This window comes from Brevirhabdus sp., from assembly GCF_052826345.1.
The window spans coordinates 1-51,953 of sequence record NZ_JBRBUA010000054.1; the positions used below are offsets into that span (position 1 = coordinate 1).

Consider the following 51,953-nt stretch of genomic DNA (forward strand, 5'->3'; position numbering starts at 1 on the left):
ATGTCCCGAGTTAAAGGTGGCACGACCACTCACGCCCGTCACAAGAAGGTCATCAAGGCAGCGAAAGGCTATTACGGCCGCCGCTCCAACGCGTTCCGCACCGCAACGCAGGCCGTCGACAAGGCCAACCAATACGCCACGCGCGACCGCAAGAACCGCAAGCGGAACTTCCGCGCGCTGTGGATTCAGCGGATCAACGCCGCCGTGCGCAGCCACGACGAGGCGCTGACCTATTCGCGCTTCATCAACGGTCTGTCGCTGGCCGGTGTCGAGGTGGACCGCAAGGTTCTGGCCGATCTGGCCGTGCACGAGCCCGCCGCCTTCGGCGCGATCGTGGAAAAGGCCAAGGCCGCGCTGGCCTGAGGCCGGTCCGAAACCCGTCATGAAAGCCCCGCCGGATCGCTCCGGCGGGGCTTTTTCCTGTTGAGTGGCATGGGTGCGGACATGACGGCCGACACGCCCCGCCCTTGCATTCGGGGGGCTGTGTGGTAGCAGAACGCCCAACCACTCGGAAGGGCCTCAGATGGACGATCTGCGCGACAAATACCTGCAAGCCATCGCCGCGGCGGACGACGAAGCCACGCTGGAGTCGCTGCGGCTGGAAGCTGTCGGCAAAAAAGGCGAAGTGAGCCTGAAGATGCGTGAACTGGGCAAGATGAGCCCCGAGCAGCGCCAGCAGGTCGGCCCGCAGCTGAACGCCCTGAAGGAGGAAATCAACTCCGCCCTCGCCGCCAAGAAGGCCGCGTTGGCCGATGCCGCGCTGGACGAGCGGCTGCGCGGCGAGTGGCTTGATGTGACCTTGCCGGGCCGTCCCCGTGCGCAGGGCACGATCCATCCCGTCAGCCAGGTGATGGAGGAAGTCACCGCGATCTTTTCCGACATGGGCTTTGCCGTGGCCGAGGGGCCGCAGGTGGAATCCGACTGGTACAATTTCGACGCGCTCAACATCCCCTCGCATCACCCCGCGCGGGGCGAGATGGACACCTTCTACATGCACCGCGCGCCGGACGACGAGCGCCCCCCGCATGTGCTGCGCACCCACACCAGCCCGGTGCAGATCCGCAGCATGGAGGCGCAGGGCGCGCCCATCCGCATCATCTGTCCCGGCCGGGTCTATCGCGCGGACTACGACCAGACGCATACGCCGATGTTCCATCAGATCGAGGGTCTGGCGCTGGATCGCGACATCTCGATGGCCAATCTGAAATGGGTGCTGGAGGAGTTCTTCACCGCCTATTTCGGCACCAAGGTGAAGACCCGCTTCCGCGCCTCGCATTTCCCGTTCACCGAACCTTCGGCAGAGGTCGATATCCAGTGTTCCTGGGTCGACGGCCAGCTGCGCATCGGCGAGGGCGACGACTGGATGGAGGTTCTGGGCAGCGGCATGGTGCATCCCAAGGTGCTGCGCGCAGGCGGGATCGATCCCGATAAATGGCAGGGGTTCGCCTTTGGCATGGGTATCGACCGGATCGCGATGCTGAAATACGGCATCCCGGATCTGCGCGCATTTTTCGATTCGGATCTGCGCTGGCTGCGGCACTACGGCTTTTTCGCGCTGGACCGGCCGACCCTGCATGGCGGACTGAACCGATGAAGCCGCTGTTTCACCACGAAAACCGCCAGAAATCGGAACGCAGCCGCCGCGTTTATGCGCGCTATGAGCTGGCCCATACGGCGGCGGATTTCATCGCCGCGATCAGCTTTCTGATCGGGTCGGTGATGTTTTTCTTTGAAAGCATGCAGACCCCGGCGATCTGGCTGTTCGTCATCGGGTCTGTGTTTTTCCTGATCAAGCCGTCGCTGCGTCTGGCGCGGGAGCTGACGCTGTACCGGATGGGCGAGATAAACAAGCTGGCGGACCGCGAAGAACAGGAAGATTGAGCCCCGGCGGCCAAGGCTGCCGCCGCGTCCCCGTCACGAAATAGGTCGGGAAATAGGCCGGGGCAGCTTGCGCGACCCCGGCCCGGCTGCTTGCAAAGACTTTGGTGCTAAAAAAGCTTTTTCCGTCGGCCGTCGAACAGATTTGCCGGGGACAGAATGCACAACACGCGGTTGATCTCCACGATCGGGGTCACCCCGCGGCAGGTCAGCGATGCACCCGCGCGTTGCGTATTGGCCGAAATCAGTGACAACGCGATGACGATCGCCAGCATGAACAATGCGGGACGTGTCAGAGATATAGAATACCTGAAAAATGCGGCAAACATGGGTCTGGTTTCCAATTGGTCCTATCAGAATCAGCCCCCACAGCCGATGTGTCCACAATCGCGCGAGACTGTGGCCAAAATAGGGCAAAAAAGGCAAATAAGGCGAAACAATGGCGCAAAGGCGGGCTGTGCTGTTTCCGGCGCCGCATTGTGGCGCAATCAGGGCGCATTGCGGGCGCTCTTTCCCCGGCGTGCGGATTCGACTAAGACGGCGCGAAACCGCACCCCGGAAACTCCACCTCGAGACCCGCACGACGGCTACGCGACAAGGTAAAGGCACCCCATGAAGTTCACGCTTTCCTGGCTGAAGGATCATCTGGAAACCGAAGCCCCGCTGGAGGATATCCTCTATGCCCTGACCGATCTGGGCCTCGAGGTGGAGGGTGTCGAAGATCCCGCCGACACGCTGGGCCCCTTTCGGATCTGCCGTGTGGCGGAGGCCGGACCGCACCCCGACGCCGACCGGCTGCGCCTGTGCCGGGTCGACACCTGGCCCGAAGGCCCGGATGGCCCCGTCGAGCAGGTTCAGGTGGTCTGCGGCGCACCAAACGCGCGGACCGGGCTTGTGGGGGTCTTTGCCCCCGTGGGCACGCATGTGCCGGGAACCGGCGTCGATCTCAAACCCGGCGTGATCCGGGGTGTGGAATCGAACGGAATGCTGTGTTCGGAACGCGAACTGATGCTGTCGGACGATCACGACGGCATCATCGACCTGCCGCAGGATGCGCCGCTGGGCTCGCGGTTCATCGACTACCGCGACATGAACGACCCGGTGATCGAGATCGCGATCACCCCCAACCGCCCCGACGCGCTGGGGGTGCATGGCATCGCGCGCGATCTGGCCGCCCGCGGTCTGGGTCGGCTGATCGACCGGCAGATCCCCGCCGTCGAAGGGGGTTTTCCGTCGCCCATCAATGTCAGCATCGACGACGATGTGCGGCAGGCCGGCGATTGCCCGGTGTTCTGCGGCCGCCTGATCAAGGGCGTGCGCAACGGACCTAGCCCCGAATGGCTGCAAAAACGGCTGAAGGCGATCGGGCTGCGGCCGATTTCCGCGCTGGTGGATATCACCAATTTCTTCACCTTCGATGCCAACCGGCCGCTGCATGTGTTCGACGCCCGGAAGGTCAAAGGCGATTTGCGCGTGCATTACGCGCAAGGCGGCGAGGTGCTGACCGCGCTGGACGACAAGGAGTACACGCTGGTGCCGGGAATGATGGCGATTTCCGACGAGCAGGGGGTCGAAAGCCTGGCCGGGATCATGGGCGGTGCCGCGACCGGCGTGTCGGAGCAGACCGTCGATGTCTTCGTCGAATCCGCCTATTGGAACCCCGTCGCCATCGCCCATGCGGGACGGGCGCTGAAAATCAACTCCGACGCGCGCTACAGGTTCGAGCGGGGGGTCGACCCGGCTTTCACCCCCGACGGGCTGGACCTGGCGACCGCGATGATCCTGGATCTGTGCGGTGGTGCGCCCTCCGAAGTGGTGACTGCCGGATCGGTGCCCGACGCCGCGCGCGCCTATCGCCTCGATGCGCGGAGGGTGGTGTCGCTGGTCGGCATGGACATTCCCGCCGACACCCAGCGGCAGACATTGACCGATCTGGGCTTCGTGCTGGACGGCGACATGGCGACGGTGCCCAGCTGGCGCCCCGACGTCACCGGAGAGGCCGATCTGGTGGAGGAGGTGGCGCGCGTCGCCTCGCTGACGCGGCTTGAGGGCAAGCCGATGCGCCGCGCCGCCGAGGGCGTTCCGCAACCGATCCTGACTCCGGCCCAGAGGCGCGAAATCGCGGCGCGGCGCATGTGCGCGGCGCTGGGCTATAACGAATGCGTCACCTACAGCTTCATCGACCGTCAGGCGGCGGAACTGTTCGGCGGCGGCGATGATGGAACTCGCCTGGAAAATCCCATTTCCGCAGAGATGAGCCACCTGCGCCCGTCGCTGCTGCCCGGTCTGCTGCGCGCGGCGGCGCGCAACCAGGCGCGCGGCTTTGCCGATCTGGCGCTGTTCGAGGTCGGCCCCGTCTTTTCGGGCGGCGAGCCGGGCGAGCAGCGGCTTCAGGTGGCGGGCATCCTGCTGGGCGACCGCGTTCCGCGCGGCGTGCACGGCGGTCGCCGCCCGGTCGATCTTTTCGACGCGCGCGCCGATCTGGACGCTGTGTTGGATGCGCTGGGCGCGCCCGCGAAAACGCAGGTGCTGCGCGAAGGGGCCCAATGGTGGCACCCCGGACGGCACGGGCGCCTGTGTCTCGGCCCGAAAAAGACGCTGGCAACATTCGGCGAATTGCACCCCCGCGTGCTGCGCGATCTCGACGTGAAAGGGCCGGTCGTGGCCTTCACGCTCACGCCGGGGGAAATTCCCCTTCCGCGCGCGAAAGGCACCGCGCGCCCCGCGCTCGACATGCAGCAGTTGCAGGCGGTGGAGCGTGATTTCGCCTTTGTCGTCGACGAGGGGGTCGAGGCCGCGGCGCTGGTCAATGCCGCCGCAGGCGCCGACAAGGCCCTGATCGAGACCGTGCGCGTGTTCGACGAATTCACCGGCGCGCGTGCCGCCGAGCAGATGGGCGCGGGCAAGAAATCGCTGGCGCTGAGCGTACGGCTGCAACCGCGCGACCGGACCCTGAAGGAAAGCGATATCGAGGCCGTTTCCGCGAAGATCGTGGAAAAGGTGACGGCAGCGACCGGCGGCGTTCTGCGCGGCTGACGTGCGGCCGCCTCCGGCGGGGATATTTTTGCGACAATGAGGAGTGGCGCGATGACTTTGAAGGTTTACCTGTCGGGCGAGATTCATACCGACTGGCGCGAGCAGATCACCGAAGGGGCCGAGGGGCTCGATGTGGTTTTCGACGCGCCCGTCACCGATCACGCGGCGTCCGATGATTGCGGCGTGGCGATCATGGGCGCGGAGACATCCAAGTTCTGGCACGATCGCAAGGGGGCGCAGCTTAACGCGATCCGCACCCGCCGCGGCATCGAAGGCGCGGATATCGTCGTCGTCCGCTTCGGCGAGAAATACAAGCAGTGGAATGCGGCCTTCGACGCGGGCTATGCGGCGGCGCTGGGCAAATCGCTGATCGTGATGCACGGGTCCGATCACCAGCACGCGCTGAAGGAGGTCGACGCGGCCGCGCTGGCGGTCGTCGACGCGCCCGCGCAGGTGGTGCAGATCCTGCGCTACGTGCTGGACGGAAGGCTGCCCGGCTGACCGGCTGCCGGGGTCCGCTGCCGCTGGACCTGCGCCGCGTTCGGTGTAGGTTCAACCCCAGCCGCGCTATCCGATAGGACCCCCTGGATGATCGACACGCTGTCAACGCGCCTTTTCAAGCTCGCGACCGCCCTGAAGCTGGACAAGCCGGTCGCGATCTTCTTCACCCTTCCGGCCGTGATCGCGACCGGGATACTCGGGCTGGGGTTCGGCCTGGTGTTCGTCGACGCCTGGCTTGAGACCATCGATCTGAACCAGTTCTTCTGGGTGCCGCCCTACGATGCGGCCTCGACCTTTTTGGCGGCTGTCGCGGGCGGGGCGATCACCGCGCTGTCGCTGGCCTATTCGCTGACGCTGGTGGTGTTCACGCTGGCAGCGGGCACGATCGGGCCGCGGCTGTTGCAGCGCTTCACCTCCGAGGCGACGATCCAGATCACGGCGGGCGTGTTCGGCGGCACGTTCCTGTTCGCTTTGAACGGGATCTTCTTCACCCGGCCCGATTTCGTTCCCGCCGTGACGCTGGCGGTCACGGCGTTGCTGGCGGCTGTATGCGTGGCGCAGCTGATCTATTTCGTGCGCCACGTGGCGAGCAACGTCACCATTGACGAGGAAATAGGCAAGATCGGTCAGGCGCTGACGGAGGAGGTCGATCAGCTGATGGACGGCACCAGCGAAAGCATGGCGCGCAAATTCGACGGTGCGGCGATGCAGACGCTGAAGTCGGTGACCAGTGGCTATCTCGGGCGTATCGATACCGACAGCTTGGCGGATTTCGCCTGCGAAAGGGATCTGCGCCTGCGGTTCCGGGTGTCGATCGGCCAGTTCGTGCTGCGCGACGCGCCGCTGATCGACGTGCTGGGCGAGGCGCCGCTGGACGAGGATGGCGTTCAGACGCTGCGCCGGGCATTTTCGGTGAATCTCGCCCGGTCGCAGGCGCAGACCGTCGATTTTTCCTTGCGGTTGCTGGTGGAGATCGCCTTGCGCGCCCTTTCGCCCGGGATCAACGACACCTTCACCGCGATCACCTGTCTGGACCGGATGACCAGCGGGTTGCGCAGGCCGGTGGCGGAGAATCTGGACGCGCGGTTCTATCACGACGCGCAGGGCACGCCGCGCGTCTACCTGCCGGGCCTGTCGGTCGCCGATCTGATCGAGACGGTTTTCGGACCGATCCGCAACACGCTCGGCTCGAACTTTCTGATGGCGACCTCGGTGGCGCGCTCGTTGCGCCGGCTGGATGAGCTGGCGCATGAAAAGGTGCGCAGCTTGCTCAAGCAGGAGGCGGATTTGCTGATGCGGCAGGTGAACCAGGGCAGTTTCCTGCGCACCGAGATAGAGGAGGTGCGCAGCCTGCTCGGCGGGCTCTATCCGGCGGATGAGCCCGCGCCGGAGGCCGAACAGCTGGACACCGCGCTGGCGCGGCGGATCAAGTCCTGAGGCCCGGTGGCGGCTATTCGACCTCCAGCATGATCTTTCCGATATGGGCGGAGCTTTCCATGCGCGCGTGCGCGGCGCTGGCGTCTTTCAGCGCGAAACAGCTGTCCATCACCGGGCCGAGGCGTTTTTCGGCCAGCAGCGGCCAGACCTTTTCATGCAGCTCGCGCGCGATCCCCGCCTTGGCGGCATCCGATTGGGGGCGCAGGGTCGATCCGGTGATCGTCAGGCGGCGCATCATCACCTGTGCGAAATTCAGCTCCGCCTTGGGGCCGGAAAGAAAGGCGATCTGCACCAGCCGCCCGTCGTCGGCCAGCGCCCGCACGTTGCGCGGGATATAGTCGCCGCCGACCATGTCCAGGATCAGATTCGCGCCGCCCTCGGCCTTGACGATCTCGACAAAATCCTCGCTCTTGTAGTTGATCGCGCGTTCGGCGCCCAGATCCAGACAGGCGCGCAGCTTGTCCTGGGTGCCCGCGGTGGCGAAGACGCGCGCGCCGAAGGTCGTGGCAAGCTGGATCGCCGTGGTGCCGATGCCCGAGGAGCCGCCGTGCACCAGAAACCGTTCGCCCGCCTGAAGATTGCCGCGCATGAACACGTTGCTCCAGACGGTGAAATAGGTCTCCGGCAGGGCGGCGGCCTGTTTGAGATCCATGCCTTCGGGCACGGGCAGGACGTGCGCGGCGGGGGTCGCCACATATTGCGCATAGCCGCCACCGGGTAGCAGCGCGCAGACGCGGTCGCCCACCTGCCATTCGGACACGCCCTCGCCGATGGCATGGACGGTTCCCGCGGCCTCCAGCCCCGGCAGGTCGCTGGCGCCCGGTGGCGGAGCGTAGGCGCCCGCGCGTTGCAGCGCGTCCGGGCGGTTCACGCCGGCATAGGCGATCTTGACCACGATCTGGCCGGGGCCCGCCTCGGGCATCGGGCGTTCGGTGATGCGTAGAACCTCGGGCCCCCCGGGTTCGGTGATTTCGACTGCTTTCATCATGAAGTCATTGGGCCTTTGTGTTGGTGTCCGGTCCTGCGGTGCCTGGGGTCATCGCGCCGGGCATCTCGTGAAACCGATCGCGCGATGGCGCGCGGACCCGGCCCAGCAGCCATTGCGGCACCGCCAGCAGCGGCCGCAGCGCCGCGTTGTCGCCGATCATCGCCTTGGTCTTCTCGACTTGCATCGCGTTGTCGATGCGCCGGTCGAGAAAATCCCAGGTGTCGTGGTAATCGGCACTGTCATCGCCCAGCCAGAACAGCAGTGTCGCGGCATAGATCGCCGACAGGCTGACGCGCTTGGTGTACCAATTGTAATCCTGCGAGCTGTCTCCCAACGCGATCCAGATGGCGTCCACCGTGGACCACAACGCCCGCGCACCGTCGGCGGAATGATGCGGCAGCGCGAAGAGGGTGGCGCCCCGGCGAACCGCTTCCTTGTGCGGCGCAACGAGTTCGAGCCGCAGGCGGATGGCGTGGGCGATGCGGTCGCGAAACCGCATCGTGCTCAGATCCTCGGTGGCCAGCCTGGCCACCATCTGCGCGTCGCCCCGGCGATGAAAGGCCAGCGCCAGGTCCAGCGCGCGGCGCGGCAGCATCGCACGGGCGAGATCGGCATCCACCCCCGCGTCGCGCAGCGCGGCGCGCCATGTCGTCTCGCTCCAGCCGTCGAAGGGCACATGAGGCAGGGCCGCGTCCAGCAGCGCATCGGTGATCTTGTCGTTGGTCGGGGTCATCTCCGTCCCTCCGGTTTTCTGCTTGGTGGACAAGGTAATGCGGCTTTGCTATACGGCCACCTCCTGCACGTCTACGCAACTCTAACTTAGAAAGGTGGTGACACCAGATGCAGGTAAGTGTTCGCGACAACAACGTCGATCAGGCGCTTCGTGCCCTGAAGAAAAAGCTGCAGCGCGAAGGCGTTTTCCGTGAAATGAAGCTCAAGCAACATTACGAGAAACCCTCCGAAAAGCGCGCCCGCGAAAAGGCCGAAGCGATTCGCCGTGCCCGTAAGCTCGCACGCAAGAAAGCGCAGCGCGAGGGCGGGCTCTAGGCTCCTCTCAGGCTTTGCGAACCGGCGGGTCACCCCGTCATGGACGAACCCCCGCGGCGATGCCCGGGGGTTTTTTCGTCTGCGTCGCGGCGGCCGCGCCTGTCACGGCACCCTCGGTCAGATCGGAAGTGCGGTCGTCTCGCACACGGTGCGCAGGCTGAAGGAGGAATGCATCTGCGCCACGCCGGGCAGCTTTGCCAGATGCTGCCGGTGGATGCGGGCGAAATCCTCGCTGTCGCGGGCGACGACCTTCAGCAGGTAATCCGCGCGCCCCGCCATCAGGTGGCATTCCAGCACGTCGGGGATGCGCGCCACCGCCTTTTCGAAGGCGTCCAGCCCTTCCTCGGCCTGACCGCTCAGCGCGATTTCGACGAAAACCGTGGTCGGGCGCTCTGCCCTGCGCGGGTCAAGCAGCGCGACATAGCTTGCGATCAGCCCCGAGGTTTCCAGCCGCTGTACCCGCCTGTGGCATGCCGAGGGCGACAGGTTGACCTTTTCGCTGAGCTCCGCGTTGGAAATCCGTCCCTGCCGTTGCAGCACCCGCAGAATCGCGCGATCCATGTGGTCGATTTCCATAGGGCGCAAAATCCTTCGGTAGTGGTGTCATTATGGCGGCGGATCTTGCGCAGGATAGCCGTTTCGCGGGCAATATTTCAAAACAATTCGCCGCACGCCGCGCCATCGTGGGATCAATAAGGGAGGATCACATGATCATTGGATGTCCGAAAGAGATCAAGCCGCAGGAATTCCGGGTCGGAATGACCCCGAATGCCGCGCGCGAGGCCGTTGCGCATGGCCACAGCGTTCTGATCGAAACCGCCGCAGGCACGGGGTCGGGGTTCTCGGACGCCGATTATGCCGACGCGGGCGCGCGGATCTGCGACACCGCCGCAGAGATCTTTGCCACCGCCGACATGATCGTCAAGGTCAAGGAGCCCCAGGCCGCCGAGCGTCGGATGCTGCGCGAAGGCCAGGTGCTGTTCACCTATCTGCATCTGGCGCCCGATCCCGATCAGACGCGCGATCTGCTGGCCAGCGGCTGCACCGCGATCGCCTATGAAACCGTGACCGACGCGCGCGGCGGCCTGCCGCTGCTGGCCCCCATGTCGGAGGTCGCGGGCCGTCTGGCGCCGCAGATGGGCGCCTGGACCCTGCAAAAGGCCAACGGCGGCCGCGGTGTTCTTATGGGCGGCGTGCCCGGTGTCGGCCCGGCGCGGGTGCTGGTGATCGGCGGCGGCGTCGTGGGAACCCATGCCGCGCGGATCGCGGCGGGCATGGGCGCGGATGTGACCGTGCTGGACCGGTCGCTGCCGCGGATGCGCTATCTCGACGATGTCTTCGGCGGTGTGTTCAAGACCGGCTATGCCAGCGCGGGCAATACCGCCGATCTGCTGGCCGGGGCCGATATGGTGATCGGGGCCGTTCTGGTGCCGGGCGCGGCCGCGCCCAAGCTGATCAGCCGGGCGCAGCTGTCGGACATGAAACCGGGCGCGGCGATCGTGGATGTGGCGATCGATCAGGGCGGCTGCTTCGAGACATCGCGCGCCACCACCCACGAAGCCCCGATCTATGAGGTCGACGGCGTCATGCATTACTGCGTGGCCAATATGCCGGGCGCGGTCGCGCGCACCTCCACCATCGCGCTGGGCAACGCGACGATGCCGTTCCTGCTGGATCTGGCGGACAAGGGCTGGCGTCAGGCCTGTGCGGACGATCCGCATCTGCTGGCCGGGCTGAATGTCCATGCCGGGCAGCTGACCTATGACGCGGTCGGCAAGGCGCTGGGGCTGGACGTCACGGCGCCGCAGACCCTGCTGAAGGCTGCCTGAACTCTGCCTGCCTGACCGGGATCGGGGCCGCGCCGTTCGCGCGCGGCCCCGATCCCACAGGTCAGTTGATTCCGTTCGCCCGCTGCAAGGTTCGGATATAGGCGACCACAGACTTGATGTCGGCGGGGGTCACACCCTCGACCGGGGGCATGTTGCCGAAGTTCCAGTGATGTGACCGCACGCCGTTCTGCGCCGCGATCAGGAATGCCGCATCGGCATGATGCGAGGGTTCGTAGATCTTGTGCACCAGTGGCGGCGCGATACCTTCCTGCCCGGCCGCGTTCTTGCCGTGGCAGACCGCGCATTTCGCGTTGAAGATGTTTTTTCCCAGCGCCGCCTGCCCGGTGATGTTGTCGGGGACGGTGACCGATGCGATCGCCGCGCCTTCGGTCGGTTTTTGCGCCTGCTCCTCGACCGGGCGCGAGGTCCACCATCCCCACAGCGCGACCAGGAGGACCACTGCAATGATTATCAATTTCCGCATATTTTCCTCCAGTAGACTGTAGCCAGGACGTTATTGCCCGAACCCCCGGTCGGCGGCAAGACCGGCATGGAAACCGGGCGCCGAGCGATGGTGCGCGCTCAGCGTTTGAGGAGCGCGTCGCGGATTTCGATCAGAACCTCCTTTTCCGTCGGGCCCGCGGGGGCCTGCGGGGTGGCTTCGGCCTCTGCCCGGACCTCATGGGCCTGCTTGACCCGGTTCACCGCCTTGACGAGCACGAAGACCACGAAGGCCACGATCAGGAAATTGATCACGGCGTTCACGAACGCCCCGTAGGCGAATACCGCCGCGCCCGCCTCCCGCGCGGCCGCCAGGCTGTCGTATTTGCCGCTGCCCAGCACGACGAACATGTTGGTGAAATCGATCCCGTTGGTGAACACGGCGATGATCGGGTTGATCAGATCCTTGACCATCGAATTGACGATGGCGGTGAAGGCCGCCCCGATGATGATGCCGACGGCCATATCCATCACGTTGCCGCGCGCGATGAATTCCCGGAATTCCTTGATCATGGACGCAACTTCCTTTTCTGATGTTTCGCGGACGCGGTGATTTTCGCCGCAGCCCGCTTTCGTTTCAAACCCTTTGCGCGGGCAAGGGGGTCGGCAGGGCATGGCCCCGGGGGCCGTTCGGCCGGTCGGATGGCTGCATTTGCTCTTTCCACCGGGCTTTGAGGCGATTATATAACCCGCAATCTCCCTGAAAACGAGGTAAGGTTCCAACTGGAACGGCCGTTTTCCCGGCACGGGAGAGTTGTGTGAAAGGAGACCCGATCATGGCAAAACCGATCATGGCGAAGGCGACCGCTGTCTGGCTGGTCGATAACACGACGCTCAGCTTCAAACAGATCGCCGATTTTTGCGATCTGCATGAGCTCGAGGTCCAGGGCATCGCCGACGGCGATGTGGCCGCCGGCGTGAAAGGGTTCGATCCGATCGCCAACAACCAGCTTGAACAGTCGGAAATCGACAAGGCGGAAAAGGATGTCAGCCACAAGCTGAAGCTGAAGTTCAACGCCGCCGCCGTGGGCGAGGAAAAGCGCCGCGGGCCGCGCTATACGCCCCTGTCCAAGCGTCAGGACCGGCCTGCCTCCATCCTGTGGTTGGTCAAGTTCCACCCCGAACTGGCCGACAGCCAGGTGGCCAAGCTTGTCGGGACCACCAAGCCGACGATCCAGGCGATCCGCGACCGCACGCATTGGAATATTTCCCAGATCCAGCCGATCGATCCCGTCGCGCTGGGGCTGTGCAAGCAATCCGAGCTTGACGCCGCCGTGCAGAAGGCGGCCGCCAAGAAGTCCCGCGAAGGCGACGTGATGACCGACGACGAACGCCGTCGGCTGGTCTCGACCGAGCAATCGCTCGGGATGGATCCGGAGCCGCGGATGCCGACCGCGATCTCGGGGCTGGAAACCTTCACCCTCACCGATACCGATGATGAGATTGAGGACGACAGCCGCGACCCCCGCGACGCGGACAGCTTTTTCAACCTGCCCAGCGGCAGCGATGCCGACGCCGAGGACGACGACGAAACGTCCTGATCCATTGCGCGCGCCGGTGCGGCGCGGCGATCCGCCCCTTTGGCGCAGGCCCTGACCCCGGCACATTTCCATGTGCCGGGGTCTTGCATTCGCGTCGCTGTCGGATAGCGTCTTCCAAGGCTGGGCGCATACTGGGCGCATAGAGGGCAAGGGCAGGAAAAAGCGATGGTAATTGCGGTCGTCGGGCGGGGGATGATCGGATCGGCGGCGGCGCGTCATCTGGCCGGCTCCGGCGAGGATGTCATCCTGATCGGCCCGGATGAGCCTGCGCGGAAATCCGATCACCCCGGCGTTTTCGGCAGCCACTACGACGAGGGGCGCATCACCCGCGCGATGGACGCGAGCTCGTTCTGGAGCGAAGTGAGCCGCGCCTCCATCGCCCGCTACGCCGAAATCGAATCCGAAAGCGGCATTTCCTTCTTCACCGAAACCGGATCGTTGATGGTGGGGCGAGACGACAGCGCCTTCGTCGCCCGCGCCGCGGCCGTGCGCGCAGCCGCCGGAATCGCGGCCGAGGTGCTGGATGACCATGCGCTTGCCGCGCGCTTTCCCTGGTTCCGCTTCGCGCTCGGCCACACCGGCTTTTACGAGGCGCGGGGCGCTGGGCATATCAGCCCCCGCAAGCTGGTAGAGGCGCAATGCGCCGCCGCGGCGCGCCACGGCGCCCGCGTGGTGCGCGATATGGTGGTCGCCGTCGAACAGCACGACGCCGGGGTGACGATCGTGACCGACCGGCAGCACATCAGGGCGGATCAGGTGCTGATCGCGGCGGGCGGGTTTACCAACATGCTCGTGTTTCCCGCGCTGCCGCTGCGGATTTTCGCGCGCACCGTCGCCTATTTCGAGGTCGACGCAGAGGAGGCCGGGCGCCTCGCGGCGATGCCGACGCTGATCGTGCGCACGCCCGACGGGCAGGACCCCTATCTGCTGCCGCCGATCCGCTATCCCGACGGGCGGATCTATCTGAAACTGGGCGGGGAGCGCGCCGATATCGTTCTGCCCGATGCCGCCGCCGCGCGCGATTGGTTCCAGTCCGGCGGCAGCCCCCATGTCGCGGCAGAGCTTGAGGCCGACATCCGCGCGCGCATGCCGGATCTCGCGATCAGATCGGTGCATCATCAACCCTGCATCCTGACCTATACGGCCGCGGACCAGCCGCTGATCGACCGGGTGTCGGAGCACGCCTGCGTGGCCGTGGGAGGCTGTGGCCGGGGTGCGAAATGTTCCGATGAGCTGGGGCGTCTGGCTGCACAGACCGTCACCGGCGCGCCCGATCCCGCGCTGGGGCTGGCGGCGGCCGGGGTGTTTTGAGGGACGCGCGCCGTCGGCTGCGCGTTCAGAAGGTGCGCCGGGATCGCAGCGCGGCCGAGATCGTCCCGTCGTCGAGGTAATCGAGCTCTCCGCCGATGGGCACGCCCTGCGCCAGCGACGTCACCGTGACGCTGTCGCCCAGCTGATCGGCGATGTAATGCGCGGTGGTCTGCCCGTCGACGGTGGCGTTGAGCGCCAGGATGACCTCCTTCACGTCCTCGCCCGGCAGCCGGTCCAGAAGGCGCGGAATGCGCAGATCGTCCGGCCCCACCGCGTCCAGTGCCGAAAGCGTGCCGCCCAGGACGTGATAGCGCCCCTTGAAGGCCTTGCCGCGTTCCATCGCCCACAGGTCGGCCACATCCTCGACCACGCAGATCTGCCCGTTCGCCCGCGCGTTGTTGGCGCAGATCTCACACAGATCGCCCGTGCCGATATTGCCGCAGTTGACGCACTCGCGGGCGGTGTCCGCGACGCGCTGCATCGCCTCCGCCAGCGGTCCCAGCAGAAGGCCGCGCTTCTTGATCATATGTAGAACGGCGCGCCGCGCCGACCGGGGGCCCAGCCCCGGCAGCCGCGCCATCATGTCGATCAGCGCCTCGATGTCGCGGTTCGAATCGTTCATGGCGCGGCCCCCCTGGCTGCTGGCCCGGTTGCTGGCCCGGTTTCTGGCCCAGTTGCTGGCCCCGTTGATGGCCCGCATATCGGCCCGGATGCTGACGACCCGTTCAGAACGGCAGCTTCATGCCCGCGGGCAGGCCCATTCCTTCGGTCAGCTTGGCCATTTCTTCCTGATGCTTTTCGCCCGCCTTCTGCTGGGCGTCCTTGATCGCGGCGAGAATCAGATCCTCGACGACTTCCTTGTCGTCGGCGTTGAAGATCGAAGGATCGATGTCCAGCGCGGTCAGCTCTCCCTTGGCGGTGGCGGTCGCCTTGACCATGCCGGCGCCGGATTCGCCCACGACCGTCATCGCGGCCAGATCTTCCTGCATCTGACCCATCTTGTCCTGCATTTCCTGGGCCGCCTTCATCATCTTGCCCATGTCGCCCAAGCCGCCTAATCCCTTAAGCATCGTTCCGCCTTTCGTTTTCATGTCTCGTTCATGCGTCTGATATGCGCTTTCCGCGCGCCCGCTCAAGGCCCCTGCTGTCTTGCGGCCCGGCCCGTCCGTTCAGTCGGTCTCGAACGGGTCCCATTCCTCATCGACTTCGGGCAGGGCCTGCAAGGCGGCTTCGGCCTCTATCTGGCGGGCGGGGGTGATCGCGGTGATGGTCGATTTCGGAAACGCCAGCAGCACGGCCTGCACCAGCGGATGCTCGCGGGCGTCGCGCTCCATCTGTGCGCGCTCGGCGTCGCGCAGCTCGGCAATCGTGGGCGCGCCGCCTTCGGTCACCAGGGTGACGGCCCAGCGCACGCCGGTCCAGGCTTGCAGGCGCTGCGCCAGCCGGGGCGCCAGATCGCGCGGCGCGGCGGGGGTGGGCTGAAACTCGATCCGGCCGGGGCTGTAACGGGCCAGGCGCAGGGTCGTTTCGACCTCGACCAGCAGCTTGACGTCACGGTTGGCCCGGATGAGATCCACCACACGTTCGAACGTGGGATAATGCGCCAGGGCGGTGTCGGATGCCTGCGCAAGCGCGGCCGTCTGGCCCTGCGCGCCGGTGGCGCCCTGCGCCGATACGCCGGTCTGACCCTGCGGTGCCGCCTGCGGCCGGAGGGTTTCCGCGCCCCGGGGGGCGGAGGCCTGCGCGCCGTCGCCGCTGCTGCCACCACTGCCGCCGCCACCATCCGGCGCGGGCTGCGGTGCCTTGCGCAACGTGGCGATCAGTTCTTCGGGCGAGGGCAGGGTGGACACATGCGTAAGCCGGATCACAGCCATTTCCGCGGCCATCATCGCATTGGGCGCGGCGGCGACCTCCTCCAGCGCCTTCAGCAGCATCTGCCACATCCGCGTCATGGCCCGCATCGGCAGGCGCTCGGCCATGCCTTGGCCGCGCGCACGCTCGTCGGGGCCGACGGTGGGGTCGTTTGCGGCCTCCGGCGTGATCTTGATGACCGACACCCAATGGGTGATCTCGGCCAGGTCGCGCAGCACCGCCACCGGATCGGCGCCATCGGCATATTGCGAGGACAGTTCCTGCAACGCGCCGGCCGCATCGCCCTGCATGATCAGGTCGAACAGATCCAGCACCCGGCCGCGGTCCGCCAGCCCCAGCATGGCGCGGACCTGCTCGGCGGTGGTTTCGCCCGCGCCGTGGCTGATCGCCTGATCCATGAGGCTCATCGCGTCGCGCACCGAGCCTTCGGCGGCGCGCGTGATCAGCGCCAGCGCATCCTCGGCGATGGCGGCCTGTTCGCGGCGCGCGATGGCGGACAGATGCGCGATCATCACCTCGGGCTCGATCCGGCGCAGGTCGAACCGCTGGCAGCGCGACAGCACCGTCACCGGCACCTTGCGGATCTCGGTCGTCGCGAAGATGAATTTCACATGCGCGGGCGGCTCTTCCAGCGTCTTGAGCAGCGCGTTGAACGTGCTGGTCGACAGCATGTGCACCTCGTCGATGATGTAGATCTTGTAGCGCGCGCTGGCGGCCCGGTAATGCACGCTGTCGATGATTTCACGGATGTCGCCGACGCCGGTGCGCGATGCGGCGTCCATTTCCATGACGTCGACGTGGCGCCCCTCGGCGATGGCCACGCAATGCTCGCAGACGCCGCAGGGTTCCGTCGTCGGGCCGCCCTGCCCGTCGGGGCCGATGCAGTTCATCCCCTTGGAGATGATGCGCGCGGTCGTCGTCTTGCCGGTGCCGCGGATGCCCGTCAGGATGAAGGCCTGCGCGATCCGGTCGGCGGCGAAAGCGTTCCTGAGCGTGCGCACCATCGCATCCTGCCCGATCAGATCGGCGAATGTGGCCGGACGGTATTTGCGCGCCAGCACCTGATAGCCGCTGTCGGTCTCGTCGCTCATCTTTGTCCTCGGCGTTATGATCCCGCGCCGAAACTAGAGTGTGCGGGCCAGCGCGTCCAGCGCCGCCGCCGCGCCCGTCACAGCAGCCAGAGCGCCACGCCCGTCGCAACGGTGCCCGCCGACAGCGACCAGCTCATGATGCGCACGCGGGTAACGGGTTGGGCCTTGCTGTCATGGGCTTGCATGCGCGACAGCGTTCGGCACGCCTGACGCCGCGCCATCCAGAAAATGTAAAGCGCGATCGCGATAAAGATCGTGGCGACCGCCTTGGCGCCCCATGTGGGGTCGAAATTACCGAATATGACCTTCATCCCGAGAGCCAGCGCCACGCTCGACATGCCGGTGCGCAGCCAGCCCGCAAAGGTACGCTCACTGGCGAGAATGGTCCGATCCTCCGCCCAGTCAGTGCGGTTTTCCGCCCATTTCTTGCGGCTCTCGGTCCTGTCTTCCGCATCGTTCATGGGCTGGTCTTAGGACGCGCGGGCGCGAGGTCCAGATCGGGTGGACCTGGCGGCGCCCGGTGCGGCGACAGAATGGAGGGGAGGTGAGAGGCTGAACACGACCCAAACGGATCTCGTTGCGGCTGCTTCCTTCCGGACCTGACCGGGTTGGCGAGGCGTTTGCCCGCGCCAACCTCTCACCGCGGTACATAGGCAGATCCGGCCGGATTCGCAACCCGTCACCCGCGCAACGGGCGCACGGGCACGTCAAAGCGAAATCCGGTAGATGTCCTGTTGGCCTGCCTCCTGTGCGGTCTCAAGCAGGCTGACGCCGTCGGGCGGGGCGCAGCCCGACAGGCGCGCCCCCCTGCCTGTGGAAAAGATGCAGCTTGTGCCGGGCAGGGGCGCGAATCGCCATCCCGCATGGGGTGTTCTCGGCTCTACCAGCTCGAAATGGCGCACGTATTTTTCCAGCACCGAACGGCTCAACTCGCGCGATTCGAAAACGACGTCACGATCGGCGACCCCCGCGAAGGCCCCGCCGCCCGACACGCGGTAGTTGTTCGTCGCCAGCACGAATTCATCTTTCGAGCGGACCGGAAAGCCGCGGTGCCGAAGGTTTCGGATACGGCTGGCGGACGGGTTCAGAAGTTTGCCGAAAGGGCTGAAACGGGCGGGCTGTGTCAGGTCGATGTCATAGCCGAGCCCGTCGATGCAGTCGAAGTTGTAGACCGGGAATTCCGGGTCCAGCAGGCACTGATCCGCGCCGCCGGGCACGATGGTGCGGAATTGCCCGGCCGCGCGTTCCAGCCAGTCCAGCAGCTGCGCGCCCGTCCGCCGCACGGCGCGGATCTGATTGGGGAAAAGGCACATGTCGCTCATGTGGCGCAGGGAAAGCGGGCCTGCCGGGATGTCGTTGTAGAAATCCGGTCCGGCACGCCCGCCGCTCTTGTAGGGCGCGGAGGCCGACAACAGGGGCACTCCCGCGAGCTCGGTGTTCGCCAGCGCCCGCGCCACGAACCATTTCTGCGCATCGGCGGTCAGCTGTACCACCTCATTCGGCGCGACCCGCGCGAAATAGGAGGTCATGCGCGTGCCCAGGCGTCCCACCGGCTGGCGGCAATGCGCGATCACCTCGCGGTGCATCCGGCGCACCTCCCTCAGGGGGTTCGGGGCGCCCGGACGCGCAAGCGTCCTGGGCCGCGCCCCGGCGAGGCAGAGCGGTGTGTCGGCTGACGGCCCGGCCGCGCGCAGCTCGGTCCTGCGCACGACCCGTCGGGCGGCGCTGCTATGGCCCACCACCCGCCACTCGCCGGCCTCGGGGCGCAGGGCCAGATCGATGACCCCGACGTGCGAGCCCCAGAAGCCCCCCATGACCGCAGGTTTGCCGCAGATGGTGCCCCGCATCCCGTCGACGAGCCCCCCGTGATCGCGAAATCCGCGCCCGGGAAAGACCTGGTGGCTGTGCCCCATCACCATCGCGTCGATACCCGGCACGCGCGCGACCGAGATGGCGGAGTTTTCCGCCATGTGGTCAGGCGCGGGTTCGCCGATGCCGGAATGGCACAGCGCTATGATGATGTCGGCGCCCGCTTCCTTCATCACGGGCACATGCGCCTTGGCGGCTTCGGCGATGTCGCGGGTCACGACCGAACCGCGCAGGTGGTCGCGGTCCCATTTCACGATCTGCGGCGGGGTCAGCCCGATCACGCCGACGCGGATCGGATGCGCCTGCCCCGTCTCATCCGTCAGGCAGCGGTCCAGCAGCGCGAAGGGCGCGACGAGCCCCTGGTCGCAGCGCGCGGTGGCGCCGGCGCGCCGGATGACATTGGCCGAGACCACCGGATAATCGGCACCGGCCACCGTGGCCTCGAGAAAGGGCAGCCCGTAGTTGAAATCATGGTTTCCCAAGGTCATCGCGTCATATTTCAGCGCGTTCATGGCGGCGATGACGGGATGCAGCTGACCGTTGCGCAGATCCTTGCAGCTTGCCACGTAATCGCCCAGCGGGTTGCCCTGGATCAGATCGCCCCCGTCCACCAGCAGGCTGTTGGCGGCCTCGCCGCGCAGATGCTGGATCAGCCGCGCCGCCGTGCTGAGTCCGGTTCCGGGCGCGGGGGTGGTGGTGTAGTAATCATAGGGAAAGACGTGCATATGCAGATCGGTCGTTGCCAGAATCCATAGCGAGACGCACGCGCCTTGCTGTGTCATCGACTGGGATGAGAGGTAGTTCACGGTGCGGGCCCCGACGTGAAAAAGATTCGACTGAATAAAATTTTTAATAAAGCGTATTTGCAAAAATTCATAGATGATTATGCGAGAGGTTACGCGACGTGAAGTCAACCGAAAGGCGAGGGCGGAGATGAGTGGCACACGATGGTGAGACAATGATGAACGCCGAGGCCGTAACCTTCGGTGGCTCGGGGCTCGACCGCGCCGATGCCCTGCGCGGTGATGCCGTTGCCGTGTCGGCGCTTTATCGTGCCGCCGGTGCCCGCACGATGCTGATGTGGCAGGGCAAGCCGCTGCTGGATCTGGCCGCGGGCGCTGTCGCATGGCTGCGCGCCGGGCACCCGGTTCTGACGGGGCTGGAGCCGCCCTTGTTCCTGGGCCGCGACGAGGGCGGCGCGGGGCTTTTCGCGCATGAGCTGGCGGACTGGCAGCCGGAGGAGGCGACGCCCGAACCGGACGGTTTTTTCGATCTCACCCGGCAATGCCACCCGGACCTGCCGCAGACGCTGCAATTCGTCGAGCTGCGCAATGTCATGGCCGACCTCTCCGCTAGGGACGCCGAAACCGCCGCGACGGCGCGCGCGCTTTTCGGCTGGCATCGCGGCCATGGGTTCTGCGCGCGCTGCGGCGCGCGGTCCGGGCTGTGCCACGCGGGATGGCAGCGCTCCTGCCCCGCCTGCGGGGCGATCCATTTTCCGCGCACCGATCCTGTCGTGATCATGCTGATCACGCGCGGCAATCGCGTGTTGCTGGGGCGCTCTCACGGCTGGCCCGAGGGGATGTATTCCCTGCTCGCCGGATTCGTCGAGCCGGGCGAGACGATCGAGGCCGCGGTCCGGCGCGAGGTGCAGGAGGAAGCGGGCATCGCCGTCGGCGCGGTCGGCTACCTGGCCAGCCAGCCCTGGCCCTATCCCGCGTCGCTGATGCTCGGATGCCGCGGCGACGCCCTGTCGGAGGACATAGAGGTCGACCCCAAGGAGCTGGAGGATGCGCGCTGGATCACCCGCGAGGAGCTGGCGGAGGTCTTCGCGGGAAACCGCCGCGATGTCCTGCCTGCCCGCAAGGGGTCGATTGCACAGTTCATCCTGTCCAACTGGCTTGCGGACAGTCTGGATTAATCGCTACCTTGCCGGATCACCAAAAGCCGGATCATCAGAGGGCCGGGTTATCAGAAAGGGGCACCGATGCAGTTCAGCACCAAGGAAGACGTCGAAGCGCCGATCCGGTCCGTCTTTGACCGCGTGAGCGATTTCGAGGCTTTCGAACGCTCTGCCATGCGCCGCGGGATCGAGATCGAGCGCATCGAAAAGGGCGGTGCCGACGGGCTGGGCGCGCGCTGGGTCGGCAAGGCTGAATTGCGCGGCAAGACCCGCAATTTCGACGCGCTGGTCACCGCGAGCGATGCGCCGCATCTGTTGAAGGTCGCGGGCCAGTCCGACGGCTTCGACATCGCGCTGGAGGTCGAGCTGGTCGTGCTGACGCCCACCCGCACGCGGATGCGCGTGACGACGGAGCTGAAGCCGCGCAACCTGTCGGCGCGGCTGATCCTGCAATCGGCGCGGCTGGCGCGGCAAAAGCTGACGAAACGCTACAAGGCGCGCGTGCACGGCTTTGCCGAGGGCATCACCAATCGCACTTAGCGCCACCGTCACGCCGAGGGCGCCCGGTCGGCACCACGCCAGGCGCGCAGGCTCACTCCAGCCCCAGCGCCTGCTTGCGCCGCCGCGCCCAGACGGTGACCAGATGGTCCACCATCAGCCCCGTGAATGCCACCGCCAGACCCAGCACCAGCCCCTTGCCGACATCGGTGGAGGACAGCGCGCGCTGCATCTCCTGCCCCAGATCCTGGGTGCCGATGAAGGCTGCCGGTCCGCGTATCCAGCTGGTCGATCGCGCCGGTATCGAGCAGGCGGAGTCAACCGCGAGCTCGTCGATAACGCCCTGGCGTCGGCGAGCTTCGTTCCCGTGTTCGAGACCCCTTGAGAGGGTGGGACCCGAGTATTTTCACCAAGAAGAAACAGCCTGCGGGCCGGTGCCCTAGCCTATCCGTCCTGCGCCATGATGCACAGCATCTCGAACATGATCGACGCGCCCAGGTAGGCGGTGCCGCCCGACGGATCGAAGGGCGGCGAGACCTCGACCAGATCCGCGCCCGCGATGTTCATGCCCTTGAGCGCGCGCACCACCTGAAGCGCCTGATAGGAATTCGGACCGCCGATTTCCGGCGTGCCGGTGCCGGGCGCAAAGGCCGGGTCGATGAAATCGATGTCGTAGCTGACGTAGGTGGGCGCATCTCCGACGATGCGGCGCGCCTCGGCCATCACGTCGGCGACGCCGCGGTCGAAGAATTCCTCGATCGCGATGACGCGGATGCCCACGCTTTCGGCAAACTCGCGATCCTCGCGGTCATAGGCGGTGCCGCGGATGCCGATCTGCACGACGCGGTGCGGGTCGAGGAGGCCCTCTTCGACGGCGCGGCGGAAGGGGGTGCCGTGGGTGTACATCGTGCCGCCGAAATAGCTGTGGAAGAGATCGGTGTGGCTGTCGAAATGGATCATCCCCAGCGAGCCGTCGGCGGCCAGCGCCCGCAGGATGGGCAGGCTGCACAGGTGATCGCCGCCCGCGGTCAGCGGCGTGATCCCCGCCGCGCGGACCCGCTCGTAGAACCGGGTCATCCGGGTCATGCTGTCGGCCAGGTCCGCCGGGTTGGGCGCCACATCGCCCAGATCGGCGCAGCGGCGGCGTTCGAACGGGCGCACGCCGGTGGCGCCGTTTTCCGCGCGGATCATGGTAGACATGTCGCGCAGCTGGCGTGGGGCGTGGCGCGGGCCGGGGCGGTTGGTGGTGCCGCCATCCCAGGGCGCGCCGATCAGCCCGATCTGCACCTGCGACAGCTGCGGGTCGTCCAGTGCCACATGCGGCAGCCGCATGAAGGTGGGAATGCCGGCGAAACGCGGCAGGTCGAACCCCGAAACCGGGTGGAAAAAAGCGTCGTCCATGGTGCTGATCCCTTGTTTCAATACATTGCGCTGCCGCCGTTGACGCCCAGGCATTGACCGGTCACGAACCCCGCGTCCGCGCCGGCGAGAAACAGCGCCATCGCGGCGATTTCTTCGGGCCGTCCCAGACGCCCGGCGGGCGTGTCCAGATCGCGCGCCAGGGCCTCGGGGGTCATGCCCGCGGTCATGTCGGTCTCGATCGAGCCGGGGGCGATCGCATTGACCAGGATATCGGGCGCCAGTTCGCGCGCAAGGCTGCGCGTCAGGGCAATGACGCCGCCCTTGGACGCGCAGTAGGCCGCCATGTTTTCGCGCCCGAGCAGCCCCAGATCCGAAGCGGTGAAGATGATGCGCCCCTTTTTCATCCGGCGCGCGGCCTCGCGCGCGGTCAGGAAGGCGCCGCGCAGGTTGACGGCGATGACCCGGTCGAAATCGGCGGCATCGGTCTGACGCAGCGGCGTTTCGTGCAGAATGCCCGCGTTGGCATAGACCAGATCGGGCACGCCCAGCCTGTCGGCCACCTGATCGAAAAGCGCCACGACCTGGGCCTCGTCGCTGACATCGGCGGGCAGGGCGATGGCGCGGCCGGGCCCGGCCCGCCCGAGGGTTTCAAGCGCGCTCTCAGCCTGCGGATCGTCCGGATGGCAGATCGCCACATCCGCGCCCGCCGTGCAGAGCGCGCGGGCAATGGCCAGCCCGATGCCGCGGCTGCCGCCGGTGACGACGGCAACCTGCCCCGTCAGGGGTGTGTCGGGGTGGAGCGCGCTCATGCCAGGATCTCGCCGCGGTCGACGGTCAGGGCCTGTCCGGTGATGTTCTCCGCCGCGTCGCTGGCCAGGAACAGATAGGTGCCCGCGACATCCGCGGGCTCCATCAAGCCGCCGATCGCCTGACCGGCCATGATTTCATCGAGCAGCGCGTCTTCGCTGCGGCCGCTGGTCTGCGCCATGTCGCGCAACGAGGCTTCGGCGGCGCCGGTGCGCACCCAGCCGGGGCAGACCGCGTTGACGGTGATCCCGCGCGGCCCCAGTTCGGCAGCCCAGGTGCGCGCCAGCCCGATGATCGCGTGTTTCGAGGCGACGTAGCCCGAAAACCGCGGCACCGCCGTCTTGCCCCAGATCGAAGAGGTCAGCACGATGCGCGCCCCGTCGGGCATCAGCGGCAGGGCGGCACGGGTCACGTTTTCGGTGCCCGAGACATTGACCGACAGGATGCGCCGCGCGGTGTCGGCGGCGTCGCGCCCGCCGTCGAGCGGCGTCGGGCGTTCCATGCCGGCGTTGTTGACCAGCACGTCGATGCGGCCCAGCCCGGCCAGGGCCTGCTCTACCGCCGCCGGATCGGAGATGTCGCAGACCAGCGCCCGCACATCGCCCGGCAGATCCCGCGCGGCGTCGTGGATGTCGTGGCTGTCGGCGAGGATCGTCAGCCCGGCCCCCGCGTCCGCAAAGGCGCGCGCGATCCCCAGGCCGATGCCGCGGCTGGCGCCCGTCACCAGTACCGAGCTGCCGGTGAAATCGAAACGCGCCTTCATGCGTCCAGCCCGAATTCCCGGCGCACGGCGGCAGAGATGTCGCGGCGGTATTGCGCGGCCATCAGCGCGCCCTTTTCGCGGCTGGCGCCCCTGGCGGTGGTCAACGAGCCCTCTTCGGGCACCCAGGCGCGGCGTGCGGGCCAGAAATCATAGGGCGGGGCATCGGCGGGCGCATTGTCGGGGATCAGATCCTCGCGCACCAGATCGGGATGGAAATGCAGCATGAGCGAGGTTTCCAGCACCGCCGCATGTTCCAGCTCTATCCCCGGATACTCGCCGGGGAAGACCTGCGCCAGCGTGTCCGGGGTCAGAAAGTCCCAGTGTTGCAGGCACATGACATGCAGATCGCGCCCGGCGGCATCGCGCATCGCCAGGTCGATGCCCTCGTTCAGGAACCAGCGGTTTTCGAAATGCCCGTCGATCACGCAGACCCGGCGGATGCCGTGGCGCACCAATTCGCGGATCACATCGCGCACCGTCGCGCTGAGCGTGCCGCCGTCCAGCCCGACAGAGCCGGGAAAGAACGGACCGCCGCCCGATCTGGGCAGCGATTTATAGCCATAGCAGACGGGCGCCGCCACCACGCCGCCGACCGCGCGCGCGACATCGGCGCAGATCGCCAGCGGCAGCATGTGATCCACCCCCATCGGCAGGTGCGGGCCGTGCTGTTCCAGCGTGCCGGTCGGCAGAAAGACCACCGGGTCGCCCTTGAGCGCTTCGGCATAATCGGGCCAGGTCATTTCGGTCATCAGGACGGGGCGTGCGTGCTGCGTCATTCTCTTGTCCCTTCTTCGCGCATCAGGCGCATGATGTGGCGTTCCATGTCGCCGTAGCCGGGCCGCGCGATGACGCTTTCCTTGTCGGCGACACGGCCTTGCTTGAACTCGGGGTGGATCTGTTCCTTGATCTGGCCGGGATGGGCCGACAGGAACACGATCTGGTCGGCCAGAAAGATCGCTTCTTCTATGTCGTGGGTGACCATGACGATGGTGGTCTCCGCCCTTTCGGCGATCTCGACCAGCAGTTCCTGCATGTGCCAGCGGGTTTCGGCATCCAGCGCGCCGAAGGGTTCATCCATCAGCAGCAGCGCCGGGTCGTTGGCCAGGGTGCGCGCGATGGCCACCCGCTGTCGCATGCCGCCCGACAATTGCGTCGGATAGGCGTCGATGAATTTGGTCAGCCCCACCAGATCGATGAAATGGGCGGCGCGTTCCTGCCGTTCGGCCTTGGGCACGCCGTTGATCTTCATCCCGAATTCGACGTTGCGCCGGACCGAGAGCCAATCGAAGGAGGTATAGGCCTGGAACACCATGCCCCGGTCGCGGCCGGGGCCGTGCACCTCTTGGCCATTCAACTGCACCGTGCCCGCGCTGGGGTCTTCCAGCCCGGCGATCATGCGCAGCACGGTGGACTTGCCGCAGCCCGAGGGCCCCAGAAGCACGCTGATGGCATTGCGCTGCACGTCGAAGGAGACATCGCGCACGGCCTCGATGCTGTGTCCGCCGCCCAGGTCGAATACCTTGGACACGCCGGACAGGGACAGGATCGTATCGCTCATCCGCGCCTCGTTCGAAGATAGGGGAATGCGGCGCGGTGCAGCGCGGCGAAGGCCAGGTCGAACAGCAGCCCCAGCGCGCCGATCACGATGATCCCGGCCAGGATCTCGTCGGTGTTCAGGAACCGCCGTGCCCGCATCATCATCGCGCCGATCCCGGTGGTGGAGGCGACGATTTCCGCGATCACCAGATAGGTCCAGGCCATCGCCAGCATCTGGCGCATGGCGACCATGATATCGGGCAGCACGGCGGGAAAGATCACCCGCCCCACCGTGACCGACCGGTTGGCGCCCAGGGTCAGCGCGGTCTCGATCAGCTCCTTGCGGACGTTCTTGGTGTGATCGACGACCAGCGTGATCAGAAAGAACACGACCCCGATGAACAGCAGCGCCAGCTTCGGCGCCTCGCCGGTGCCGAACCACATCAGCAGGATCGGAATGAAGGAGGGGGCCGGCAGATAGCGCCAGGCCGAGACGAAGGGCATCACCAGCGCCTCGACGGCCGGAAAGCTGCCCGCGCTGACGCCCAGCGGAATGGCGATGGCGCAGGCCAGTGCGAAGGCCACCATCACGCGGGTGATGGAAATCAGCACGTCCCAGCCGAACCCGCGGTTGGCGAACAGATCCCAAAGGCTGGTGATCACATCGCCGGGCGGCGGCACCAGCAGGGCGTTGACCCAGCCCGCGCGCGTGGCCAGCACCCAGATCGCGAAAAACAGCGCCCAGACCATCAGCCCCGAGATGAGCGCCTGAATGCGCGACACCGGGCGGCGGACCGTCAGGAAGGAGGGGCGCGGCGGCGTCCGCCCCGGGGCGGACGCAGGAGAGTTTGTAGAAGGGTTGGACAAGGGATCAGTGCGCCTTCAATGTCTGGCGGTAGCCCGACTTGACCAGATCGCCCATCAACGAGCAGTCGATGCCTTTCGATGCGTCGATTTCGGTCTTCATCAGGCCCAGCTTGATCCACCATTTGTTGATGTCCGAGATCACGCGCGGCATGGCGCCGTTTTCGATGCCGAAGGGCGGCTCGCCTTCCAGCACACCGCACATCCGCGCGGATTCGTCGAAATCGAACATGTAGATGCCGCCGTCGAAGCTCTTGCCGTTGGTGCCGACAACGAACTGCACGTCCTCGACCGGCCATTGGAAGAAGTCCGCGAGCATCTGGTTGGCTTCCTCGGTGTTCTGGTTCCAGTAGCCGAGCCCGTCCCAGCGCGCCTTGAGCACCGCCAGCGCCGCCTCGCGCTTGTCGGCGATGAACTTGGTGTTCATGTAAAGCCCGTCGTTGAAGATCCCGGTCTCCAGCACCTTCGGGTCGGAGGTGTCGATGACGCTCTTGGCGCCGGGCAGGGCCTGCAACACCTTGGAAATCCAGGGCTCGTACATATAGGCGGCCGAGAGGTCGCCCGACAGCATGGGGCCGACCGCCTCATCCGCGTTCAGGTTCACCCATGTCACGTCGTCGACGGGCACGCCCTCGCGATCGAGGTACAGACCCATCAGCAATTGGCCGATGTAGGCCTGCGGCGCCGAAACCTTGCGCCCCTTGAGGTCGGCAGGCGCGGTGTCGGGCGCCAGGATCACATGGTCCACACCGTAGGAGGGGTTCATGAAGGCCACGTTCACGACGTCGGTGCCGCGTTCCACCACCAGCGGAACATAGTCGATCGTGCAGCCGTAGGCGTCGATCTGGCCCGCCGCCAGCGCGGCATGGCCGCCGAGGGGATCTTCGAAAATGGTGAAATTCAGGTCGTAGTCCTCGATGAGGCCTTTTTCCTGCGCGAGCTTCAGCATGCCATAGCCCGGCCAGGATACACAGATACCGACATTGATCGTTTGTGCCGCCGCGGCGGGCAGGGTTGCCAGCGCCACAAGGCCCGTCGCTGCCGCCATGAGTATTTTACGCATCGTCATCTCCCATCCATTTTTATGAACTTTGGATCAAGCGTTGCCCGGAATAAAACTTTATGCAACTAAAACTTTTACTATGGAAAAATATTTTTCCGCCGCGCATACTCGGCATTCAATAAAGACGGGAGCCACGCGTGTCCGGGTTGAGAGAGCGGCAAAAAGCAGATCGGCGCAGCCGCATACTCGAGGCCGCGCGCGCGGCCTTCGGCGAATCGGGGTATGAAAAAAGCACGATCGAGGCGATTGCCGAAACCGCCGGGGTCTCGGGCGTCACGGTGCACAATTACTATGGCACCAAGTCCGGCATCCTCCTGGCGCTGGTCACGGAAAGCGATCGCCGTCTGCTGGATCTGATCGCCGATGAATTTGCGGAATATGACGGGGGGCTTCATGCACTCGTATTGCGCTTCGCGGCCGTTATCCGCGCCCATGCCCTTTCGCACCTGACCCGCGCGCTGTGGCGGCAGGTTATCGCGGCTTCGGTGATCGAAGCGGATTCACCCTTCGGGAAAGCCTATCATGCGCTGGATCAGCAATTGGCGCTGGCGCTGGGCCACCAGATAGAGCGGTTGCAGGACCGCGGTGCGCTCGCGCGCGAGGTAAGCGCATTCGACATGGGCAAGGCCCTGTTCCATTTGCAGAACACGCGCTTCATCCAGTTTGTTTCTGTCTCCGAGTTGACCAACGAGGATGTGGAATCCAAGCTGAACGCGGATCTTGAGGCGCTGCTTTCGCCTCGCATCTGACGACCGCCAACCGGGACGATCGATCGAGGATCGACACGCAACGGCACCCTGCTCGCCCATGTCGGGGGGGGCGGTTTTCGGCGCAGTGTTAACAATTGACATGGCAGACGTGCTGCCCGCATGGTTTGGTCAACAACGAGGCGGCTCAACAGAGAAGACCCGGATTTGACTTCATCCACCCGACCTGATGACGCCGCCTTGCTGGCGGTCAGCGATTTCAGTCTGCGGTTCCGCGGCGCGCCGATGGACCTGATCAGCGGTGTGTCCTTCTCGGTCAATTCGGGCCAGACATTGTGCATTGTCGGCGAATCGGGCTGCGGCAAAAGCGTGACGTCGCTGGCGGTGATGGGCCTGCTGCCGCCGGGGGCCGCCGATATCCGCAGCGGCACGATGCGCTTCGAAGGGCGCACGCACGAGTTGTCGGACACCCGCGCGATGCGCGGGCTGCGCGGCAGCCGGATGACGATGATCTTTCAGGAACCCATGACGTCGCTGAACCCGGTGTTCCGCATCGGCGACCAGATCGCCGAAGCCGTGCAATGCCACAGCGATAGCACCCGCCAGCAAAGCGAAGAGCGCGCCGTGGCGATGCTGGGCCGGGTGGGCATTCCCGACCCGGAAAAGCGGATGCGCGAATATCCGCACCAGCTGTCCGGCGGGATGCGGCAACGGGTGATGATCGCCATGGCGCTGGTCAACGATCCGGCGCTGCTGATCGCGGATGAACCCACGACCGCGCTCGACGTGACGATCCAGGCGCAGATCCTCGACCTGATCCGCGATCTTCAGGCGGAAACGGGAATGGGCACGATCATGATCACGCACGATCTGGGCGTCGTCGCCGAAATCGCCGACAGCGTGGCGGTGATGTATGCGGGCACCATCGTGGAATCCGGGCCCGCCGACCGCATCTTCGACGACCCGCAGCATCCCTATACCATCGGGCTGATGTCCTCGATCCCGCGTCTGACGGGGCCGCGCGAACGGCTGGCGACAGTCCCCGGCATGGTGCCCAACGCCGAGACGATGCCGCAGGGCTGCCGGTTTTCCACCCGCTGCCCCTTTGCGCGCCCGATCTGCGCCAAGACGCCGCCCGCGGTCGACTTCGGCGGGGGGCATCGCGCGCTGTGTCATTTCGCACCGCTGGAAACCGGGTTGAGGGCGGCGGGATGAGCGACATGGCAATCCTTACCGCCCGGAGCCTGAAGAAATACTTCAAGAGCGGCGGTGGCGTCCTTGGCGACCATTCGGTGATCAGGGCCGTCGACGACGTGTCGCTGGATATCCGCGAGGGCGAGACCTTCGCGATCGTGGGGGAATCGGGCTGCGGGAAATCGACGCTCGCTCGGTTGCTGATGCGCCTGCTGAGCCCGACCGACGGCAGCGTGATCTTTGCCGGGCAGGATATCGGCACGCTGAAGGGGCGGGAGCTGACCGCGCTGCGCCGGGACATGCAGTTCATCTTTCAGGACCCGTTCTCCTCGCTCAATCCGCGGATGAGCGTGGGCCGCCTGATCGGTGAACCGCTGGAGACGCATTTCCCGCAGATGACCGCAGCGGAGCGGCGCGGCAAGGTCGCGGAACTGCTGGGGCAGGTCGGGCTGCGGGCGGAACATGCGGGGCGCTATCCGCATGAGTTTTCCGGCGGTCAGCGGCAACGGATCGGGATCGCGCGGGCGCTGGCGTCGGCGCCGCGGCTGGTGATCGGGGATGAGCCGGTCTCGGCGCTGGATGTGTCGGTGCAGGCGCAGGTGATCAACCTGCTGGGCGATCTGCGCGACGCGCTGGGCCTGACGCTGGTGATCATCGCGCATGATCTGGCCGTCATCCGCCACATGAGCGACCGCGTCGCCGTGATGTATCTGGGCCAGATCGTCGAGCAGGGCCCGGTGGAGACCATATTCGACGCGCCGCGCCACCCCTACACGCGTGCCCTGCTGTCGGCGATCCCGGTGGCGGAACCGGGACGCCAGCGCAACCCGATCGCCCTGACGGGCGAGATGCCGAGCCCCGCGAACCCGCCCAAGGGCTGTCGGTTTCACACCCGCTGTCCCTTTGTGCAGGCGCGCTGCCGCACCGAAACGCCCGCCCTGCGCCCCACCGGCGCGGCGGGTCCGCAGATGGCCGCGTGCCATTTCTTTGAGGACATTGCCAGCGCCCATCCCGATGCGGTTCTGGCCGACGGCAAGCCGCGCTCGGCGGCGGTGCAGACCCGGTTTGCCATGTATCACGACGCGATGAAGGGGCTGGAACAACACCCCGTCGCCAAAAGCAAAAACCAAGAAAACGTCTCGAACCAACAAGGAGAGTAAGCCATGAAACTGATGGAAATGACCCTCGCCGCGGCCCTTCTGGGGGCGACGACGCTGGGCGCGCAGGCGGCGGACCTGCGGATTGCGCTGCAATCCGACGCCGATGTGCTGGACCCGGACCAGTCGCGCACCTTTGTGGGGCGCATCGTCTATGCCTCGCTTTGCGACAAGCTGGTCGACATCACCCCCGATCTCGAGATCATCCCGCAGCTGGCGACGGAATGGAGCTTTTCCGACGACGGCAAGCAGATGACGATGAAGCTGCGCGAGGGCGTCACATTCCACGACGGCACGCCCTTCAACGCCGAGGCGGTGGCTGCCAACATCAAACGCAGCCAGACGCTGGACGAATCGCGCCGCAAGTCGGAGCTGGCCTCGATCACCGGCACCGAGGTGCTGGGCGAATATGAGATCCGCATGGATCTGAAGGACGCCGACGCCACGCTGCTGGCGCAGCTTGCCGACCGCGCGGGGATGATGATCTCGCCCGCGGCGGCCGACAAGGCGGGTGCGGATTTCGGCCTGAACCCGGTCTGTTCCGGCCCGTTCAAGTTCAAGGAGCGCGTGGCGCAGGATCGCATCGTGCTGGAGAAATTCGCCGATTACTACGATGCGGACAAATACCACTTCGACACGGTGACCTTCCTGCCGATCCCCGACACGACCGTGCGTCTGGCCAACCTGCAATCGGGTGATATCGACATTCTGGAACGACTGGCCGCCACCGATCTGGCGCAGGCCAAGGCCGACCCGAACATCCAGGTCGAAAGCGCAGTATCGCTGGGCTATCAGGGCATCACCTTCAACGTGGGCAACGGCGACAAGGCGGATAATCCCTGGGGCAAGGACAAGCGGCTGCGCCAGGCGCTGAGCTATGCGATCGACCGTGAGGCGATCAACCAGGTGGTGTTCGAAGGCGCCTTTGCCGCCGGCAATCAGCCCTTCCCGCCGAATTCACCGTGGTATGACAAGGAATTCGCGGTGCCCAAGCGCGATGTCGCAAAGGCCAAGGCCCTGCTGGCCGAAGCGGGCTTTCCCGACGGCATCGACCTAGAGGTGCAGGTGCCCAACACGACCGTGCCGTTGCAGCTGATGCAGGTGGTTCAGTCGATGGCCGCCGAGGCCGGGATCCGCATCTCGCTGACGTCCAAGGAATTCGCGACGCTGCTGTCGGATCAGTCTGCGGGCGATTATCAGGCCAGCCAGATCGGCTGGTCGGGCCGGGTCGATCCCGATGGCAACATCCATCAGTTCATGACCACCGATGGCGGCATCAACGATTCCAAGTTCTCGAACCCCGAGGTGGACAAGCTGCTGAACGCGGCGCGCAGGTCCAACGACCAGGCCGAGCGCAAGAAAAGCTATGACGCCGCGCGCAAGATCCTAAACGAGGAGCTGCCGATCGTCTATCTGTACCACCAGACCTGGATCTGGGCGCTGAACAAGTCGATCAAGGGGTTCGTGCCCTACCCCGACGGCATGATCCGTCTGGAAGGCGTGACCAAGGAAGCAAGCTGATCGCTTTTGCGCGCCGCCGGCCCCGGTCGGCGGCGCCTCCCACTTGAAAGAATTTTTCATGCTGAGCTTCATCGCGCGACGTCTGGTGATCGCGATCCCGACCATCATCCTGATCTCGGTCTTCGTGTTCACGCTGCAAAAGCTGCTGCCCGGCGATCCGGTGCTGGCAATGGCGGGCGAGGAACGCGACCCGCAGGTGCTGGAATTCCTGCGCGAGAAATACCGGCTGAACGATCCCATTCCGATCCAGTACCTGACCTGGGTGGGCAATGCGCTGATCGGCGATCTGGGCATTTCGCTCAGGACCAATCAGCCGGTGCTGGAACTGATCGGGGAAAAGCTGCCGGTGACGATCCAGCTGGCGGTGATGGCGATGCTGTTCGCCTTGGTGATCGGCATTCCCGCGGGCATCCTGTCGGCGGTGAAAAAGGGGACGGTGACTGACTATGTGGCCAATGTGGTGGCGCTGTCGGGACTGTCCATTCCCAATTTCTGGCTGGGCATCATGCTGATCCTGCTGGTGTCGGTGAAATGGCAGCTGCTGCCGGCGTCGGGCTATGTGCCGCTGTCCGAAGATCCCGCACGGTCGATCATGGTGATGATCATGCCGGCCTTCGTGCTGGGCACGGCGCTGGCGGCGACGTTGATGCGCCACACCCGTTCGGCGATGCTGACCGTGCTGACGTCGGATTACGTGCGCACCGCGCGCGCCAAGGGGCTGGTGGAACGCCGGGTGATCCTGAAACACGCGTTCCGCAATGCGCTTACGCCCATCGTCACGCTGACCGCGCTGCTGTTCGGCGAACTGATCGCGGGCGCGGTGCTGACCGAGCAGATCTTCACCATTCCGGGCTTCGGCAAGCTGGTGGTCGATGCCGTGTTCAACCGCGATTACGCCGTGGTGCAGGGCATCGTGCTGGTGACGGCGGTGGGCTTCATCTTCATGAACCTGCTGGCCGATGTGGCCTATGTGCTGCTGAACCCGCGCCTGAGGAAACAGTGATGGCCCAATCCGCGACCCCCATCACCATCGACGCCCAAAGCGCGACCGATCCGGTGCTGTCCGCCCGGCCCGAAAACCGCGTATGGAAGAAATTCCGCAATCACCGCAGCGCCATGCTGGGCGGGCTGCTGGTGGCGTTCTTCGTGATTATCGCCGCCGCGGCACCGATCCTGCCGATCCCCGATCCCGCCGCGACCGATTGGGGCGCGGTGCGCAAGGCGCCCTCGGCCGCGCATTGGCTGGGCACGGACGAGATCGGCCGCGACGTGCTGGCGCGCATGATCTGGGGCGCGCAGGCGTCCTTGCTGGCGGGGGTGGTGTCGGTCGCCATCGCGGTCAGCATTGGCGTGCCGCTGGGCATTCTGGCGGGCTATTTCGGCGGCTGGACCGATGCGGTGATTTCCCGCTGCACCGAGGCGTTTCTGGCCGCGCCCTTCCTGATCCTGGCGATCGCGCTGGCGGCGTTTCTGGGGCCCAGCCTGACCAATGCGATGATCGCCATCGGCATTTCCGCCACGCCCATATTCGTGCGGCTGACGCGCGGGCAGGTGCTGTCGGTCGCCGCCGAGGATTACGTCGACAGCGCCCGCGCGATCGGCCTGTCGACGCCGCGGATCCTGGCGCGCTACATCTTTCCCAACGTGCTGCCGCCGGTTCTGGTGCAGGCCACGCTGACCATCGCCACCGCCATCATCGCCGAGGCCTCGCTGTCGTTCCTGGGGCTGGGCCAGCAGCCGCCCGCGCCGTCCTGGGGATCGATGCTGAACACGGCAAAGAATTTCCTGAATCAGGCGCCCTGGATGGCGCTTTGGCCCGGCATCGCGATCTTTCTGGTCGTGCTGGGCTTCAATCTTTTGGGCGACGGGCTGCGCGATGCGCTGGACCCGCGCGAACAGTAACCTCACGGAGATCTCATGACCGATTTCACCACCCGCCCGGAGATACGCGGAACCTTCGGTGTCGTCGCCACCACGCATTGGATCGCCTCGGCGGTCGGGTTCGGGGTGCTGGAGCGCGGCGGCAACGCCTTTGACGCGGCCGTGGCGGCGGGCTTCGCGCTCCAGATCGTGGAGCCGCACCTCAACGGACCCGCCGGCGATCTGCCGGTGATCTTTCACAGCGCCGACAGCGGCAAGACGCAAGTCATCTGCGCGCAGGGCGTCGCGCCCGCCGGTGCCACGATCGAACACTACAAGGCACAGGGGCTGACGCTGATCCCGGGCTCGGGGCTTTTGGCAACGGTGGTGCCCGGCGCCTTCGACGGCTGGCTGCTGATGCTGCGCGACCATGGCACGATGAGCTTGCGCGAGGTGATGCAGCCCGCGATCGACTACGCGCGCGACGGCCATCCGATGCTGCCGCGCGTGGCGAACACCATCGCCGACCTGGCCGGGTATTTCGCCGAGCAATGGCCCACATCCGCCGAGGTCTGGACGCCGGGCGGCGCGGCGCCCGAGGCCCACGCGCTGTTTTGCAACCCGGCCCTCGCGGCCACATATGAGCGTCTGGTCAGCGAAGGCGAAGCCGCGGGCGCCGACCGCGTGGCCCAGATCGACGCGGCCCGCCGCAGCTGGTCCGACGGCTTCGTCGCGCAGGCGATCGAGGATTACCTCAAGGACGCCGAGGTGCATGACGTGTCGGAGCAGAAGCACGCGGGCGTGCTGGCGCGCTCTGACATGGCGGGGTGGTCGGCCAGCTATGAGGACACGCTCAGCTACGACTACCACGGCTGGACGGTGCACAAGACCGCGCCCTGGTCGCAGGGGCCGGTGCTGTTGCAGGCCCTGGCGATCCTCAAGCATTTCGACCTGGCGTCGATGGACCCGATGGGTGCCGATTTCGTGCATACGGTGATCGAGGCGATGAAGCTCGCCTTTGCCGACCGCGAGGCCTATTACGGCGATCCCGCGCACAGTCAGATCCCGATCGCGCATCTGCTTTCGGATGCCTACAACGCCGAACGCGCGAAGCTGATCGGCGCATCCGCATCGGTGGAACAACGCCCCGGCCGGGTGCCGGGGCAAGAGCATCTGGCGGATGCCTACATCCGCCGCGCCGGGCAGGATTTCGGCGTGACCGAGGCGGCGCCGCAGGAACCCACGATGGCGCATCTGACCGAAAAGCGCGGCGATACGGTGCATCTCGATATCATCGACCGTTGGGGCAACGCCGTTGCGGCAACGCCCTCCGGGGGATGGCTGCAAAGCAATCCCGTGGTGCCGGGACTGGGCTTTCCGCTGAATTCGCGTGCCCAGATGTTCTGGCTGCAAGAAGGTCTGCCGACCTCGCTCGCACCGGGGCGCAGGCCGCGTACGACGCTGACCCCCAGCATCGCGGAAAAGGACGGCGCGCGGCTCGTCTTCGGCACGCCGGGCGGCGACCAGCAGGACCAGTGGCAGCTGGTCTGGTTCCTGCGTTTCGTGCATCACGGGCTGGATCTGCAACAGGGCATGGATGCGCCCCTGTTCCATTCGCTGCATTTTCAGGGCAGCTTCTTTCCGCGAAAGGCAAACCCGGGCGAGATGATGATCGAACCTTCCGTCGGCGAGGAGGTGATCGCGGAGCTGCGCGCGCGCGGTCACAAGGTCACCGTGGCGGAGCCCTGGTCGGTCGGGCGGCTGACGGCGGCGTTGCGCCATGCCGACGGGCGGCTTCAGGCGGCGGCGACCCCGCGCCTGATGCAGGCCTATGCGGTGGGGCGCTAGATCATGACCTATTCGCTGATCGCACGCGACGACCGGACCGGGGAAATCGGCATCGCCGTGGCCAGCCGCTTTTTCGCATGTGGCGCGGCGGTGCCCTATGTCGGGCGTCGCGTCGCGGTGGCCACGCAATCCTTCGTCAACCCGTTGTGGGGCACCGAAGGCCGCGCGCGGCTGGAGGCGGGCGAGACCGCCGAGGAGCTTCTGGCCGAATTCGCCGGTCGCGACGCGGGCGCACCGAGCCGCCAGTGCCACATGATGGACAGCGCGGGCAATTTCGCCGCCTTCACCGGCGCGGATTGTGTCGATTGGGCGGGGCACCGGACCGGGCGGCTGCATTCGGTGGCGGGCAACATGCTGACGGGCCCCGAGGTCGTGGCCGAGACCTTCGACGCGTTTGACGCCTTCGGGGCAGACAGCGACCTGCCGCTGGCGCAGCGCATGCTCGCCGCGATGGAGGCGGGCGAACGCGCGGGCGGTGACAAGCGCGGGCGGCAGGCGGCGGGGCTCGTGATCCACCGGGGCGAAGATCACGCCTTTCTTGACATCCGCGCCGACGATCACGCCGATCCGCTGGCCGAGTTGGCCCGTCTGCTGGACGTCGCCGGGGAGCGTTACCTGCATGTGGCCAACGCGATGCCGACGCGCGCCAATTTCTCGGGCACTCCCGACCGCGCCCCGATCGACGCCGCCATCGCCGAGGCCGAGCGCAACCGTCGTGCCGAGGGCCGCGCCAGCCGGTCCCTGGCGACGGACAGCACGGCGAAGTAACGCGCGGCAGGATGCGACCTGCTGCACCGCCGGGCTATTGGCGGGGCGTCGGGGCGGTTTCAAATGTCGGTCGATGCGGGTTATCTTGTTTGCAGGCGGGCGGCGGCCCCCATCAACGCGCCGTCAACGACAGGGGTGACCATGCGGATCGAACGACTGGACCATGTGAATCTGCGCACGACGCAGCTTGCGGCAATGATCGCCTGGTATGAAGAGGTGCTGGAACTGCACGTCGGCCCACGCCCCGATTTTCCGTTTCCCGGCGCCTGGCTCTATGCGGGCGACGTGGCCGTGATCCATCTGGTGGAGATCGACGGCAAACCGCTGGTCGGGTCCGAAGCGGGGCTGAAACTGGAACATTTCGCCTTTAGCGCCCGCGGCGCGGCGGCGCTGGAATCGCGCCTGCTGACGCGCAAGGCGGCCTTCCGGCGGAGCGTCAACGAGCAGACCGGCATCGCCGCTTTCAACCTGTGGGACCCCGACGGCAACCACATCCACGTCGATTTTCCGCTCGAGGAGTAGCGCCAGGCCGCCCTAGCCCGCACCGGGCAGCAGGCTCGACGGATCGATTCCGCGTTTTTCGGCGCTGGCACGGACGGCCTCGCGCAGCGCCCTGCTGCGGTCGAGCAGCCTGCGGAATCGTTCCTCGTCAAGCACCAGCAGCGTGGTGGGGGCGATCGCGTTCGCTTCGGCGCGGGGTGATTTTCTCATCAGAACCGCCATCTGGCCGAACATCTCGCCGCGCCCCAGCCGCCAGGTCTGGCCCGCGCTCCTCAGCTCCACCGCGCCCGAGGCGATGAAAAAGACGCTTTTCGTGGCGCTGTCCTTGCGGATGACAACGTCGCCCGCGTTGACGTAGCGCGGCTCCAGCGCGCGGCCCAGGCGTTTCAACGCGCGATCGTCGAATTCGCTGAACAACGGGAATTGACGGACGAGCGCCGTCCTTTGTAGCGCGATATCGAGGCGCGGGCGCGTTTCCGCGGCGGCGCGGCGCGCGGAAAGATCCTCCATCAGCGCGGTGTAGACCTCTGCGCCGATCAGCCCGTCCTCGCGCATCATCATGTATTCGCGCTCCTCCAGCCGCAGCGCCGTGCGCCGGATGAAGCGCCGCTCCAGCCGTTCGGCATAGCCGGGATATTGCAGCCGCAGCCCCTCCAGCGCGGTTTCCACCGCTTCGATCCGGCGCGACAGAAGCTCGTCCAGCAGATCGGCCACGCGGCGCCCGTGAATGCGTCGGATGCGCCCGTCGATAAAGCCGCCCAGATCGCGCAGGATCAGCCGCTGCGACAGCAGCAGCTCGAACCGGTCCGCCGTCATCCTGGCCAGCGGCGCGGCCAGGCCGAGCCTGCCGTTCAGCATGACGGCGGTTCGGAAGGCCGACCCGTAGGCGACGCTGCGCCGCGCCGCGCGCTGATAGCCGCTGCGGCCCTGCGAATGCGCCCCTTCGATCAGCCGGTCGGCGTCGGGCAGGATCTTTTCGGCCATGCGCGCCGATATCGTACGTTCGCGCACCCGGTTGAGAATCGCGTCGCGCTCATGACCCGCCAGCACGATCAGCCCCAGTGCGATCCGGTCGCGATCGAGGATGTCGGCGCTGTCTTCGGCGGCCCTCACCGCGTCGTCCAGCCGCTCGCCGAAGCGTTTGGCCTCGGACCGGATGATGTCGTGGCTCAGGTCGTAGTTTTCGGTGGTGCGCGCGATATCCTCGCGCACGGTCTGAAGCGCCACCGCGACGACTTGCCGCGACAGGGCCTCGTCGATGGGCGACAGCCGGTCGAGGCCCAGCCGACCGATGATCCATCGCAACGTGGTGCCCTGCACGATCAGCGTGAAAAGCGTGAAGCCCGTGGCGAGGATGCCCACCACGCGCTGGATGCCGTCCGGCACCCGGAAACTCTCGGTGACCGCCAGTGCCAGCGCCAGCGTCACCGCCCCGCGCAGCCCGCCCCACAGGATCGCGACGCGGTAGGGCCGCTCGACCGCGGGCGACAGCTTGAGCCGTGTCAGAAGCGGCAGCAGACCGAACAGGATCATCGCCCGCGCCGCGACCGCCGCGAGGATCACCACGCCGACCAGCAGGAAATCGTCAAGCCTGACCTCTTGCAACAGGCGGGGGATCAACAGCGCGGCGAGGATGAAGATCAGCGCCCCGGCCCAATGCGCCAGCACGTCCCAAAGCTCCCGCAGGTTGGCCCAGGCCTGCGGCGGCAGCCGTCCGGGCGCGGCCAGGTTGAGCGTCAGTCCCGCCGCGACCACGGCGATCACGCCCGACGCCCCGATGCTTTGTTCCGCTCCGATGTAGACAAGATAGGGCAGCGCGACCGACACCGAGATCTGCGCCAGCTCATGGCGGCTGAACAGCGCCATGACCCAGACGGCGATCCGCGCCGCCAGCCATCCGGTGAAGGCGCCGCCGAAGATCAGCATCGGAAACCGGGCGAGCGCCGCGCCAAGCTCGGGGTCGGGCATTCCCAGCATGACGAAGCCCATGAACAGGCCGAAAAGCGCGATGGCGGCGGCGTCGTTGAGCAGGCTTTCGCCCTCGATGATGCGGGCAAGCCGACGCGGCGCGGAGATGGAGCGAAAGATGGAGACCACCGCCGAAGGGTCGGTCGTCGAGACGATCGCGCCGATCAGCAGACAGGCGGCCAGCGGCAGTGCGCTGGACCAGGCGAGGGCGTATCCGACGCTGAGCGTCGCCACCACCACCGCCACCACCGCCAGCACCAGGATCGGCACCCAGTCATCCAGCATCCGGCGCAGGTTCATGCCCAGCGTCGCCTGAAACAGCAATGTCGGCAGAAACACGTAGAGGAAGACGTTGGAGCGGATCGGCAACTCGAGGATCGCTTCGGCCACGGGGTTCAGCGCATCGGTCAGCGAGGTGCGCAGGAAAAAGGTCGCGCCCAGGCCGATCATCACGCCCAGAACCGCCAGTATCACGCTGTAGGGCAGCCGCAGCCGTGCGGCCAGCGGCTCGGCCGCGCCGATCACGAGGAACAGCGACGCGATGATCGTGGTGATGACGATGATATCCATATGCGACGCATAGCAGATGGAATTTGCGCTGCACGCGGCATTTTGCGCCCGGCAGCCATGCAGATCCGCCATCGCGCGCCTGTCGCCCCGTTCCGGGCAAGAGCAGGTGCCCCAGCCCGCAACCCGCCCTTGTCGCGCCCCTCCGGGCTATGAGGCGATGGCCAGCCCGTAGCCCAGCCCCAGCACGATTCCGTAAAGCGTCTGTGCCGCGACCGTTATTATCGGCGTGGCGCGGCCGTAGTTCAGGCCGAACGCGCCCGGCGGCTCGACAAGGCCCAGATCGTTCATGCCGCCGTAGTCGCTGGCCACGCGCGGGTGGACATAGGGCAGGGTGCTCATGAACACGGTAATCAGAAACGCCCCGTGCGCAAGCCCCGTCAGCAGCCCGACGCCGGTGAGCGACCAGAGTCCGAGCCCGGCAAAGCTGCCCAGGATCAGCGCGTAGAGGAATGCGAAGATCCAGCCGCCCAGCAGATAGGCGACGTATCCCGCGATGATGGCGCGTCGCCGGTCGTCCGTCACGAAGGTGCCGAAGAGGAACGGCAGGCTCATGCGGGAAATCCCGCCAAGCTGGGCGCCTTCCATCAACGTCGCCATGCCGACGCTCGCGATCAGACCCCATAATGCCCAGGCGGGCCAGTTGTTCAGGGCAAGTTCAAGGGCTGTCATCGGCTTTCCTTTCGCGCGGCACGGGCATCGCTGACGGCCAGCAGCGCCCCGACCAGCCCCGCGTGGGAAAAACCCTGCGGGAAGTTTCCGAGCTGCGCGCCCGTCTCCGGGTCCAGCTCCTCGGACATGAGCGACAGGTCGTTCGCGCGGTCGAGAAGGGCCGCAATCCGCGCCTCGGCCGCGTCGATATCGCCCCTGCGCGCCAGATAGTCCGCGGCCCAGAAGCCGCAGGCGGTGAACGTCCCCTCGGTCGATGGCATGCCGTCCACCCCGTCGGCGTAGCGCCGCATCTGCGCGCCATGGCCCAGCTGTCGCTCGATCGCCTCATAGGTGGCGATCATGCGCGGATCGTTGGCATCGATGAAGCCCAGACGCGGCATCAGCAGCAGGCTCGCGTCCAGCCAATCCTGTCCGTAGGCCCCGCTGAACGCGCCCAGCCGGGGGTTCCAGGCGCGTGCCAGGATGTTCTCGCGGATCGCGTCGCGCTCCTGCACATGCTGCGCGGGGTCGTCGGTCAAGGAGCCGCTGCGGCACAGCTCGCAGAACGCATCCAGCGCCGCCCAGCACATCACCTTGGAATAGGTGTTGTGGCAGCGGGGGCCGGGCATTTCCCACAGGCCGTCGTCGGGCAGCGACCACTCGCGCGCCGCGGTATCGGCATAGCCTTTCAGTCGACGCGCCTCGGATCGCGACAGCGTGCCGCCGTGTTTCGCGAAAGTCCGCGCCGCTCCGACGATGGAGCCGTAGGCGTCGAGCTGAAGCTGCGGCTGCGCGGCATTTCCCCGGTGTACCGGGCCGGAGCCTCGATATCCCTCCAGCGACTGGATCTTGTGTTGCGTGATGTCGACGCGGCCGAACACGGTATAGAACGTGTTGAGCCGGGGCGAGGTCAGCTGCGTCGCGTAAAGCAGCCAGCGCAGGAAGGCCGCGCCCTCGTCCATGCAGCCGACCGCGACGAAGGCGTTCAGCATGAACGACGCATCGCGCAGCCAGCAAAAGCGGTAATCCCAGTTCCGCCCCCCGCCGATCGCTTCGGGCAGGGATGTGGTGGCCGCCGCCAGCACCGCCCCCGACATGCTGAAGGTCAGCAGGCGAAGCGTCACCACCGACCGGATCAGCGCCGCGCGGAACGGGCCGTCGTAGTCGATCTGATCCACGAAATCGCCCCACCATTCCAGCGTCGCCGCAAGCTCTCGGCGGGATGCGGCGCCCATCGGGGGCACCACACCGGGCGCGCCCTGGCAATACGACAGGCAGAAATGGCGCGTCTCGCCCTTTCGCAGACGTTCCTGCCCGGTCAGCGTGCCCTGTCCCGAAGGCGCCAGCGCGACGTCCGATTGCAGCAGCATCCAGTCGCGCCCGTCGGCCACCCGCCATGCGCCGCCCTTGAGGCCGACGATATCGGGCACCTGCGCGCCATAGCCCGGACGCGGCGAAAAGCTGACGGCGACGCGCGGGCTTCCCTCCAGCGCTTCGACCAGACGCAGCACCCTGCGCGTCGGGCCGAGCCCGCGGGTGCCGTGCAGCCCCATCGGCATGAAATCGGTGACTTGCAGGACGCCGTCGTCGCTGCTCACGCGGGTGCGCAGCACGGCGGAATGACCGATATAGCAACGCTCGATCCGGTCCGGTGCGGGGGCGCCGACGAAAAAACGTCCGCCGCGCTCGCTGTCGAGCAGCGCGGCGAACCACGCGGCATTGTCGAAATTCGGCAGGCACAGCCAGTCCAGCGCGCCGTCGCGCGCGATCAGCGCGCCGGTCATCGTGTCGCCGATCAGAGCGTAGTCGCCGATCGGCGCATAGCCGCGATCGCGCAGGGGCAGGGTCGCGCCGGGCGCTGTCACAGCTCGCCCCTGCGGCCCATTTCGACCATCCGGTCCCCGATCCGCGCGGAATTGGCCACGATGGTCAGCGCCGGGTTCACCCCGCCCGCGGTCGGCATGAGAGAGCCGTCGCAGATCCACAGATTGGGAATGTCCCAGGTGCGCCCATCGGAATCCGTCACCGACTCCTCGCGGTTGCTGCCCATTCGGCAGCCCCCCATCAGATGCGCGGTGCTGGCGGTTTCCAGCAGGTCGTGCCCGCCCGCGGCTTCCAGCATCTGCTTCATGAACCGCAGCGAATGCTTGTAGAGCCGCTTGTCGTTGTCGCAATAGCCGAAGGTGACCCGGGCACGCGGGATGCCGAATTCGTCCTGCTCGTCGCTCAGCGTCACGCGGTTGCGCGCCTGCGGCATGGTCTCGCCCACGATCTTGAGCCCGGCCATGCGGTTATAACGCGCCATCCGCTCGCGCAGCTCCATCCCGAACGCCCCGGTCGAGGTGACGAGCGTGCCCGCGAAATCGCCCGGCAGCGGACCCTGGCTCATGAAGGAATAGCCGCCGTGGAAATCGCGCGAGGGATCATCGTCATCGTAGTTCCAATGTTCGCAGCAGGCCATCGAGGGCGGCCCCTTGTACCAGCGGATCTCCTCGTCCATCTCGGCCCAGACAGCATGGTTGGAATGGACCATGAGATAGCGTCCGACCTGGTCGGAATTGTTGGCCAGCCCGTTCGGATGCGCCTTGCAGGCGGAATTCAACAGCAGCCGGGGTGTCTCGATCGAATAGCCCGCGACGATGACGTTCCGGGCCTTCTGGAAATGGCGCCCGCCGTCGCGGTGAAATTCCACCCCCGCGACGCGGCCGTCGGCGCCGGTCTCGATGCGCGCGACCATGGCGAGGTCGCGGATCTCGGCCCCGGCGGCCAGCGCGCGGGGGATGTAGGTGACCAGCATGGATTGCTTGGCGTTGGTCGAACAGCCGATCTTGCACATGCCGCGATAGACGCAGGGCGGCGACTTACCGCGCGGGGCGGAAACGGTTGCCAGCGGCGTGGGCGACCAGGGCACGCCCAGCGCCTCGGCGCCGCGCGCGAGCACCAGCCCGGCCGCGTTGACCTCATGCGCGCGGTAGGGATAGCGGCCGCGCCGCGGCCCCCAAGGGTAGTTGATCGGCCCCGAGATCGCCATCGCGCGCTCGGCCTCGGCGTAGTAGCGCCACATCTCGCGCCAATCGACCGGCCAATCCACCGCATAGCCCAGCTTGCTGCGCGATTTGAACCAGTCCGGCCGGAAGCGCAGCGAGACCATCTGGAAATGCGTGGTGGAGCCGCCGACCGCACGGCCCGAGTTGTTGGCGCCGAGTTCCAGCGGGTCATCCCCGCCGGAAATCCGCGGGTCCAGCCAGTAGAGCTTGTCCTGCTCCCGCTCGTCCGAGGCGAAATCCGACAGCGGCCGCCAGAACGGTCCGGCGTCGAACACGACGACCGAATGGCCCGCCTCGGCCAGCTTCATCGCCAGCACCGAACCGCCGCAGCCCGCGCCCACGATGGCAAAATCGACCTCCTCGTTCAGGCTGTGCTGGCGCATCGGAACCCAGCCGTCGCGGCTGAACACGTCGGGCGCGCGGCCGTCCACGGCGCGGGGGCGGTCTTCGGCCCCATGCGATGCTCGTCCTATGCTCATCTCATGTCTCCTGCGGGCTGTCCGGCCAATTTCCGTAGGGGGCTTCCCAGCGGTCGATGCGGTCGGCGCCGAGCCGCACATAGCCGCGCGGCGAGGCCGGGCCACCGTAGCCGATTTCGCTCATGCCCTGGGGCTGGCTGTAATAGATCGACACGATCGTCTTGAGGACGGTATCGCGCAGGAACCGCTGCGCGGGCAGGCCATCCCATGCGGCCTTGTCGGTCAGGTCGCCGTCGTCGACGGCCTTCAGGATGGCGTCGGCCGCCGGGCCGTCCAGGTCGGCAAAACCGCATCCGTGCCGTGCCTGCGCCTCCGCATCGAGCGCGGCCAGCCCCTGACGCCAGGCCGCCGCGGGGGGGGGCATGTCGGCGCGCCGGGTGCCGGTGCCCCGGTTGTGGTAAAGATCGGTGTCGATGAAGGGGGCGATGGCGACCGGCTCCTCCCGTTCGGGTTGCGGGATGACGCGGGCGCAGAGCGCCTCCAGCACGCGCCATTCGGCCTGCGTGAAAAACCGTCTCGGGGGCGGTGTCATCCGGTCGCGCAGCACCTGCCGCGTCTGGTCGTTGAAGGAGGGCGTGTCCCATTTCCCGAGGACATCATACCCGCGATAGGGGGCCGAGAATTCATCGCTCATTGCAGTTCTCCGCATCGCTGAGCAGATCGAGCGCTGCAAGCCCTGCCAGCCCCAGCCCGGCAAAGCTGATCGGCGCGGGCGTCGGCGGCCCGGTCAGCACGTTCTGGCGCCAGTTCGACCAGCCGCCCATGTTGCGCCCGACGCCGTAGATGTGAAAGCCCGTCCCCACGAGACCCAGGACGCTGACGCTGTTGAGAAGCGCCCGCGTGGCCCGCCTCTTGCGCGCCTCAGGGCGCAGCGCCAGGTGCAGCAGCGCGAGCGCCGCCGCCGGGGGCACGGTGACGGGCAGGACCATGGCCGGGTTGTGAAACGCACCGCGGAAATGCAGCAGCGCGACCTCGGCCGTCTCGCCCAGCAGGGAAAGCCCGGCCAGCCCGGCCAGCGCGCGCCCGTTGCGCTGGCTGTCATCGGGCCGCATCGCGATCAGCTCGGTCGCAAGCCCCAGCAAGCCCGCCACCGTCAGCGCCCCCGGCGCGCCGATCGGGGCCGCGTAGAAGAGGTTGTTCCAGCTGATCCCGCCCGGCCGCTTGGTGATATTGTAAAAGTGGAAGCCCAGCCCCAGCAGCCCGGTGACGAAGCTGGCCGCATGGGCGGCGCGGGCGCCGTTTTCGCGCGGGCCCGTTCCCGGTTCCGCCAGAGACGCGGCCACGGAAATCGCGGCGAGGCTGGGGGCGATATACATGGCGCGGTTGTGAAACCCGCCGCGCAGATGTTCCATTGCGCTGTCCAGCAGAACCGAGGCGCCGAGGATCGCGGCGCCGTCGCGGGTGCGCCGGATGCTCTTTTGATGCGCGCTTGCCCGGTGCCGCCCCCGCAGCGCGCGCCCGACCAGCGCGGGCACGACCAGCCCGACGCCCAGCCCGACGATCACCCGGCCCAGCCCGATGTGGTTGCGGCGCGCGTGTTCCGCCGGGGGGACGTCGTGACGGTCCGAAACGCTCATCTCGACCGCCGACGATTGCCATGCCGCGCCCGCTGCAGCAGCGCGCCCGCCATCAAGCCCAGCAGACCCAGCCCGCCCGCGACCACCAGCGCATCGCGGTGCTCTGTCGCCCAGATGGCGGGCGAACGCTCCGTCGCCTGACCGTCGAAGCGGCCATGCGCACCGGGGTCGCCCTCGACGGTCTCGTACAGGTTGTCGGGCCGGTCCGGCAGCCTCTCGTCGGTCAACTGCCCCTCGAAGGCCGTACGCGCGACATAGCGGTCGCCGATGCCCGGCGCGATCTTTTCGCTCATGATCGCCTTGAAGGAGGAAAACCCCAGCCAGTATTCGCGCCGTGGCTTGTGCGCGGCATGCCAGATCGCATCGGCGATCGCCTCTGGCTGGAAAATCGGTGGCACCGGCATCTGCCGATAGCCCATCTTGTTGCGCGCCCAGCCGAATTGCGGGGTGTTGACGCCAGGCAGCTGCACCGCCGTCACCTTCACGTTGGACTGATCGTGGATCAATTCGGTCCGCAGGCTGTCGGTGAACCCGACGACGGCGCTTTTCGCCGCGCAATAAGCCGATTGAAGCGGGATGGATCGGTAGGCCAGCGCCGAGCAGACCTGCACGATCACGCCGCGGTCGCGCACGCTCATCCGTTTGAGCGCGGCAAGCGTGCCGTGCACCGTGCCGAGGTAGGTCACCTCGGTCACGCGGCGATATTCGTCGGGCTGCATGTCGCCCGCACGGGCCAGCACCGTGACCATGGCGACGTTGATCCAGATGTCGATGGGTCCGAAGGCGGCTTCGGTCCGCGCGGCCGCGTCCTCGACGGCGGCGGCGTCGGCGACATCCAGCGGCAGGACAAGGGCCTCGCCCCCGGCCCGCCGAACCTCCTCTGCCGCGACTTCCAGACGTTCGCGGTTTCGTGCGATCAGTGCGATCCTCGTGCCGGGGCCTGCAAAGCGGCGGACGGTCGCGCGACCTACCCCCGCCGATGCCCCGCTGATAACGACCGTGGACATGAATTGGCCCCCGCAGTTCTCGTTCAGCCGACGGCCACATGTGCCGTCCTGCTTCTTCAACGATCTTCCCGCCGGGCCGTTCCAAGGAAATTCGGATGACCCCGGCTTTTGGCCTGGATTTTCCGCTCGCCCGGGAACCTTGGGGCGGGCCTTGGGGTAGTGTTCACGAGGCTTCGACAGGAGGACAGCATGGACGATCTGGGCAAAACCCGCTGGGTGTTCGTCGACGGGTACATCCCGGCCTGGAGCAACGGCCCCGGCCCCGAGATGGTCAGCCACGAAGCGATCTGCGTCCTGAACGCCGGGGGGCAGGTCGCGAAGGTCGAACTGACGGTGTTTTTCGCCGATCGCGATCCCGTCGGCCCCTATAGGCTGGACGTTCCGGCGCGGCGGACGCTGCACCAGCGGCTGAACGAATTGACTGACCCCGCGCCGATCCCCCCGAACCTGAGCTACGCCTGCGTTCTGACGTCTGACCGGCCGGTGGTCGTGCAGCACACCAGGCTGGACTCGCGTCAGGCGGAAAACGCGATCTTCAGCACCATCGCCTATTCGGGGTGATTTCCGGCCCGCCGCCCGCCGCCCGCCGCGAGGCGGCGGCGCGTCCCGTCAGATCGCGACGCGGAAGGTGTCGGCGTCGGCCTGCTTGAGCGTCAGCCCCAGCCCGGGTGCGCCGTTGGCGGCGATGCGCCCGCCCGAGGGCTGCGGCGCGCCGTCGAAAAGCATGTGCTCGATCCTGACGTGGTCGTGAAACCATTCCAGATGCACCGCCTTCTGCGCCGCGAGGCAGGGGTGAATATGGATGGCGGGGGCGCAATGGGCCGAAAGCGGCGTCTCATGCGCTTCGCAGAGCCCGGCGGCCGCCATGAACCCGGTGATCCCGGCGCAGCGGGTGGCATCGACCTGCAACACGTCTACCGCGCCCGCCGCCAGCATGTCGCGGAAATAGCGCGTATCGAAGCCGTATTCCCCTGCCGTGATATCCATGCCCGCAGGTCCCCGATCGCGCAGGAGGCGCAGACCGTCCAGATCATTGGACGATACCGGCTCCTCCAGCCAGACGACGCCACATGCCGCGGCCTTATCGGCAAAGGCGAGCGCGCGCTTGCGCGAAAGCGCGCCGTTCAGATCGGTGAAAAGCTGCACCTCGGGACCGATAGCCGCGCGCGCGCGGCGCATTCGGCCCCCGTCGGCCTGCGGATCGCGGCCGACCTTCATCTTGACCATGGTGAACCCCTCGGCCGCCCAGCCGCCCAGCTGGCTTTCCAGTCGCGCGTCGTCGTAGGAGGTGAAGCCGCCCGAGCCGTAGACCGCCAGCCCGTCCCGCGCGCGGCCCAGCAGCCGGGCCAGCGGGACCCCCAGGAGCTTGGATTTCAGATCCCACAGCGCCACGTCGACGGCGGAAATCGCCATCGAGGTGATCCCCGGCCGCCCCAGATTGCGCGTCGCGTGGATCATCGCGTGCCAGATGGCGGGAATATCCATCGCGTCGCGGCCCACCACCTGGGTCTGCAACACCGACGCGATGAACCGACCGGCCGAGATATCGGCATAGGTATACCCCAGCCCCGTCCTGCCCCCGGCGGTCAGGGTGACGAGCACCATCGTGGTCGCGTCCCACTGCAGCGTGCCGTCGCTTTCCGGCGCATCCGTGGGGACGGTATAGGCGGCGACCTCGAGCGCTTCGATTTTCGCATCCATGTTCTGAACCTCCTGTCCATGAGCGCACGCCCGGGGGAGAGGGCGACATCGTCGCCGCCTGCCGGGCGACAGGCCGCAACGCCGGGGACGCGCGCCGCGCTCTCAGGCCGTCAGCCGCTTGAAGGTCTGCCACAGGATGCCGACCTCATCCGGGTCGCCCTTGGTCAGCGCCTTGGCGTAGCTTTTGGCCTGCGAAAGCGTGATGTGAGGCGGCAGGGTGGGCACGTCGGGGTCGACATGGGCGTCGATCACCACCGGCCGGTCGGCGGCGAATGCCTGATCCCAGGCGGGGCCGACATCCTCGGGCCGCTCCACGCGCAGGCCCATGAGGCCGAGCGATTCCGCATAGCCCGCATAATCGAACCGCGGCACGTCCTGCGTCTTGGGGACATCGGGGCTGGAGGACATGGCGCGCAGCTCCCAGGTGACCTGGTTGAGATCATTGTTGTTCAGCACCGCGATCACCAGCCGGGGGTCGGACCATTCCTTCCAGAACTTGGCGACGGTGATGAGCGCGTTGAGCCCCAGCATCTGCATCGCCCCGTCCCCCACGAAGCCCACCGCGACGCGGTCGGGGTAGCAGAACTTGGCCGCCGTCGAATAGGGCACGCCCGGGCACATGGTGGCCAGCGTGCCAGACAGCGACGCCTTCATGCCGGAGCGGATCTTGATGGCGCGCGCGAACCAGTTCGCCGAAGAACCCGAATCCGCCGAGATGATCGCGTTGTCGGGCAGGCGCGAGGATGCTTCCCAGAACAGCAGCTCCGGGTTGACGGGGTCGGCCTCCTTCATCGTACGGGCTTCGGCGCCTTCCCACCATTTGGTGACGCGGGCCTCGATGTCGTCGCGCCACGAGGTATCCTCGCGCGCCTTGAGGTGCGGGACCAACGCGCGCAGCGTCGCCGCCGCATCGCCCACCAGGTTGACCTCCATCGGGTAGCGGATCGATTCCATCGCCGGGTCGAGGTCGATCTGCACCGCACGCGCCTTGCCCTCCTTCGGCAGGAATTCCGAATAGGGGAAACGCGATCCGATCATGAGGAAGGTGTCGCAATGGCGCATCATCCAATCCGACGGCTCGGTGCCCAGCAGGCCGATCTGCCCGGTGACGAACGGCAGATCGTCGGGCAGGACCGCCTTGCCCAGCAACGCCTTGGCCACGCCCGCGCCCAGCAGATCGGCGACCTCGGTCAGCTCCTGCGCGGCGCCGAGGGCGCCGGCACCGGCCAGAATGGCCACCTTCTTGCCTGCGTTCAGAACCTCGGCGGCGCGGGTCAGGTCCGCCTGTTCGGGCACCACGCGCGGCGCGGAAAAGCCGATGCCCGAGTGGACCGTGCCATGCGCGTGGGGCGGCTTTTCGACCGCCTTTTCCTCCTGCACGTCATTGGGAAAGATCAGGGTGGTCACGGTCCGCTTCGACATGGCGATCCGCATTCCGCGGTCGATCAGATGGCGGGCCTGGGCGGGCGCCATGCAGGTCTGCACATAGTCGCGCGCCACATCCTTGAACAGCGTCTGAAGATCGACCTCCTGCTGGTAATTGCCACCGATCGCGGCGCGCGCCTGCTGGCCCACGATGGCCAGAACCGGCTGGTGGTCCAGCTTGGCGTCGTAAAGACCGTTCAGAAGGTGGATCGCACCGGGCCCGGAGGTGGCGAGACAGACGCCCACCTCGCCGGTCCATTTGGCATGGGCGCAGGCCATGAAGGCCGCTTCTTCCTCGTGCCGCGTCTGAACGAAATCGATCCGGTCATCGCGCCCCAGCGCCGCGACGAGCCCGCCGATCCCATCACCGGGAAACCCGTAGATTCGCCGCACACCCCATTCGTGAAGCCGTGCGAGAATGAAATCACCAACAGTATCCGCCATCTCGGTACTCCTAACGCGTTCAACAAGACACGGGAATCAACAGGCCAGCGAAGTGAAGGTTCCGAAGGGCAAACGCCGCGAGGGCGATCCGCTTGTACACCTTGATAAAAGCGAGGGTCGCGAGGGCCGCGCGCTGCGGCGGCGCGTTTTACCGATCAAGCGGGCCGGAGGAGCAGGGCGCCGACACCGGACGAGCACGGCAGCGCCCCCGCACGGTCGCGTTAAATTGAACGCGGCCCAGCAGGCGGAAGCCGACCCCGGCCGGCAGGAAGGCCAGCCCGAACACGGCAAGGACAGGGGCGGAGAGCATTCCGAACCGCCCCCGGTCGCTGGCGGCCTTCACGATGCCCATGGCTGTCTCCCCTGTCGGAACGGCGGGCGTCAAAGGCCGACCGGCGGCCGCGGCCCCCGACGCCGAGGTCAAATCAGCGGTCACAACGACCGGCTGAAGCCGGTGTCCTTCTCGGCCCGTTCCCACAGCCTGACCATGACCGGCTTGTCATGGGCATAGGGCTCCGGCGTGCCACGGCCGACCGGACCCACCCATTCCATTCGCCCTACGGGGCCATAGAGCGCGCGTCCGGCAAGGCCGTGCTCGGTGGTGCACATCACCTCCGGGTAGGCGCCTTTCTCGGCCGATAGAACTATCGGCGACAGCGACATCAGCCCGAACATGATCCGGCTGCCCCAGCCGCCGCTGGTGCTGATGAGCGAGGTGCGCGCCGCGCCGGGGTGGCAGACATAGACCGCGACGTTCTTGCCCGACGCCGCCACCCGGTCCTGAAGCGCATAGACGAACATCATCTGCGCCAGCTTGCTCTGGCTGTAGACGGGTTGGCGCTATAGCCCTGTTCCTAGTTCATGTCGTCGAAACGGATGGTGCGCAGACGCATCTTGTAGCCGAGGCTCGCCACGACCCCGATCCGGCCCCCGATTCCTCGATGCGGTCGAACAGCATCCCGCAGAGGGTGAAGTGGCCGTAGTGGTTGGTGCCGATGGGATGCAGAACCTCGCAGATGAACTTCAGGATGATGTCCTGCTCGGCAGCATAGAGACGGAAGCGCGGGCCGCTATAAACCCCATCCTGTGGCCAGTCGAAGTTGTTGATGCAGTGCTGCCAGATGTCCTGCTCGGCGTTCTGGAACCGGCTGTCATGAGAGGGCAGGGAGATCAGATCAAAGATCCGGCTGAGAAAGGCAATTTCATCCAAGGCGCCGTGCCAGACAGTCTCCCTAGCGCACATCTCGTCGAGGATGGCGGCGCGTGTCCGTTCGCGGATCATCCCGTCGGACAGACGCCGCCCCGGCGGGGGCGCGCGCATCGGCGAGATCTCCGCGCTCACCCAGTATCCATTGTCCTTGCCTGTGACGAGTTCGAGGTTCTTCGAGATGATCCCGGCGATCTCATCCCGGATGTCTTCGATCGACACGAAAACGCTGACTGGGACGCGAAGAAAGACGGTCCAGAGTTCGGTGCTGCCATCCCAATTGTCGTAGCCGACCTCGTCGATCTCGATGTCTGCCTGGCTCATGGCGCGGAGAGCATCGTGTTCGCCCTTCTGGCGAAGGAGCTCCGCCACGGTGGGCAGGCTGCAGCATGAGAGCCGCTGGTCGGCGATCCTGTCGATTTCGTCGAATATTGGCTGTGCGCCGTAGACGCTGAGCGAATGGGTTAAGAAGGCCGAGGTGGATCGTGGCGACCGAACCGGGATCACGACCGAGATGGCCGAGAAGATGAAGGCGCTGGAACGCGAGAACCGCGAGCTGAAGCAGGCCAATGAGATCCTGCGAAAGGCGTCTGCATATTTTGCTCAGGCGGAGCTCGACCGCCGGTC

General features: G+C 66.6%; 53 protein-coding genes, 1 other RNA gene and 1 pseudogene. 23 read left to right on the forward strand and 32 right to left on the reverse strand.

The features are described from left to right. The 3 genes from rplT (at position 1) to ACU0BR_RS06335 (ending at position 1,881) form a co-directional block, all read left to right on the forward strand. Complete coding sequence (rplT, locus tag ACU0BR_RS06325; RefSeq protein WP_446156003.1) at positions 1–363, forward strand: 50S ribosomal protein L20; 363 nt, start codon at positions 1–3, stop codon at positions 361–363. A gap of 160 nt (positions 364–523) precedes the next feature. Continuing rightward, the gene (gene pheS / locus ACU0BR_RS06330; RefSeq protein ID WP_446156004.1) at positions 524–1,594 is read left to right on the forward strand and encodes a phenylalanine--tRNA ligase subunit alpha; all 1,071 of its coding nucleotides are present in this window, start codon (positions 524–526) and stop codon (positions 1,592–1,594) included. Next, positions 1,591–1,881: a YrhK family protein gene (locus ACU0BR_RS06335; protein WP_446156005.1), complete on the forward strand. Its 291-nt coding sequence runs from the start codon at positions 1,591–1,593 to the stop codon at positions 1,879–1,881. The genes pheS and ACU0BR_RS06335 overlap by 4 nt, the downstream gene beginning before the upstream one ends. A gap of 107 nt (positions 1,882–1,988) precedes the next feature. On the opposite strand, the gene ACU0BR_RS06340 is transcribed toward ACU0BR_RS06335, so the two are convergent. Beyond that, positions 1,989–2,153: a hypothetical protein gene (locus ACU0BR_RS06340; RefSeq protein WP_446156006.1), complete on the reverse strand. Its 165-nt coding sequence runs from the start codon at positions 2,151–2,153 to the stop codon at positions 1,989–1,991. 337 nt (positions 2,154–2,490) lie between these two features. Between ACU0BR_RS06340 and pheT the strand changes: the two genes are divergently transcribed. From pheT to ACU0BR_RS06355, 3 genes are all read left to right on the forward strand, one after another. Then, positions 2,491–4,914 (forward strand): phenylalanine--tRNA ligase subunit beta, encoded by a 2,424-nt coding sequence (gene pheT, locus ACU0BR_RS06345; protein ID WP_446156007.1) that lies wholly within the window; start codon positions 2,491–2,493, stop codon positions 4,912–4,914. Between the two features lie 51 nt (positions 4,915–4,965). Then, the gene (locus ACU0BR_RS06350; RefSeq protein WP_446156008.1) at positions 4,966–5,415 is read left to right on the forward strand and encodes a YtoQ family protein; all 450 of its coding nucleotides are present in this window, start codon (positions 4,966–4,968) and stop codon (positions 5,413–5,415) included. Positions 5,416–5,502: 87 nt separating this feature from the next. Beyond that, positions 5,503–6,852: a DUF2254 domain-containing protein gene (locus tag ACU0BR_RS06355; protein WP_446156009.1), complete on the forward strand. Its 1,350-nt coding sequence runs from the start codon at positions 5,503–5,505 to the stop codon at positions 6,850–6,852. A 13-nt stretch (positions 6,853–6,865) separates the two neighbouring features. On the opposite strand, the gene ACU0BR_RS06360 is transcribed toward ACU0BR_RS06355, so the two are convergent. Further along, on the reverse strand, positions 6,866–7,840 hold the full coding sequence (locus tag ACU0BR_RS06360; protein WP_446156010.1) for an NAD(P)H-quinone oxidoreductase: 975 nt from the start codon (positions 7,838–7,840) through the stop codon (positions 6,866–6,868). 4 nt (positions 7,841–7,844) lie between these two features. After that, positions 7,845–8,573 (reverse strand): COQ9 family protein, encoded by a 729-nt coding sequence (locus tag ACU0BR_RS06365; protein WP_446156011.1) that lies wholly within the window; start codon positions 8,571–8,573, stop codon positions 7,845–7,847. 107 nt (positions 8,574–8,680) lie between these two features. Between ACU0BR_RS06365 and rpsU the strand changes: the two genes are divergently transcribed. Continuing rightward, positions 8,681–8,887 (forward strand): 30S ribosomal protein S21, encoded by a 207-nt coding sequence (gene rpsU / locus ACU0BR_RS06370; RefSeq protein WP_446156012.1) that lies wholly within the window; start codon positions 8,681–8,683, stop codon positions 8,885–8,887. A 117-nt stretch (positions 8,888–9,004) separates the two neighbouring features. Here rpsU and ACU0BR_RS06375 read toward each other — a convergent pair whose 3' ends face one another. Beyond that, complete coding sequence (locus ACU0BR_RS06375) at positions 9,005–9,463, reverse strand: Lrp/AsnC family transcriptional regulator (RefSeq protein WP_446156013.1); 459 nt, start codon at positions 9,461–9,463, stop codon at positions 9,005–9,007. Between the two features lie 131 nt (positions 9,464–9,594). On the opposite strand from ACU0BR_RS06375, the gene ald reads away from it, so the two are divergent. Next, a complete protein-coding gene (gene ald, locus ACU0BR_RS06380; RefSeq protein ID WP_446156014.1) occupies positions 9,595–10,716 on the forward strand; it encodes an alanine dehydrogenase in 1,122 nt (373 codons plus the stop codon). A 61-nt stretch (positions 10,717–10,777) separates the two neighbouring features. Here ald and ACU0BR_RS06385 read toward each other — a convergent pair whose 3' ends face one another. Beyond that, entirely contained in the window at positions 10,778–11,200 is a 423-nt protein-coding gene (locus ACU0BR_RS06385; protein WP_446156015.1) for a c-type cytochrome, read from the reverse strand. Positions 11,201–11,298: 98 nt separating this feature from the next. Next, the gene (gene mscL, locus ACU0BR_RS06390; protein WP_446156016.1) at positions 11,299–11,730 is read right to left on the reverse strand and encodes a large conductance mechanosensitive channel protein MscL; all 432 of its coding nucleotides are present in this window, start codon (positions 11,728–11,730) and stop codon (positions 11,299–11,301) included. Positions 11,731–11,993: 263 nt separating this feature from the next. On the opposite strand from mscL, the gene ACU0BR_RS06395 reads away from it, so the two are divergent. Both ACU0BR_RS06395 and ACU0BR_RS06400 read left to right on the forward strand, forming a co-directional pair. Beyond that, positions 11,994–12,758 (forward strand): DUF1013 domain-containing protein, encoded by a 765-nt coding sequence (locus tag ACU0BR_RS06395; protein WP_446156017.1) that lies wholly within the window; start codon positions 11,994–11,996, stop codon positions 12,756–12,758. A gap of 165 nt (positions 12,759–12,923) precedes the next feature. Then, complete coding sequence (locus ACU0BR_RS06400) at positions 12,924–14,069, forward strand: FAD-dependent oxidoreductase (protein WP_446156018.1); 1,146 nt, start codon at positions 12,924–12,926, stop codon at positions 14,067–14,069. Positions 14,070–14,094: 25 nt separating this feature from the next. Here ACU0BR_RS06400 and recR read toward each other — a convergent pair whose 3' ends face one another. The 6 genes from recR to ACU0BR_RS06430 all read right to left on the reverse strand — a co-directional run bounded on the left by recR (position 14,095) and on the right by ACU0BR_RS06430 (position 19,707). Next, entirely contained in the window at positions 14,095–14,691 is a 597-nt protein-coding gene (recR, locus tag ACU0BR_RS06405; protein WP_446156019.1) for a recombination mediator RecR, read from the reverse strand. A gap of 103 nt (positions 14,692–14,794) precedes the next feature. Next, positions 14,795–15,139 (reverse strand): YbaB/EbfC family nucleoid-associated protein, encoded by a 345-nt coding sequence (locus ACU0BR_RS06410; RefSeq protein WP_446156020.1) that lies wholly within the window; start codon positions 15,137–15,139, stop codon positions 14,795–14,797. A 99-nt stretch (positions 15,140–15,238) separates the two neighbouring features. After that, the gene (locus ACU0BR_RS06415; protein ID WP_446156021.1) at positions 15,239–17,032 is read right to left on the reverse strand and encodes a DNA polymerase III subunit gamma/tau; all 1,794 of its coding nucleotides are present in this window, start codon (positions 17,030–17,032) and stop codon (positions 15,239–15,241) included. 77 nt (positions 17,033–17,109) lie between these two features. Next, positions 17,110–17,493 carry a DUF202 domain-containing protein gene (locus ACU0BR_RS06420; RefSeq protein WP_446156022.1) on the reverse strand — a complete coding sequence of 128 codons (384 nt, stop codon included), beginning with the start codon at positions 17,491–17,493 and terminating at the stop codon, positions 17,110–17,112. An 81-nt stretch (positions 17,494–17,574) separates the two neighbouring features. Next, positions 17,575–17,672, reverse strand: an RNA gene (gene ffs / locus ACU0BR_RS06425) — signal recognition particle sRNA small type. A gap of 67 nt (positions 17,673–17,739) precedes the next feature. Then, a complete protein-coding gene (locus ACU0BR_RS06430) occupies positions 17,740–19,707 on the reverse strand; it encodes a bifunctional 2',3'-cyclic-nucleotide 2'-phosphodiesterase/3'-nucleotidase (RefSeq protein ID WP_446156023.1) in 1,968 nt (655 codons plus the stop codon). Positions 19,708–19,859: 152 nt separating this feature from the next. Here ACU0BR_RS06430 and nudC point away from each other — a divergent pair, with 152 nt between their 5' ends. Both nudC and ACU0BR_RS06440 read left to right on the forward strand, forming a co-directional pair. Further along, complete coding sequence (nudC, locus tag ACU0BR_RS06435; RefSeq protein ID WP_446156055.1) at positions 19,860–20,822, forward strand: NAD(+) diphosphatase; 963 nt, start codon at positions 19,860–19,862, stop codon at positions 20,820–20,822. A gap of 66 nt (positions 20,823–20,888) precedes the next feature. Then, positions 20,889–21,344 (forward strand): SRPBCC family protein, encoded by a 456-nt coding sequence (locus ACU0BR_RS06440; RefSeq protein ID WP_446156024.1) that lies wholly within the window; start codon positions 20,889–20,891, stop codon positions 21,342–21,344. A 52-nt stretch (positions 21,345–21,396) separates the two neighbouring features. On the opposite strand, the gene ACU0BR_RS06445 is transcribed toward ACU0BR_RS06440, so the two are convergent. From ACU0BR_RS06445 to ACU0BR_RS06480, 8 genes are all read right to left on the reverse strand, one after another. After that, entirely contained in the window at positions 21,397–21,534 is a 138-nt protein-coding gene (locus tag ACU0BR_RS06445) for a hypothetical protein (protein WP_446156025.1), read from the reverse strand. Positions 21,535–21,746: 212 nt separating this feature from the next. Next, a complete protein-coding gene (locus ACU0BR_RS06450; protein ID WP_446156026.1) occupies positions 21,747–22,703 on the reverse strand; it encodes an agmatinase in 957 nt (318 codons plus the stop codon). A gap of 17 nt (positions 22,704–22,720) precedes the next feature. Then, positions 22,721–23,473: an SDR family NAD(P)-dependent oxidoreductase gene (locus ACU0BR_RS06455; RefSeq protein ID WP_446156027.1), complete on the reverse strand. Its 753-nt coding sequence runs from the start codon at positions 23,471–23,473 to the stop codon at positions 22,721–22,723. Further along, positions 23,470–24,234 carry an SDR family NAD(P)-dependent oxidoreductase gene (locus ACU0BR_RS06460; RefSeq protein WP_446156028.1) on the reverse strand — a complete coding sequence of 255 codons (765 nt, stop codon included), beginning with the start codon at positions 24,232–24,234 and terminating at the stop codon, positions 23,470–23,472. The genes ACU0BR_RS06455 and ACU0BR_RS06460 overlap by 4 nt, the downstream gene beginning before the upstream one ends. Then, positions 24,231–25,010, reverse strand: a complete 780-nt coding sequence (locus ACU0BR_RS06465; protein WP_446156029.1) for a creatininase — start codon at positions 25,008–25,010, stop codon at positions 24,231–24,233. Before ACU0BR_RS06465 ends, ACU0BR_RS06460 begins: the two co-directional genes overlap by 4 nt. Continuing rightward, entirely contained in the window at positions 25,007–25,792 is a 786-nt protein-coding gene (locus tag ACU0BR_RS06470) for an ABC transporter ATP-binding protein (protein ID WP_446156030.1), read from the reverse strand. The genes ACU0BR_RS06465 and ACU0BR_RS06470 overlap by 4 nt, the downstream gene beginning before the upstream one ends. Then, positions 25,789–26,553, reverse strand: a complete 765-nt coding sequence (locus ACU0BR_RS06475; protein WP_446156031.1) for an ABC transporter permease — start codon at positions 26,551–26,553, stop codon at positions 25,789–25,791. The genes ACU0BR_RS06470 and ACU0BR_RS06475 overlap by 4 nt, the downstream gene beginning before the upstream one ends. 88 nt (positions 26,554–26,641) lie before the next feature. Beyond that, positions 26,642–27,697, reverse strand: coding sequence for an ABC transporter substrate-binding protein (locus ACU0BR_RS06480; RefSeq protein ID WP_446156032.1), 1,056 nt, complete (start codon positions 27,695–27,697; stop codon positions 26,642–26,644). A gap of 137 nt (positions 27,698–27,834) precedes the next feature. Between ACU0BR_RS06480 and ACU0BR_RS06485 the strand changes: the two genes are divergently transcribed. From ACU0BR_RS06485 to ACU0BR_RS06525, 9 genes are all read left to right on the forward strand, one after another. Continuing rightward, positions 27,835–28,446, forward strand: coding sequence for a TetR/AcrR family transcriptional regulator (locus tag ACU0BR_RS06485; RefSeq protein WP_446156033.1), 612 nt, complete (start codon positions 27,835–27,837; stop codon positions 28,444–28,446). A gap of 165 nt (positions 28,447–28,611) precedes the next feature. Further along, entirely contained in the window at positions 28,612–29,619 is a 1,008-nt protein-coding gene (locus ACU0BR_RS06490) for an ABC transporter ATP-binding protein (RefSeq protein WP_446156034.1), read from the forward strand. Beyond that, positions 29,616–30,758 (forward strand): ABC transporter ATP-binding protein, encoded by a 1,143-nt coding sequence (locus ACU0BR_RS06495; RefSeq protein WP_446156035.1) that lies wholly within the window; start codon positions 29,616–29,618, stop codon positions 30,756–30,758. The genes ACU0BR_RS06490 and ACU0BR_RS06495 overlap by 4 nt, the downstream gene beginning before the upstream one ends. 3 nt (positions 30,759–30,761) lie before the next feature. After that, a complete protein-coding gene (locus tag ACU0BR_RS06500; RefSeq protein WP_446156036.1) occupies positions 30,762–32,276 on the forward strand; it encodes an ABC transporter substrate-binding protein in 1,515 nt (504 codons plus the stop codon). Between the two features lie 58 nt (positions 32,277–32,334). Beyond that, positions 32,335–33,279 carry an ABC transporter permease gene (locus ACU0BR_RS06505; protein WP_446156037.1) on the forward strand — a complete coding sequence of 315 codons (945 nt, stop codon included), beginning with the start codon at positions 32,335–32,337 and terminating at the stop codon, positions 33,277–33,279. Then, positions 33,279–34,178: an ABC transporter permease gene (locus ACU0BR_RS06510; protein WP_446156038.1), complete on the forward strand. Its 900-nt coding sequence runs from the start codon at positions 33,279–33,281 to the stop codon at positions 34,176–34,178. Before ACU0BR_RS06505 ends, ACU0BR_RS06510 begins: the two co-directional genes overlap by 1 nt. Positions 34,179–34,193: 15 nt before the next feature. Then, positions 34,194–35,984, forward strand: coding sequence for a gamma-glutamyltransferase family protein (locus ACU0BR_RS06515; protein ID WP_446156039.1), 1,791 nt, complete (start codon positions 34,194–34,196; stop codon positions 35,982–35,984). Between the two features lie 3 nt (positions 35,985–35,987). Beyond that, positions 35,988–36,752 (forward strand): DUF1028 domain-containing protein, encoded by a 765-nt coding sequence (locus tag ACU0BR_RS06520; RefSeq protein WP_446156040.1) that lies wholly within the window; start codon positions 35,988–35,990, stop codon positions 36,750–36,752. Between the two features lie 141 nt (positions 36,753–36,893). Further along, on the forward strand, positions 36,894–37,274 hold the full coding sequence (locus tag ACU0BR_RS06525) for a VOC family protein (protein ID WP_446156041.1): 381 nt from the start codon (positions 36,894–36,896) through the stop codon (positions 37,272–37,274). Between the two features lie 12 nt (positions 37,275–37,286). On the opposite strand, the gene ACU0BR_RS06530 is transcribed toward ACU0BR_RS06525, so the two are convergent. From ACU0BR_RS06530 to ACU0BR_RS06560, 7 genes are all read right to left on the reverse strand, one after another. Beyond that, positions 37,287–39,791, reverse strand: coding sequence for a cation:proton antiporter (locus ACU0BR_RS06530; protein ID WP_446156042.1), 2,505 nt, complete (start codon positions 39,789–39,791; stop codon positions 37,287–37,289). Between the two features lie 147 nt (positions 39,792–39,938). Continuing rightward, entirely contained in the window at positions 39,939–40,460 is a 522-nt protein-coding gene (locus tag ACU0BR_RS06535; protein WP_446156043.1) for a hypothetical protein, read from the reverse strand. Then, complete coding sequence (locus ACU0BR_RS06540; RefSeq protein ID WP_446156044.1) at positions 40,457–42,304, reverse strand: glycoside hydrolase family 15 protein; 1,848 nt, start codon at positions 42,302–42,304, stop codon at positions 40,457–40,459. The genes ACU0BR_RS06535 and ACU0BR_RS06540 overlap by 4 nt, the downstream gene beginning before the upstream one ends. Beyond that, a complete protein-coding gene (locus ACU0BR_RS06545) occupies positions 42,301–43,965 on the reverse strand; it encodes a GMC family oxidoreductase (protein WP_446156045.1) in 1,665 nt (554 codons plus the stop codon). Before ACU0BR_RS06545 ends, ACU0BR_RS06540 begins: the two co-directional genes overlap by 4 nt. A 1-nt stretch (position 43,966) precedes the next feature. Next, positions 43,967–44,599, reverse strand: a complete 633-nt coding sequence (locus tag ACU0BR_RS06550; protein WP_446156046.1) for a gluconate 2-dehydrogenase subunit 3 family protein — start codon at positions 44,597–44,599, stop codon at positions 43,967–43,969. After that, positions 44,589–45,542: a hypothetical protein gene (locus ACU0BR_RS06555; RefSeq protein WP_446156047.1), complete on the reverse strand. Its 954-nt coding sequence runs from the start codon at positions 45,540–45,542 to the stop codon at positions 44,589–44,591. Before ACU0BR_RS06555 ends, ACU0BR_RS06550 begins: the two co-directional genes overlap by 11 nt. Then, positions 45,539–46,549, reverse strand: a complete 1,011-nt coding sequence (locus ACU0BR_RS06560) for an SDR family oxidoreductase (protein WP_446156048.1) — start codon at positions 46,547–46,549, stop codon at positions 45,539–45,541. The genes ACU0BR_RS06555 and ACU0BR_RS06560 overlap by 4 nt, the downstream gene beginning before the upstream one ends. Positions 46,550–46,738: 189 nt before the next feature. Here ACU0BR_RS06560 and ACU0BR_RS06565 point away from each other — a divergent pair, with 189 nt between their 5' ends. Then, entirely contained in the window at positions 46,739–47,110 is a 372-nt protein-coding gene (locus ACU0BR_RS06565; protein WP_446156049.1) for a sensory rhodopsin transducer, read from the forward strand. A gap of 48 nt (positions 47,111–47,158) precedes the next feature. Here ACU0BR_RS06565 and ACU0BR_RS06570 read toward each other — a convergent pair whose 3' ends face one another. From ACU0BR_RS06570 to ACU0BR_RS06590, 5 genes are all read right to left on the reverse strand, one after another. Continuing rightward, positions 47,159–48,250 carry an enolase C-terminal domain-like protein gene (locus tag ACU0BR_RS06570; protein ID WP_446156050.1) on the reverse strand — a complete coding sequence of 364 codons (1,092 nt, stop codon included), beginning with the start codon at positions 48,248–48,250 and terminating at the stop codon, positions 47,159–47,161. Between the two features lie 102 nt (positions 48,251–48,352). Then, positions 48,353–50,119 carry a thiamine pyrophosphate-requiring protein gene (locus tag ACU0BR_RS06575; RefSeq protein WP_446156051.1) on the reverse strand — a complete coding sequence of 589 codons (1,767 nt, stop codon included), beginning with the start codon at positions 50,117–50,119 and terminating at the stop codon, positions 48,353–48,355. Between the two features lie 148 nt (positions 50,120–50,267). After that, positions 50,268–50,471 carry a hypothetical protein gene (locus ACU0BR_RS06580; RefSeq protein ID WP_446156052.1) on the reverse strand — a complete coding sequence of 68 codons (204 nt, stop codon included), beginning with the start codon at positions 50,469–50,471 and terminating at the stop codon, positions 50,268–50,270. A gap of 80 nt (positions 50,472–50,551) precedes the next feature. Continuing rightward, positions 50,552–50,923: a hypothetical protein gene (locus ACU0BR_RS06585; RefSeq protein ID WP_446156053.1), complete on the reverse strand. Its 372-nt coding sequence runs from the start codon at positions 50,921–50,923 to the stop codon at positions 50,552–50,554. A gap of 55 nt (positions 50,924–50,978) precedes the next feature. After that, complete coding sequence (locus ACU0BR_RS06590) at positions 50,979–51,650, reverse strand: AbiJ-related protein (RefSeq protein WP_446156054.1); 672 nt, start codon at positions 51,648–51,650, stop codon at positions 50,979–50,981. A gap of 61 nt (positions 51,651–51,711) precedes the next feature. Between ACU0BR_RS06590 and ACU0BR_RS06595 the strand changes: the two are divergent. Then, positions 51,712–51,953: pseudogene (locus ACU0BR_RS06595) on the forward strand (transposase); the annotation flags it as partial.

Excerpts from the sequence above, each read along its gene's own strand:
- ACU0BR_RS06505 (WP_446156037.1), top strand. The coding sequence starts at position 32,335 with ATGCTGAGCTTCATCGCGCGACGTCTGGTGATCGCGATCCCGACCATC.
- ACU0BR_RS06470 (WP_446156030.1), bottom strand. The coding sequence starts at position 25,792 with ATGAGCGATACGATCCTGTCCCTGTCCGGCGTGTCCAAGGTATTCGAC.
- ACU0BR_RS06395 (WP_446156017.1), top strand. The coding sequence starts at position 11,994 with ATGGCAAAACCGATCATGGCGAAGGCGACCGCTGTCTGGCTGGTCGAT.
- ACU0BR_RS06500 (WP_446156036.1), top strand. The coding sequence starts at position 30,762 with ATGAAACTGATGGAAATGACCCTCGCCGCGGCCCTTCTGGGGGCGACG.
- rpsU (WP_446156012.1), top strand. The coding sequence starts at position 8,681 with ATGCAGGTAAGTGTTCGCGACAACAACGTCGATCAGGCGCTTCGTGCC.
- ACU0BR_RS06455 (WP_446156027.1), bottom strand. The coding sequence starts at position 23,473 with ATGAGCGCGCTCCACCCCGACACACCCCTGACGGGGCAGGTTGCCGTC.
- ACU0BR_RS06570 (WP_446156050.1), bottom strand. The coding sequence starts at position 48,250 with ATGGATGCGAAAATCGAAGCGCTCGAGGTCGCCGCCTATACCGTCCCC.
- ACU0BR_RS06360 (WP_446156010.1), bottom strand. The coding sequence starts at position 7,840 with ATGATGAAAGCAGTCGAAATCACCGAACCCGGGGGGCCCGAGGTTCTA.
- ACU0BR_RS06535 (WP_446156043.1), bottom strand. The coding sequence starts at position 40,460 with ATGACAGCCCTTGAACTTGCCCTGAACAACTGGCCCGCCTGGGCATTA.
- ACU0BR_RS06580 (WP_446156052.1), bottom strand. The coding sequence starts at position 50,471 with ATGGGCATCGTGAAGGCCGCCAGCGACCGGGGGCGGTTCGGAATGCTC.
- ACU0BR_RS06335 (WP_446156005.1), top strand. The coding sequence starts at position 1,591 with ATGAAGCCGCTGTTTCACCACGAAAACCGCCAGAAATCGGAACGCAGC.
- pheT (WP_446156007.1), top strand. The coding sequence starts at position 2,491 with ATGAAGTTCACGCTTTCCTGGCTGAAGGATCATCTGGAAACCGAAGCC.
- ACU0BR_RS06550 (WP_446156046.1), bottom strand. The coding sequence starts at position 44,599 with ATGAGCGATGAATTCTCGGCCCCCTATCGCGGGTATGATGTCCTCGGG.
- ACU0BR_RS06565 (WP_446156049.1), top strand. The coding sequence starts at position 46,739 with ATGGACGATCTGGGCAAAACCCGCTGGGTGTTCGTCGACGGGTACATC.
- ACU0BR_RS06400 (WP_446156018.1), top strand. The coding sequence starts at position 12,924 with ATGGTAATTGCGGTCGTCGGGCGGGGGATGATCGGATCGGCGGCGGCG.
- ACU0BR_RS06465 (WP_446156029.1), bottom strand. The coding sequence starts at position 25,010 with ATGACGCAGCACGCACGCCCCGTCCTGATGACCGAAATGACCTGGCCC.
- ACU0BR_RS06385 (WP_446156015.1), bottom strand. The coding sequence starts at position 11,200 with ATGCGGAAATTGATAATCATTGCAGTGGTCCTCCTGGTCGCGCTGTGG.
- ACU0BR_RS06340 (WP_446156006.1), bottom strand. The coding sequence starts at position 2,153 with ATGCTGGCGATCGTCATCGCGTTGTCACTGATTTCGGCCAATACGCAA.
- ACU0BR_RS06410 (WP_446156020.1), bottom strand. The coding sequence starts at position 15,139 with ATGCTTAAGGGATTAGGCGGCTTGGGCGACATGGGCAAGATGATGAAG.
- ACU0BR_RS06420 (WP_446156022.1), bottom strand. The coding sequence starts at position 17,493 with ATGAACGATGCGGAAGACAGGACCGAGAGCCGCAAGAAATGGGCGGAA.
- rplT (WP_446156003.1), top strand. The coding sequence starts at position 1 with ATGTCCCGAGTTAAAGGTGGCACGACCACTCACGCCCGTCACAAGAAG.
- ACU0BR_RS06495 (WP_446156035.1), top strand. The coding sequence starts at position 29,616 with ATGAGCGACATGGCAATCCTTACCGCCCGGAGCCTGAAGAAATACTTC.
- ACU0BR_RS06480 (WP_446156032.1), bottom strand. The coding sequence starts at position 27,697 with ATGCGTAAAATACTCATGGCGGCAGCGACGGGCCTTGTGGCGCTGGCA.
- ACU0BR_RS06355 (WP_446156009.1), top strand. The coding sequence starts at position 5,503 with ATGATCGACACGCTGTCAACGCGCCTTTTCAAGCTCGCGACCGCCCTG.
- ACU0BR_RS06515 (WP_446156039.1), top strand. The coding sequence starts at position 34,194 with ATGACCGATTTCACCACCCGCCCGGAGATACGCGGAACCTTCGGTGTC.
- pheS (WP_446156004.1), top strand. The coding sequence starts at position 524 with ATGGACGATCTGCGCGACAAATACCTGCAAGCCATCGCCGCGGCGGAC.
- ACU0BR_RS06555 (WP_446156047.1), bottom strand. The coding sequence starts at position 45,542 with ATGAGCGTTTCGGACCGTCACGACGTCCCCCCGGCGGAACACGCGCGC.
- ACU0BR_RS06560 (WP_446156048.1), bottom strand. The coding sequence starts at position 46,549 with ATGTCCACGGTCGTTATCAGCGGGGCATCGGCGGGGGTAGGTCGCGCG.
- ACU0BR_RS06460 (WP_446156028.1), bottom strand. The coding sequence starts at position 24,234 with ATGAAGGCGCGTTTCGATTTCACCGGCAGCTCGGTACTGGTGACGGGC.
- ACU0BR_RS06590 (WP_446156054.1), bottom strand. The coding sequence starts at position 51,650 with ATGAGCCAGGCAGACATCGAGATCGACGAGGTCGGCTACGACAATTGG.
- ACU0BR_RS06450 (WP_446156026.1), bottom strand. The coding sequence starts at position 22,703 with ATGGACGACGCTTTTTTCCACCCGGTTTCGGGGTTCGACCTGCCGCGT.
- ACU0BR_RS06375 (WP_446156013.1), bottom strand. The coding sequence starts at position 9,463 with ATGGAAATCGACCACATGGATCGCGCGATTCTGCGGGTGCTGCAACGG.
- ACU0BR_RS06415 (WP_446156021.1), bottom strand. The coding sequence starts at position 17,032 with ATGAGCGACGAGACCGACAGCGGCTATCAGGTGCTGGCGCGCAAATAC.
- ACU0BR_RS06350 (WP_446156008.1), top strand. The coding sequence starts at position 4,966 with ATGACTTTGAAGGTTTACCTGTCGGGCGAGATTCATACCGACTGGCGC.
- ACU0BR_RS06585 (WP_446156053.1), bottom strand. The coding sequence starts at position 50,923 with ATGATGTTCGTCTATGCGCTTCAGGACCGGGTGGCGGCGTCGGGCAAG.
- ACU0BR_RS06525 (WP_446156041.1), top strand. The coding sequence starts at position 36,894 with ATGCGGATCGAACGACTGGACCATGTGAATCTGCGCACGACGCAGCTT.
- mscL (WP_446156016.1), bottom strand. The coding sequence starts at position 11,730 with ATGATCAAGGAATTCCGGGAATTCATCGCGCGCGGCAACGTGATGGAT.
- ACU0BR_RS06365 (WP_446156011.1), bottom strand. The coding sequence starts at position 8,573 with ATGACCCCGACCAACGACAAGATCACCGATGCGCTGCTGGACGCGGCC.
- recR (WP_446156019.1), bottom strand. The coding sequence starts at position 14,691 with ATGAACGATTCGAACCGCGACATCGAGGCGCTGATCGACATGATGGCG.
- ald (WP_446156014.1), top strand. The coding sequence starts at position 9,595 with ATGATCATTGGATGTCCGAAAGAGATCAAGCCGCAGGAATTCCGGGTC.
- ACU0BR_RS06575 (WP_446156051.1), bottom strand. The coding sequence starts at position 50,119 with ATGGCGGATACTGTTGGTGATTTCATTCTCGCACGGCTTCACGAATGG.
- ACU0BR_RS06520 (WP_446156040.1), top strand. The coding sequence starts at position 35,988 with ATGACCTATTCGCTGATCGCACGCGACGACCGGACCGGGGAAATCGGC.
- ACU0BR_RS06445 (WP_446156025.1), bottom strand. The coding sequence starts at position 21,534 with ATGCAGCGCGCGCTGTCCTCCACCGATGTCGGCAAGGGGCTGGTGCTG.
- ACU0BR_RS06440 (WP_446156024.1), top strand. The coding sequence starts at position 20,889 with ATGCAGTTCAGCACCAAGGAAGACGTCGAAGCGCCGATCCGGTCCGTC.
- nudC (WP_446156055.1), top strand. The coding sequence starts at position 19,860 with ATGATGAACGCCGAGGCCGTAACCTTCGGTGGCTCGGGGCTCGACCGC.
- ACU0BR_RS06510 (WP_446156038.1), top strand. The coding sequence starts at position 33,279 with ATGGCCCAATCCGCGACCCCCATCACCATCGACGCCCAAAGCGCGACC.
- ACU0BR_RS06530 (WP_446156042.1), bottom strand. The coding sequence starts at position 39,791 with ATGGATATCATCGTCATCACCACGATCATCGCGTCGCTGTTCCTCGTG.
- ACU0BR_RS06545 (WP_446156045.1), bottom strand. The coding sequence starts at position 43,965 with ATGAGCATAGGACGAGCATCGCATGGGGCCGAAGACCGCCCCCGCGCC.